The organism is Stutzerimonas frequens, assembly GCF_024448335.1.
In the GTDB taxonomy this organism is placed as follows: domain Bacteria; phylum Pseudomonadota; class Gammaproteobacteria; order Pseudomonadales; family Pseudomonadaceae; genus Stutzerimonas; species Stutzerimonas frequens.
In genome coordinates, this window is record NZ_JAMOHM010000006.1 from 55,628 (window position 1) to 111,209 (window position 55,582).

Consider the following 55,582-nt stretch of genomic DNA (forward strand, 5'->3'; position numbering starts at 1 on the left):
GCGCGATTCGTTCTCGTTGAAAAATGCTCGATGGACGAAACGCGACGGATCGATGTCGCTGTCCAGCTCGTTGCGGATGCGCTGCAGCAGGTTGAGGTTGAAGGCGGCGGTCACGTGGGCGCGGTCGTTGTAGGCGGCCTCGAGCACGGCGCGCTCCTTGACCAGGTCGACGCCGATCAGCAGCCCGCCGCCGGCCGGGAGCACGTCGTGCAAACGCTGCAGGAAGGCCCTGGCCTCGGCGGGGGTGAAGTTGCCGATGCTCGAGCCGGGGAAGAACACCAGCGGGTGCTCGCTGGAGAAGTCGTCCGGCAGGTTCAGTTCATGGGAAAAGTCGGTACAGGCGGCATGCACCTCCAGCCAGGGATAGTCCGCCGCCAGCCGTTGGGTGCTGCTGAGCAGGAAGTCCTCGGAGATGTCGATGCCCAGGTAGCTGGTCGGGTGCAGCGCCTCCAGCAGTAGGCGGACCTTGCGGCTGGCGCCGCTGCCCAGCTCGATCAGGTCGCTGTGAGGGCCGGCGATATCGAGGATGTCGTTGGCCGCCTCGGCAAGGATCTGTTCCTCGGTGCGGGTGATGTAGTACTCCGGCTGCCGACATATCTGCTCGAACAACTCGGATCCGCGCCGATCATAGAAGAACTTCGGTGACGCCCACTTCGGCGTGGCGGCGAATCCGGCCAGGGTCTCGTCGCGCAACGAGGCCTCATGCGGCTGCTGCAGCTGATCGTGAAAATGAATCGCCAGGGCCATGCTCAGAGTCCTCGTGCCAGGCGCAGCCCGGCGAACTGCCAGCGCATCGCCGGCTGGAAGAAGTTGCGGTAGGTGACCCGCACGTGGGATTCCGGCGTGGCGCAACAGCCTCCGCGCAGCACCATCTGGCCGGACATGAATTTGCCGTTGTATTCACCGAGGCTGCCTTCCAGCGGGCGGAAGCCGGGGTAGGGCAGGTAGGCGCTGGCTGTCCATTCCCAGACATCGCCGAACAGCTGCAGCGGGCCGTCGTGGCCGGTGGGCGCGGCGACCGGTTGCAGGTAGTCGCTCTCGAGAAAGTTGCCACGTAGCGGCTGGTCGGCCGCCGCCATCTCCCACTCGGCCTCGCTCGGCAGGCGTGCGCCGGCCCAGCGTGCATAGGCATCAGCCTCGTAGTAGCTGACGTGGCAGACCGGTGCTTCCAGGTCCAGCGTGCGCAGCCCGCCCAAGGTCATTTCATGCCAGGCTTCGTCTTCTCGCAGCCAGTACAGCGGTGCGTTCCAGCCGGCCTGCTGGATCAGGTCCCAGCCGTCGGAAAGCCACAGCTCCGGCCGGGCGTAGCCGCCGTCAGTGATGAACGACAGGTACTCGCCGTTGGTTACTAGCCGCTCGGCAAGCTGGAAGTCCTCGACGAACTGGCGATGCCGCGGTGTTTCGCAATCGAAGGCGAAATCACTGCCGGCATGGCCGATGTGCTGCACCCCACCGGCATAGTCATACCAGCGGGGGCGCGCCGGGCGGCTCGGCAACGGGCTGGCCAGGTCGTCGCGATAGACCGGATGCAGCGGGTTCTGCGCCAGGATGTGCTTGATGTCCATCAGCAGCAGTTCCTGATGTTGTTGCTCGTGCTGCAAGCCCAGCCCGACCCGCCGGACGATCTCGGCGGCCTGCTCGCGAGGCGGGTTGGCTAGCAGCTCGCCGATTGCCTGGTCCACCTGCTCGCGGTAGCGATAGACCTCCTTCACCCCGGGGCGGGAAAGCATGCCGCGTCGAGCCCTGGGGAACGGCACGCCGTGGGTCTGGTAGTAGGAATTGAACAGAAAGTCGTAGGCCTTGTTCTGGCATCGATAGCTCGGCAGGTAGGGCAACAGCACGAATGTCTCGAAGAACCAGGTGACATGCGCCAGGTGCCATTTCGGCGGGCTGACCTCCGGCATGCTCTGGATCACGTAATCCTCGATCTGCAGAGGCGCGCAGATCGCCTCGCTGGTCGCGCGCACCTGTCGATAGCGCTGCAGCAACTGATCGAGTTCGGCCAATGCCGGATGCGGCTGTTGTGCCAGGTTGCCCATGGCTGTCCCCCTAGGTTCTTGCGCGACCGAAACGGCCTCCCATAGCGACACGGGGCAAAGGGCAAAAGTTTCTGCCGGACGGGTAGGCCGTGGTGAAGAAATGCGCAATGCACGTGGTCACTCCCCGTATGAGCAAAGCAGGAGATCGAACGATGCGAAAGTCACTGGTCCTTTGTAGCGCGGCCGTTCTGGGGGCCTGCGGGCAGCACGACACCGCACCCTACACCGAGGCGGCGGGCGCGCCGAAAAGTATCGAGACCCGTGCGCTGGAGGCCGGCGCCCGTATGCTGCAGGGCCAGGCGCCGCTGAACGCGGTCAGCGCCTATCTCAACGGCTTCCATTTCTACAACGGCGACATGAACGGACAGATGGAGGCGCATCACTATGTCACCCGCCTCAACGAGGAGGTGATGCAGGCGCTGATCTATGACGGCAACGGCCGCGACGCCAAGCTGATGGGCGTGGAATACATCATCAGCGCGCGCCTGTTCGAAACGCTGCCGGAAGAGGAAAAGAAGCTCTGGCACAGCCACGACTACGAGGTGAAGTCCGGCACCCTGGTTGCGCCCGGCCTGCCTGAGGTGGCGGAGCGGCAGCTGATGGAGCAGGTGGTCAGCACCTACGGCAAGACCTGGCATACCTGGCACACCGATCGCGACAAGGAGCTGCCCTACGGTATTCCGGCGCTGATGATGGGCTTTACCGCCGACGGCCAGCTCGATCCGGCGCTGGAAAAGGCGCGCGATCGGCGTATTGGCGTGGATACCCGGGAGACCCGCCGCAACCGCCAATCGATTCCACAACCCTCGGTCCATCCTGCCGCCAATGCCTGGGAGCAGGGCGAGGTCATCCAGTTGCAGCGGGTGCGTGGCGCGGGTGAACACCGGCATGGCGATACGACCGGACCGGCGGAGATTCACGAGTCGGGCCGCCTGCAGCAACAGCAGCAACGCAGCGACCCGCGATGAACGCCGTGCCTATGGACTGTCCTGCAGGGGTGGTGTCGGGCGGATTAGGATTTCGTTGACGTCCACATGGGCCGGTTGCGACAGGGCATAGACCACCGCACGGCCGATGTCCTCCGGTTGCAGGGCGTAAGCCGGCGGCTCGTCGAACAGCGGCGTATCGACCATGCCCGGCTCGATCAGCGTGACCCGTACACCGCTGCCGCGCAGCTCCTCGCGCACGCTCAGGCCCATGCCGGTCACCGCCCATTTGCTGGCGCTGTACATCGAACCGGGAATGACGAAGCGCCCTGCCGCCGAGCCGGTGAGCAGCAGATGGCCGCGGCTGGCCTTCAGCGCGGCTAGCGTGCAGCGCAGCGTCAGCCCGACGCCGTAGACGTTGGTCAGCAGCATCTCCTTCCATACCGCCGGGTCGGCCGCGCTGAAGCCGCCTTCGCTGCCTGGTATGCCGGCGTTGGCGTAGACCGCATCGAGCTGGCCGAAGCGCTCCAGCACCTGCTGCACCATTGCCTGCTGTTCGGCGTAGTCGGTGACGTCGCAGCGGATGGCGATGGCGCGCTGCGGACCGATTTCATCAACCAGCCGCTGCAGCTTGTCCACCGAACGTGCGGCCAGTGCCAGGCGATAGCCGGCCTTGGCGGCCTGGCGCGCGGTGGCCGCACCGATCCCGGACGAGGCGCCGGTGATCAACAGAACGGGATCGCTCATGCCGCCTCCTCAGTAGTTCGGAGTGGTTTCCGGAATGGCGCTGGTGTCGGTGATGAAGGGCATCGTCCAGGGCTCCAGGGTGCAGCCCTTGTCGATCAGCTCCTGGCGGGTCTGCTCGATGACCTGGGCCATGCGCAGCGGGTCGGCGTAGTCGCGCACCTGCGCCACCCGGGCGAGTTCTTCGCCGCTGCCGTTCATCACGGTGAAACCGAAGCTGTCGTCTTCGGGGTTGGCGCTGGTCACGCAGCCACAGGGCAGAAAGGCTTCCGAGGCCAGTTGCATCGCGTTGTCCAGGCTCAGGGGCGTTGTGGTCATGATCGTCTCCGTTGCGTTGCCGTTGTCTGGAGTTGACCGCCATATGCCGGTGCCGTTTCCCCACAGCCGACCGGCTGTCGCTTGTGCAATGGCAGGCGCGGCACCATATTCATCGGCATGAGCATGCCTGCCCCCGATCCGCTGTGCCGCTTCCATCCCGCCGTGGCGGGCTGGTTTTCCCGCAGCTTTCCCGCCCCGACACCGGCTCAGGCAGCAGCCTGGCCGTTGGTACGCGCCGGTCGCTCGACTCTGGTCGCCGCGCCGACCGGTTCGGGCAAGACGCTGACCGCCTTTCTCGCCGCCATCGACGCGCTGGTGCAGCAGGGCCTGACCGAGGGCGGGCTGGTCGACGGCACCCAGGTGCTCTACGTGTCGCCGCTCAAGGCGCTGTCCAACGATATCCATATCAACCTCGAGCAACCGCTGGCCGGCATCGGCGCCGAGCTGCAACGGCTCGGCCTGCCGCCGGTGGACATTCGCACCGCTGTGCGCACCGGCGACACACCGCAGGCCGAGCGCAACGCGATGCGCAAGCGGGTGCCGCATATCCTGGTCACCACGCCGGAATCGCTCTACGTGCTGCTCGGCTCCGAGTCCGGGCGGCAGATGCTGCGCGATGTGCGCAGCGTGATCGTCGACGAGATCCACGCCATCGCCGGCAACAAGCGCGGCAGCCACCTGGCGTTGTCGCTGGAGCGGCTGGAGGCGCTCTGCGAACGGCCGCTGGTGCGCGTCGGGTTGTCCGCCACACAGAAGCCCATAGACGCGGTTGCGCGCTTTCTGGTCGGAACCGAGCGCCCTTGTGAGATCGTCGATATCGGCCATGGCCGCGCCCGCGACCTGGCGCTGGAAGTCCCGCCGGTGCCGCTGGAAGCGGTAATGAGCAACGATGCCTGGGCGCTGGTCTACGACCGCCTGGCCGCGCTGGCCGGCGAGCATCGGACCACCCTGGTGTTCGTCAACACGCGCCGCATGGCCGAGCGCACCACCCGCCATCTGGCCGAACGGCTGGGCGGCGCGGTGGTGGCGGCGCACCATGGCAGCCTGGCGCGCGAGCAGCGGCTGACGGCCGAGCAGAAGCTCAAACGCGGCGAACTGCGGGTGCTGGTGGCCACCGCCTCGCTGGAACTGGGCATCGATATCGGCGACGTGGAACTGGTCTGCCAGCTCGGCTCGCCGCGCTCGATAGCCGCCTTCCTGCAACGAGTAGGACGCGCCGGTCACCAGGTGGCGGGCGTATCCAAGGGGCGCCTGTTTCCCAGCTCGCGTGATGACCTGATCGAATGCGCCGCGCTGCTCGATGCCGTGCGCCGCAGCGAACTGGACACGCTGAGAATTCCCCCGGCGCCGCTGGACGTGCTGGCCCAGCAGATCGTCGCCGAGGTATCCAGCCGTGAATGGCAGGAGGATGCGCTGCTGGCGCTGCTGCGCCGGGCGATGCCCTATGCGGTGCTGGATGACGACACTTATCAGGCGCTGCTGAGGATGCTCGCCGAAGGCTATACCACTCGCCATGGCGCGCGCGGCGCCTATCTGCATCGCGACCTGGCGACCCGCAGCCTGCGCGGCCGCCGCGGCGGGCGGCTGACCGCGCTGACCTCCGGCGGCACCATCGCCGACAACTCCGACTACGCCGTGCTGCTGGAGCCGCAGGGGCTGAACATCGGCACGGTGAACGAGGATTTCGCCGTGGAGAGCCTGGCCGGGGACGTGTTCCAGCTCGGCAACACCTCCTACCGCATCCTCAAGATCGAGGCGGGGCGGGTGCGCGTGGAGGACGCCCAGGGCATGCCGCCAAGCATCCCGTTCTGGCTCGGCGAAGCGCCGGGGCGCAGCGACGAGCTGTCCTTCGCGGTCGCCCGCCTGCGCGGGGAAATCGACCAGCGCCTGGCCAGCGCCGAGTCGCAAGCGGCCGAACGCCTGCAGCCGGTGATCGATTGGCTCGCCGATACCCCAGGCATCCCTCGCGAAGCCGCGCAACAGATCGTCGAATACCTGGCCCGAGCGCGGGCGGCGCTGGGCGCGTTGCCGACCCAGCGGCGGCTGGTCATGGAGCGCTTCTTCGATGAGTCCGGCGGCACCCAGCTGGTGATCCACTCGCCCTATGGCAGCCGCATCAACCGCGCCTGGGGCCTGGCGCTGCGCAAGCGCTTCTGCCGCACCTTCAACTTCGAGCTGCAGGCGGCAGCCACCGAGGACGCGATCATCCTCTCGCTGTCGACCAGCCACAGCTTCGCGCTGGATGAGGTCTGGCGCTACCTGCATTCGGCCGGTGCCGAACAGGTGCTGATCCAGGCGCTGCTCGACGCGCCGCTGTTCGGCGTGCGCTGGCGCTGGATCGCCACTACCGCGCTGGCCCTGCCGCGCATGGCCGGTGGGCGCAAGGTGGCGCCGCAGCTGCAGCGTATGAAAAGCGAAGACCTGCTGGCCACGGTGTTCCCCGATCAGGTGGCCTGCCTGGAGAACATCGTCGGGGAGCGCGAAATTCCCGACCACCCGCTGGTGCGCCAGACCCTGGATGACTGCCTGCACGAGGCCATGGACAGCGAGGGTTGGTTGGCGCTGCTGCGGCGCATGGAGCGGGGAGAGGTCGAGCTGCTGACACGTGACCTGCCGGCGCCGTCGCCACTGGCCATGGAAATCCTCGGCGCGCGCCCGTACGCCTTTCTCGACGACGCCCCGTTGGAAGAGCGACGCACCCAGGCGGTGCTCGCCCGCCGTTGGCGCGATCCGGAATCGGCCGACGACCTTGGCGCGCTGGACCCCGAGGCGATAGCGGCGGTGGGGGCGGAGGCCTGGCCGGAAGCGCGCAACAGCGACGAGCTGCACGAGGCGCTGACGGCGCTGGGCTGCATCGCCGAGGCCGAAGCGGCGGAGCAGCCGCACTGGCTGCAATGGCTCGACGAGCAGGCCCGCGCGGGGCGGGCGACGCGCCTGCAGGTGGCTCACGACCGCGCGCTCTGGACCCCGCTGGAACGCCTGGCCTGGCTGCGCTCGATCTATCCGCAGGCGGCCTGCGAGCCGCGTCTGCCATTGCCGGCCGGCTATGACCAGCTGCTGGACGAAGAGGATGCGCTGGTGGAACTGATCCGCACCCGTCTGAGCGGTTTCGCGCCGCTGCCGGTGCCGCTGATCGCTAGACCGCTGGCCCTGCCGGCCTCGGCGGTGGCGCTGGCGCTGACCCGCCTGGAGGCCCAGGGCTATGTGCTGCGCGGGCGCTTCAGCCCGGGAGCGAGCGAGGACGAGTGGTGCGAGCGGCACCTGCTGGCGCGCATCCATCGCTACACGGTCAAGCGCCTGCGCCGCGAGATCGAGCCGGTGGAGCTTGCCGACTGCATGCGCTTTCTCGCCGACTGGCAACACCTGTCGGCGGGCACCCGCATGCAGGGGCGCGAGGCGTTGGGCACACTGGTCGAGCAGCTGGAAGGCTTCCAGGCGGCCGCGACGGCCTGGGAAAGCGATTTGCTGCCGGCCCGTCTGAAGGATTACGGCAGCACCTGGCTGGATGAGCTGTGCCGCTCCGGTCGCATTGTCTGGACGCGGCTGTCCGGGCGTCTCAAGGCCAGCTGCGGGCCGGTACGCGGCACGCCGATCGTGCTGTTGCCGCGGCGCCAGCTCGGTGCCTGGCATGCATTGGCCAGCGATGCGCCCGCGCCGGAACTGTCATCGCGGGCGCAACGCGTGTTCGATTGCCTGCAGACCCATGGCGCGCTGTTCTTCGACGAACTGCAGCACGACGCCCATCTGCTGCGCAGCGAGCTGGAGGACGCCCTGGGCGAACTGGTGGCGGTCGGGCTGGTGAACGCCGACAGCTTCGCCGGCCTGCGTGCGCTGCTGACGCCGGCCAGCAAGCGCTCGCGCACTGCGCGGCGAACCCGCGGAGGCGCCTTCATCGGCGGCATGGCCGATGCGGGCCGCTGGGCGCTGGTGCGCAAACCCGCCGAGGCCGAGGAAGCGCCCGGCCGCTCCGGCTTTTCGGCTGAGGCGCTGGAGCATATTGCCCGCGTGCTGCTGCGCCGTTACGGCGTGGTGTTCTGGCGACTGCTGGCGCGCGAGGCGGACTGGCTGCCGCCCTGGCGCGGGCTGTTGCGGGTCTACCACCGGCTGGAAGCGCGCGGCGAGATCCGCGGCGGGCGTTTCGTCGCAGGCGTGGCAGGCGAGCAGTTCGCCTTGCCGGAAGCGCTGGCGCTGTTGCGCGAGGTGCGCAAGCGGCCGTTGGCGGGCGAGCTGCTGGCGGTCTCGGCGGTCGATCCGCTGAACCAGTTGGGTACGCTGTTACCCGGCAGCAAGGTGCCGGCGCTGCCGGGCAACCGCATCCTCTACCGCGATGGCGTGCCGCTGGCGGCGCTGGTGGCGGGCAAGCCGCAGTGGTTGCTCGAACTCGACGAGCCGGCGCAGCGCGAGGCCCTGCGCCGGCTGACCTCGACGGGGCGCTGAGGCCCGGTCGTCAGCCGGCCTGGGCCAGGCACTTCAGACTGCCGAAGTCGCTCTGCAGCTGCGTCAGCCTGCCGCTCAGATGGTCGCGCTGGCTGTCGTCGGCGAGGCGATGGAGGTCGGCCACCAATTCCAGACCGGCCTGTTCTGCGCGTTGCAGCGCGGCGCGGTCGTCTTCGTTCAGCAGCGCTTCTCGATCCTGCAAGAGCCGAGCGATACGCTGATCGAAATCGGCGCCGTGGCGCTGCTCGACGGCGGCCAGCAGCATCGTCTGCCATTGCTCGCGGTTGCGCAGCCAGCGGCTGTTCTGCTCGCTCAGTGTGTGCGCCCAGGCCAGCACGCGCTGGCGCTGCTGTGCGTTCAACGGGCCGAACCAGTACTGCAGGCGGTCCTGCATGCGCTCGGCGCGCTCGCGGATCTGCTGTTCCAGCGGCGGCTCGAGGTATTTCTCCCGGTGCTCGCGGCGGTTCTCGTCCAACGCTTCGCGCAGCTCCTCGACTTGCGCGTCGTTCAATGCTCGCAGCAGATCAGTGGCGGTCGGGGTGACCTCCACGGCGATGCTGTGCATGGCATCGCGTACGCCGCGGTAGTGCGGCTCCAGATCGCCCGGCTCGAATGGGCCGTCGGCACTGCTGTGCTCCAGCCGGTCGAGCCTGGCAAGGAGTTCCGGCAACTGGGTGCTGCAGTGCCAGGCCAGGTGCTCGCGTAGCCGTTGGCGCAGTTCGCGCTGTTGGGTGCGGTCCAGATCCAGATAGTCGTTGAGCGTCCAGGGAATCAGCGTGTCGAGGTTGCGATAGACCAGCGTGGCGCGACTGCAGCCCGCCAGCAGCGTCGCGATCAGCAGCGTTAGCACAAGCAGTTGGGTGGTACGCATCCTCGGTTCCTCGCGGTCGGCGCCTTTTCCGTAGAGCCAAGGCGCTGGCGGTGGTTCGATCGAAGGGGGATCTGCTTGCCGTGGGCGAGCAAAGTTGGCCATGCCGTGGTCTTCAGAATAAGCGCCCGCCGCGTAGCGCGCGGCGGTGGACATTCCTACAGCAGTGGAGAGCAGCCATGAGCACTCAGATCAAGCATCTCAGCGGCGACGACGTACCCAAGGCCTGGCGGCCGACCTGGGCGGTGTGCTGGGTCGTGGAGCTGGACGGCACGATCATCGGTGGACCCTATGGCTCCGAGCAGGAAGCCCGTGCGGTGGCTGACGGCGAGCAGGAGCCACGCATCTTGCAGACCCCTGCACCGTAAGCGGCGCCGTCTGGAGCGGCGCAGCGAGTATCAATGACGGATCAGCGGGCTTGCTCCAGGCAATGCTGCGGACAGGGGGCCTGGTATTCGGCGGCAGGCGGCGGCGGGGCGACCAGCTGGTCGACCAGTTCCAGCGACTTTTCGAACGACGGGTAACCGCTGCGCGCGACATCAAGCTCGCCATAGGCCTGGCGGTAGCCCTCCGCCCTTTCCGGATCGGCTTCGGCGAGCAGGTAGGGTTCCTGATAGATCTTGTAGAGCAACGCCACCGCATGTGGATGACCCTTGCGCTTGGCCTGCTCCAGCAGTTGCAGCACTTCGGACGGTTCCGGGCCCTGGCGGATCAGCAGCAGCGCCTGGTAGAACTCGGTTTCACCCCGCCGGTCGAGGCGCGCGCTGCGATCGAGCAGGGCCTGCGCCAGCTCGTAGCCATCCTCGTTGCCGACCGAGATCAGGATCTTCGCCTGCATCAGGTCGTTCTGGTAAAGCAGGCGCTCGGCTCGACAGCTATCGCTCCAGACGCGATCGCAGGACTGGCTGGCGCAGCCGCCGAGGGCCAAAAACAGGCCGAACAGCAATGCCTTTTTCATGGCTGAATTGGTACTCCGTTCTCTTTTCGCCAGTATGCGGTGTGCCAGCTTCGATTCGCCAGTGGCGCTTACGTTCGCTCAGTATCTGGGGCAGGGCGCGCTCATCTCGTGCAGGCCGTAGCGCCTGAGCAACTTGAGCCAGCGTGCGCTGTGGGGCAGGTCGGCAATCATCTGCTGCATGAATTGTGTGGTTTCGGCGGGCAGGGTGGCAGTCATCAGCAGATGGCGATCGAAGACATAGAGCGGCTTGGGCGAGACGTACAGCTGGTCCGCCGATGTCTCGGTCAGGCTATAGAACAGGCGGGAAGAGCGTGGCATGAGCACCACATCGATGCGCCCGGAGAGGAGCTTGTTCAGGTTCTGCAGGTCGCTGTGCACGTCTTCGCGGCGGACCAGTCCCTTGTCGATGTCGGGCTGCAACTCGCGGTAGCGGTGACCGAGGATGCCGCCCAGACGCTTGCCGTGCAGCGAGCGTGGCCCATCGTAGTCGACCGGTGCGTCACGGCGGGAAACGAAATCCTGGATGTCGCAGAGCAGCGGAGGCGTCCAGCTGGCGCCGGTGGTCAGGTGCTCGGGAAAGAATTCCGGTGTGGCCCAGAGCAGGATGCCTGGCTCGTTGGCGGCGAGCCGGGCGTCGAGGCGCTTGCGTGGCAGCTGACTCAGGCGAAACTCGAAACGATCCTGATTGCTCGGGTGTTCATTGAGCAGCTCTACCAGCGCTTCGGAGAGCCCGCGGCCCTGACCGGAAGCGAACGGAGGAGAGGGCTGGTACGCCCAGACGGCGACGGGCTCGGCTGCCAGTGCCGGAGCTAAAAAGCAGATCAACAGCCAGAGCAGAAGAGTCCGCATCACGATCCTGTGTTCGGGGGAGATGTCGTGGCGATTTGCCGCGATACGCGGCAAAGACTGGTTCACAGTTGCCCGTTAGGCAAGTGCGCTCCGCCGACCGGCGCTGCGGGCCGGCTCGGGCCGAGGCGTCAGAAGCGTTCGTGCTCGCCGAGGAAGCGCCAGTGCCCCACCGGCAGCTTGGCCATCGACAGCCGGCCGATGCGGATGCGCTTGCTGGCGATGACGCGCAGGCCGATGGCCTCGCAGAGCATGCGTACATCACCCGGCGCGGGCTCCTTGACCACCACGCGCAGGCGGCTCTCGCTCTGCCAGCTGACCTTGGCCTTGGGCAGGATCTTGCCACGATGACCGATGCCCTTGGCCAGCAGCGCGAGGCCGCCTTCTTCGGCCTCGCCGGTGACTTCGACGATGTACTCCTGCTCCGGTTTGTCCCGTGCACCGGTCAACACACGGATCACTTCGCGCTGCTGAGTGAAGATCGCCAGGCCGCTGGCGTCATCATCCAGCGGCAGCAGATGGTGTTGCCGCAGCAGGTGACGTTGCAGTGGCTCGATGCGGTTGGGATCGTCCTGCCAGTGTTCGCCATCCAGCAGCACCTGGCGGATGCGTTCCGCCTCGGCTCCGATCGCCAGGCCGGCCGGCTTGTGCAGCAACAGGGTGACGGGGGCGACTTCGCGGGCAGTGGCACCTGCCTTCAGCTCGATGCGCTGTTCGGGCCCGACCTTGACGAAGGGCGCTTCGATCAGCTCGCCGTCGACGGTGACCCAGCCGCCCTCGATATACAGCTCGGCCTCGCGCCGGGAACAGCCGAATTGCTCGGCGACGCGTTTGGCAAGGCGCACGGGGTCGGTCATGGGATGCTCGAAAGGATCAGGAGGGAGGCGGAACGCGGCGAGCCATGGAACGGCTCGCCGAAAGCGGTTCGGATCAGTCGATCACTTCTTGCTGATGGTGATCTGGCGGGACGGGCCTTGGGTCTGGCCGCTCACACCATTGGGGATGGTCTGGATTTCGCCGCCAGCCTTGAGAAAGGCTGCCATCTGTGCGGCAAGGGATTGGCTGGTTTCGGTAGCAGGTTCGGGCTTGCGCTTGGCGCTGGTGGTCTTGGTGGCCATGGATCGCTTTTCCTTCAATCAGTCGAACCGGGCATTATACAGATTTGATCAAATTTTGTTCAGCTTTTTACAGGTGGTCATTTCCTGAAGCGTTTTCGCAACGCTTGTCGCGCCGCGCTGGTCTTCAATAGAGCGTTGTGGCGCGGAGCTTGCCGCGTCAGGCCACTTGGGAGGAACGCCATGCATCGTCACGTCATTCGCTCCGCGCTCTTCGGCGTCGGTTGTGCGTTTTCGCTCCAGCTCGTCGCCGAGCCGCAGGAATATCCCAGCGAGGCCGGCACGGTCAGGGTGAAAGAAATCATCACTGGTCTGGAGAACCCGTGGGGATTGGCCTTTCTGCCGGACGGCAAGCGGATGCTGGTGACCGAACGGCCGGGACATCTGCGTCTGGTCGATCTGGATGGCCATCTTTCCGAGCCGCTGGCCGGGGTGCCGGATGTATTCGCCCGCTCGCAGGGCGGCTTGCTGGACGTACGGTTGTCGCCGGACTTTCAGACCGACCGGCTGGTGTATCTCAGCTATGCCGAAGCCGGCGAACAGGGCATGGCCGGAACGGCCGTAGGGCGCGGTAGGCTCAGTGAGGATCTGTCCCGGCTGGAGAACTTCGAGGTGATCTTCCGCCAGCAGCCGAAGCTGTCCAGTGGTGTGCATTTCGGCTCGCGGCTGGTGTTCGATGGCGACGGCCATCTATTCGTCGCCCTGGGTGAGAACAATCAGCGCTCCACTGCGCAGGACCTCGACAAGCACCAGGGCAAGGTGGTGCGCATCCGGCCCGACGGCAGTGTGCCGCAGGACAACCCCTACGTCGGCCAGGATGGTGCGCGGCCGGAAATCTGGTCCTATGGCCACCGCAATCAGCAGGGCGCTGCACTCAACCCCTGGAGCGGAGTGCTCTGGACCCACGAGCACGGCCCGCGGGGCGGCGACGAGATCAACATTCCGCAAGCCGGCAAGAACTATGGCTGGCCGCTGGCGACCCATGGCATCAACTACAGCATGCTGCCGATCCCCGAAGCCAAGGGCAAAACCGTGCCGGGCACCGAGCCGCCGCATCACGTCTGGACGAAATCTCCCGGCGTCAGTGGCATGGCGTTCTATGACGCCGAGCGTTTCCCGGCCTGGCAGCACAGCCTGTTCATCGGTGCTCTGGTGGATCAGTCACTGATCCGTCTGCGCCTGGACGGCGATCGCATCGTCGGTGAGGAGCGTCTGCTCAAGGACATGGGCTCGCGCATACGCGATGTCCGCGTCGGGCCGGATGGCTTTCTCTACCTGCTCACCGATGCCGGTAACGGCAAGCTGCTGCAGGTCGGGCTCGAATCCCGCTGACGTCTCTGATCGACATGGCCGCGGTGGCTGACCGCGGCCGATGCAGCGATCTTCGATCGGCACGGAGCATTCCCGCGCATTGCCTGTCCCACTTTTCAGGCGGCCGCTGATGGCGGCCCCCTGAACGGGGTTGTACGGGTTCGATAACAAGATCGAGGGAGAAATGCCGTGGCTGTGGTCATCAGCGGATTGTTCTGCATCGTCATCGGCTTGGCGCTGGCTGCCGGCGGCGCGAAAGTCATCAGTCTCGGAGGCACCTGGTATTTCGCGGTCGTGGCTGGCGGTTTTCTGCTGACGGGCGTCCTTCTGCTGATGCGCAGACGCGCGGCGTTGTGGGTCTACGCACTGCTTATGCTCGGGGCGCTCGGCTGGGCCCTGTACGAGGTAGGCCCCGACTGGTGGCAGCTGGCTCCTCGCGGCAGCATCATCGCGCCGCTCGGGTTGTGGTTGCTCATGCCTTGGGTCGTGCAGCGACTGGGCTGGCAGCATTTCGGCTGGGGTGCGTGGGGTGGTGCTGCACTGCCGTTGCTGCTGGCGGTGCTGCTGTGGGGCGGTACGGCGGTCTATGCCATCGGCCACGACAGCCATGACATCAAGGGCATGCTGCCGCCACCGTTGGCAGAAGCGCCCGCTACCGACAGCGTGCCGGCCGGCGACTGGCATGCCTATGGGCGCACGCAGCACGGCCAGCGCTACTCGCCGCTGGCGCAGATCACGCCAGCCAATGTCGAGCGTCTGGAGCCGGTGTGGCATTACCATACCGGTGACCTGCGCGGCCCCGAAGATCCGAACGAGACCACCTACGAAGTCACGCCGCTGAAGATCGATGACAGCCTGTACCTGTGCACGCCGCACAACTTCGTCATCGCACTGGATGCCGAGACCGGACAGGAACGCTGGCGCTTCGATCCCAAGGTGCCGCATTCGGTCAACCGCCAGCATCTGACCTGTCGCGGGCTGTCCTACCACGCCGCGCCGGCCGGCAACGAGGCGCAGAGCTGTCGCCAGCGGCTGTTCATGCCCACCGCCGACGCGCGGCTGATCGCCCTGGATGCCAAGACCGGTGAGATCTGTCCCGGTTTTGGCGATAACGGCGAGGTGGATCTGTGGGCCAACATGCCCCACGTCAAGGAGGGCTTCTACTACTCGACCTCGCCGCCAGTGGTGGCGCGCGACCTGGTCATCATCGGCGGGGCGGTGAATGACAATGTTCGCGCCAATGAGCCTTCCGGAGTGATCCGTGCCTATGACGTCTACACCGGCGAGCTGAAGTGGAACTGGGACCCCGGTAATCCTGACGAGACCGCGCCCATTGCAGCAGGTGAAACCTACAGCGCCAGCAGCCCGAACAGCTGGAGCATTTCCAGTGCAGACGAGGCGCTGGGTTTGATCTACGTGCCGCTGGGCAATCAGGTGCCCGATCAATGGGGTGGTCGACGTAGCGAGAACAGCGAACGCTTTTCTTCTTCGATCGTTGCGCTGGATCTGGACAGCGGGGAGCTGCGCTGGGTGTTCCAGACCGTGCGACATGATCTTTGGGACATGGACGTGCCGGCGCAGCCGAGCCTGGTCGATATCCAGACCGAAGAGGGCCCGGTCCCGGCGCTGGTGGCGCCGACCAAGCAGGGCGACATCTATGTGCTGGACCGTCGCACCGGCGAGCCGATCCTGCCGGTACGCGAGGTGCCGGCGCCGCAGGGCGCGGCCGAGGGCGACTGGGTCGCCAAGACGCAGCCAGCCTCGGCGTTGTCCTACGAGCCGCCGAAGCTGCAGGGCAAGGACCTGTGGGGCGCGACGCTGATTGATCAGATGATGTGCCATATCCAGTTCCACTCCCTGCGCTACGAAGGGCGCTACACACCACCCTCCACTCAGGGCACGCTGGTGCATCCGGGCAATTTCGGCGTGTTCAACTGGGGCGGCGTAGCGGTGGACCCGGTGCGGCAGATGGTGTTCAGCACGCCGGCCTATCTGGCCTTCACCGCGAAGCTGATTCCCCGGGAGGATGCCGAGACGACCTACGTGTCCGAGCAGGAGCCGTTCCTCAACGAGAACTTTGGCTCGCCGTTTGCGGTTGAGCTGAAGGCTTTCGTCTCGCCCATCGGCCTGCCATGCACCGCGCCGCCTTGGGGCTACGTGGCCGGCGCCGATCTGCGTACCGGCAAGACGCATTGGCTGCGCAAGAACGGCACGGTGCGCGACCGTTCGCCCATCCCGCTGCCCTTCAAGATGGGCGTGCCGAGCCTTGGCGGACCGATGCTCACCGCCGGTGGCGTCGCCTTCCTTAGCGGGACGCTTGACTACTACCTGCGTGCCTACGATGTCAGCACCGGCCGCGAACTATGGAAAGCGCGTCTACCGGCCGGCGGTCAGGCCACGCCGATGACCTACGAGAGCCGCTCGGGTCGGCAGATGGTGGTGGTGGTCGCCGGCGGGCATGGCTCGCTGGGCACCAAAGCCGGTGATTCAGTGATCGCCTATGCATTGCCACGCTGACAGGCGCTAGAATCGCCGCCTTTATATTCGGGACCGCCCACATGGCCGCCATCGGACGCTACAACAGCCTGCAGATCGTCAAGCACACCGGTTTCGGCCTCTATCTCGACGGCGGCCCGGACGGCGAAATCCTGCTGCCCAACCGCTACATCCCCAAGGACACGCCGACCGAGGTGGATGATTGGCTGAACGTCTTCATCTACCTCGACAGCGAGGACAAGCTGATCGCCACCACCGAAAAGCCCAAGGTGCAGGTCGGTGAATTCGCCAGTCTGAAGGTGGCGGAGATCAACCGCGTTGGCCTGTTCCTCGACTGGGGCCTGCCCAAGGACCTGCTCTTGCCGCATTCGGAGGAGAAACGGCCACTGCAGGTTGGTGATTACTGCGTGGTCTACGTCTACGTCGACAAGCGCACCCGGCGCATTACCGCCACGGCACGCCTGGATCGCTACCTGGACAAGACCGCGGCGAATTACAAGGTAGGAGAGGCGGTGGACCTGCTGATCGTCGAGGCGACCGATCTTGGTTTCAAGGCGATCATCAACGGCCAGCACTGGGGCCTGATTCACAAGAACGAGGTATTCAAGTTTCTCCGTGGCGGCATGCGCGAGCGTGGCTATATCAAGGAGCTGCGGCCCGACGGCAAGATCAGCCTGAGCCTGCAGCCGGTGGGGAGTGAGGCGACCGATGCGCTGCAGGCGCTGATCCTGCAGAAACTGGAAGAAAACCAGGGCTCGCTGGATGTCAGTGATAAGAGTCCGGCCGAGGAAATTGCCCGCCGCTTCGGCGTCAGCAAGGGCAACTTCAAGAAGGCCATCGGTGGTCTTTACAAGCAGGGCCGCATCGTCATCCACCCCGATCGCATCGAACGCGCCTGAGCCAACCCCCTCGCCGGGTGGTCGCAATGACCACCCAGCGGCTGCTACAGATCCAGATTGATCTGCCCGCTGCCGACTTCCTTTCTCAACGACTCGCCTTTGCCCTCCGCATAGCTCAGCTGCCCGTCGACCAGGCGGGCAGGGGCGGTGAACGGGTGGGCGGCCGGCGGCTTCTCGTCCTGGATATGCAGGACTTCGATACCGCGCATTTTCAGCACGTCCGAGACCAGCGAACGATGGCAGCGCCACCAGAGCACCTCGGCGCACATCATCGCTGTGCGTCGTTGCGCAGCCATTTCCAGTAGGCGCTGCAGGCCGCGGTCGAATTCATCGCTGCGCAGATGGTCGGCATAGCCGCGAAACGAGCTGTTGCGCCAGGCCAGGTTTGGCGAATCCTTCAGCGGCCGCCGTCTGCCGCCCAGTTCCTCGATCCATTGATAGTGCAGCCCGTGCGCTTGCAGACCTTCGCGCAGGGCTGCCTCGCCGAACTGCGGCAAGCGCCTTGAGCCGGGAAAGCGGCGGACGTCGGCGATGGCCTCGATCTGATGGTGGCGCAGCAGCTCGACCAGCTGCTCCAGCGAGCGCGTCGAGTGGCCGATGGTCCACACCGTGGCTGGCTGAACCATGCCTCAGCTCAGCTTCCTGAGCGCCGACTCTTTATGCATTGCGACATGGTCGGTCTTGTCGCTCTTGATCTCGTATTGCGGCGCGTCCGGGCTGGCGCGCCGTGTGCGGCCCATGAATTCGGTGTCGGCCGTGTGCACTCGGGTGATGTGACCGCTGACCCGTCCTGCTTCCGAATTCCAGCTGACGTGATCGCCCACTTTGTACTTCTGGCTCATGGTGCCTCCGTTTCGTCGTTCGGTAAGGCTTCCGACAACCATCAGCCGACGAAGATCGGTTGTATCCGGCACTTGGTTTTTTATCCGACACGAAGGGCTGTTTTGCTTCTCCGCTATATACCGTTCGTCGGCAAGCTTGATAGCGGTTAATCCCTCCAGCGGCCACCAAAGTTCAAAAAGCCGACGCTCATTTTGGCGCCAGGTAACCAACTAGGGCGGTTAAACGTAATATCAATTCGACAGCTATCGCCATATGGATAATGGCAACTTAATGTTATTTGCGTGATGTGGCGATTTTCTGGCGATCTATTACTGACAAAAAAATTTCCATTAATTTTTCGAACCTATTATAAAGCCGCCACGCAAGACGATTTGCCGGTTTGTTCAGGGGGTGGACGGCGGGAAATTTCTTGTTGAACGGTTCGTTTGTTGTGACACCGCGGCACTCCTCAAGAGCAACGCCCCACGACTTATCGACCTCCCGTTTCTTTTTGAAGGCTCCGCCTTTGAAGCAGTAAGTTCCGGAGAGACTCAATGTCCACCAACCTGTTTTTCGGTGCCCGCAAGGCACTCGTCGCTTCCATCGCCGCCGCTGTTCTTCTGGGTGGCACCGCCGTTGTAATCACGCCTTATGCCGCTGCAGCGACGGTTGCCGCCGTATCGGTTTCCGCCAAGATCAATGCGTTCACCAACACCGATTGGCTGAACGGTGTCTGGCGCACCGGCGCCGGCTTCTCGATTCCTGCCACCTCGGCTAACCGCTCCGCGTTCGTGGCCGGCGTTTCGGTACGACTGGCGGACGGTCAGGTTCGCAAGATCAGCCGCGCGCAGATCGTCGGCAGCAACATGAGCGTCTTCCTGGAAGGTGCAAAGCTGGACGGCAACAAGGTTGGTGCACCGCAGGTGGTCACCATCGGTAGTACGGCCGTAACGGCACCGGTAACTTCCACCACTCCGGTCACTTCACCGACTACCGTCACCGCGCACTCGACCAGCATCAACGCATTCACCAATACTGATTGGCTCAATGGTGTATGGCGCAAGTCGCCGGGCTTCTCCATTCCGGCAAGTGCTGCCAACAAGGCTGCTTTCAAAGTTGGAGCGACAGCTAAGCTGGCAGATGGCCAGGTTCGCAAAGTTACCCAGGTACAAGTTGTCGGCGCCAATATGAGCGTCTATCTGGAAGGTGCGGCAGTTAACGGAAGTGTCGTTGGTGCACCGAACAAGTTGTCGCTGGCTACAACTTCCACTACCAGCCCGGCTCCGGCGCCCACTGCTCCGACCACTTCGGTCATCGCCACCAGCAACCTGAACAACTACACCAATACTCATTGGCTCAACGGTATGTTCCGTACTGCTGCCGGCTTCTCCATCCAGGCAAGCAGCGCCAACGTCGCAGCATTCAAGACGGGCGCGTTGGTGAAGCTCGCTGACGGCCAGACTCGCAAGGTGCTGCGCACTCAAGTGGTGGGCAGCAACATGAGCGTTTTCCTCGACGGTGCGGTGATCAACGGCGCGACCCTGGGCTATCCGAAGACCATCTCGGTGGTCAGCACATCGACCAGCGCTCCTTCGTCTCCTGCTCTGACTACTCCGCCGGTAGAAGCCGCCCCGGCTCCGGCACCGGCGCCCACCGCGCCTGACACCACCAACGGCAAGCCGCTGCTGGTCGGCGTCAACCTGTCCGGCGCGGGCTTCGGTCCCTCGGTTGTTCCCGGCAAGCACGGCACCAACTACACCTATCCGGCCGAGTCGTACTACAAGAAGTACTCCGATCTGGGCATGCCGCTGGTTCGCCTGCCGTTCCTCTGGGAGCGAATCCAGCCCAAGCTGAACTCGCCGCTGAACGCCGAGGAGTTCGCCCGTCTGAAGCAGTCGCTGGACTTCGCGCAGAAGCACAACGTCAAGGTGATTCTCGACCTGCACAACTACTACCGTTACTACGGCAAGCTGATCGGCTCCAACGAGGTGCCCATCAGTTCCTTCGCCGCGGTGTGGAAGCAGATCGTGCAGCAGGTGGTCAATCATCCTGCCGTCGAGGGCTACGGTCTGATGAACGAGCCGCACTCCACCAACGGGCTCTGGCCGCAAGCTGCCCTGGCCGCTGCTCAGGCAATCCGCACCGTCGACGCCAAGCGCTGGATCTACGTAGCGGGCGATCGCTGGTCGAGCGCCTTCCACTGGCCGCACTACAACACCCAGCTGGTCAGCAACCCGTGGATGCGTGATCCGAAGAACAACCTGGTGTACGAAGCACACATGTACGTGGACAAGGATTTCTCCGGCAACTACTTCGACAAGACCGAGCAGTTCGACCCGATGGTTGGTGTCAACCGCGTCAAGCCCTTCGTCGACTGGCTCAAGCAGCACAAACTCCGCGGCTACATCGGTGAGCATGGCGTACCGGATTTCTCGCCCTCGGCCATCGTTGCAACCGATAACCTGCTGGCCTACCTGCGTCAGAACTGCATCCCGAGCACCTACTGGGCTGCCGGTCCCTGGTGGGGTGAGTACGCCATGTCCCTGGACGTGAGCAGTGGCAAGTACCGTCCGCAGCTGCCGGTTCTGCAGAAGCACGCCAAAGCCGCAAACAGCTGCACCAGCATCGGTCCGCTGTAACACCGCGAACCAGCGATACCAGAACGGGCCTTCGGGCCCGTTTCTGTTTTTCTGGCGTCTAGAACCGCACTGCACTTCGTCGGCCCGCCGTTGCGATGGTCCCGGCTTATGAACTGACCACACGGTCATGACGTTCCGGTTCCTGCCGTTTCGCCTGTTCTCCCCGATCACGCCTGCAGCCCAGCAGCCATGCTGGCTGCGCCTGCGCATCAGGCGATAAGCCAGCATTTCAGCATTGAATCCATCGCTCCGCTGGCCGCGGGCCTCCGGGGCGATGCTGGCGCCAAAGTCTTGAACCATCCAGCCAGAGCGACGGAACTCGAAATAGGGGGGCCGGTCACCATTTATGTGCGCACCGAAACATGCACGGCAGCGGCAACCCCGTCGTCGTGCTACGGACCGTGGTCATCCGGCCAAATCCCTCTGACCCTATAAAAGGTGGACAACATGACGACACCCGACGAAGAGATCACAGGTTACGGCGGCCAAGCCGGGACCAGCTCGCCGCAGACAGGCAGTTCCTCCGGCCAGCCATCCATGCACAGCGACCGTTCGGCTCAGGCCGGAAGCGGCAGTGACGTGAAGGCCAAGGCACGCGAGGCCGGTGAGCAGATCAAGAACCAGGGCAAGGCGCAGCTTGATAGCTATCGCGGCACCGCCGCCGACGAGCTCGAGAAGATCGCGCAGAGTGCCAAGGCGGCTGCCTCCGAGCTGGAAAGCCAGGATCGCGCCGGCCTGTCGCACTATGTCTCCGACGTGGCTCAAGGCATGGTCGACTTTGCTGACAATCTGCGTGGCAAGAGCGTCGATGAGCTGGTCGGCGAGGTCAACCGGCTCGCCCGGAGCAATCCGGCCCTTTTCATCGCCGGCAGCGTTGCGCTGGGCTTTGGCCTGACACGCTTCGCCCGCGCCTCGAGCCATCGTTCGGAAAAAACCGCCGCTCGCGAACCCACCACCGACTACGGCCATTCGGATGCGGCGCGACCGCATCCGTCGTCGCCGCTGGGCGTCCCGGCCGATGTGACGGCTGAAACCCTGCCCAGCCAGTCCGAGCTGGATTCGCGTATTTCCAGCGGAGCCCCGGGTGGCACGGTTGGCAGCGTCAGCAACGCAGACATGCCGACGACCCCAGGCAGTACCAACGGCCTTGGCAACAACGGAAAAGGCACAACCGGAGGGCTAAATCGATGAACGAACAACGCAACCTCAATACGTCCTACGAGACGAGCCATCCGGACCAGGACAGCTCGGTGGGCGGGCTGCTGCGCCAGCTAACCCGTGAAGTGCCATCCCTGTTCACCAAGGAACTGGCTCTGGCGAAGGCCGAACTGAGCGAGTCCATGCGAGCCACCAAGGCCGGCGCGGCGAGCGTGGCCACCGGCGGCGCGGTCCTGCTGGCGGGATTCATCATCCTGCTGATGTCGGCGGTCTACTTCCTCAGCACCCTGATGGAGCCCTGGTTGGCAGCCCTCATCGTAGGGGGCGTAGTGGTCGTCATCGGGCTGATCATGGTGTCGGCGGGCAAGAAGAAGTTCGAAGCTTCATCCTTCAAGCCCGACCGCACCATCCATTCGCTGCACAAGGATAAAGAAGTCGTCAGGGGGCACGCATGAGCACGCACAATCAGGTAGACGTCGAAGCACGCAAGGATCCGGACACGCTGGAGCGAGAGATCGACCAGCAGCGGGCGGAAATCGGCAACATCGTCCATGCCCTGGAAAGCAAGCTGTCGCCGGGGCAGATGATCGACACCGCGCTGGGCTATGCCAAGGGCGGTGGTGGCGAATTTCTGCACAATCTCAGTGACACGGTAAAGGCCAATCCGGTGCCGACGTTGCTGACCGGCATCGGCCTGGCCTGGCTGATGGCGGGGCAGAACCGCCGTCCGGATTACAGCGCCGCTACATCGACCGGTCCTTCGATGACCGACAAGCTGTCGGCCAAGGCATCCGGGCTGAAGCAGCAGGGCAACGGCATCAAGGACAAGGCTGCGCAGATGCGCCACGATGCTTCCACCACGCTGGGCAACGCTCGCCATCGGGTAAGCGACAGCAGCCGGCAGGCTGCCGACAGCCTGCGGCATACGGCGGATCGCGCACGCGGCGGCTTCTCGCAGTTGCTCAACGAGCAACCACTGGCGCTCGGCGCGATGGGTATCGCCCTGGGAGCGCTGCTCGCGGCGACCGTACCGCCGACCCGGCGCGAAGACGAGCTGATGGGGCAGTCCAGCGACCAGCTGACCGACCGGCTCAAGCACAAGGCGAAGGAAGGCTACGAAGTGGCCAGTGCCGAGGGCCAGCAGCTGGCCGGACAGGTCAAACACGACCTTGAGCGCGATCACGGTCAGCCCGCTTCGCGACCCCACTGACGTACGAGCCGGAGGCAGGGGGTTTGATGCGGCCGGGCTTGAGTCCGACCGCAGAACCCCCGATAATCCGCCGCCTGGCGCCGGTGTAGCTCAGTAGGTAGAGCAGCGCATTCGTAATGCGAAGGTCGCAGGTTCGACTCCTGTCTCCGGCACCAATGAAATCAAAGGGTTAGCGTTGGCTAGCCCTTTTTCATTTAGGGCAGTGTCCCCGAAGTGTCCCTTTCTTGTCCCCTAGCGGATCGCTTGACCGATACAGCGTTGGAAGATATTGGTCATCGCCTGATAGTCACAGGTTACCGCATCGATATTTGCTTGGATCCACTCGCCCTCATCGACCTGCCACCAGCTGATCTCGTAGCCGGCGTTCACAATGATGTGATCAAACAGGATCCGCTGCGCGCGTCCGTTTCCTTCCCGGAAAGGGTGGACCATATTCAAGTCGCCATAGAGTTCAGCGACGGCGGAAACCAACTGTTGCCGTGACATACCTTCGTACCAGTTGGCCGCCTCCAATTGTCTGAAGAGCTTCGAAGCCTCCGGTTCGATTCGGGTGACGTTGCAGAAGTGCGTACCGCCTTTCGATATGTCCACGGTACGTAGTTCTCCCGCCCATTCGTAAACATCTTCGAAGAGAGTGCGGTGGATCCGTTGCAGATAGGTGAGATCGTACGGAGGAAGGGCGAAGTCTATGGAGACTGCAGCGATTTCGGAAAGCGTGCGCTCAGCAGCGTGAAGCGCTTGGTCATCGGTCAGGTCTAGGCGGTTGCGTAGAACCGTGGTGCCTGGATAGCAGAGAGGATCCTGACCGACACCGTACTTATCGAGCATCAGGCCTGCCGAGCGCGCAAGGCTCTCAGGGCAGCTTCGCGAGTTGGGAGTTTGCGTTTAGCGTCAGCGGGTGTGGTATCGAAGCCTTCCAGGCGCAGGCTGGCGGCATAGTTCGATTGGCGGACCTTCGCGTAGTAGGCCTTCTTCTCTTCCAAGGTCAGATCGGGCATAGCAAAAACCTCGTTCGCGGTGTGCGGGTCATTATAGCGGAATAGCGGATGCTAATTCGCAGCGTCTTGCCGGTCCTTCTGGCCGAGCAACGCCAGCGGCGAATGACTGAGAACAGTCGCGAAGTGATCCGGCGCCAGTAGGGGCGGCGAGGGCGCAGCCATCAGGCTGCCGTTCTTCATTACAGGGTGATCGCGATGCCTGCCTGCAGGGTGCGGGGAGCACCCGGGTAGGCCCAGATGTTGCCCCAGGCGCGCTCTTCGTACTCTTCGTCGAACAGGTTGTTAAGGTTCAGGTTCAGGCGAACCCGTTCGGTCAGCGGGTAGTAGGCGAGCAGGTCGACGGTGGTGTAGGCATCCATGTCAAACGCCGTACTGGTGGCACCGCCCTTGCGGTCGCCAACGTATTTGACGCCCATGCCTACGCCGAGTCCGGCCAGCGGACCTTCGGAGAATTCGTAGGTGTCCAGCAGGTTGAAGCTGTGGCGTGGCACGTTGGCCAGGCGCGTGCCGACCGGCATCGATGCACTCGAGCTTTCGGTGACTTCGGCATCGACGTAGGCGTAGCCGCCGATCACGCGCCACTGCGGGGTGATGTTGCCTGCCACGCTGATGTCGAAGCCGCGGCTGCGCGCTTCGCCGGCGGCGACCTGATAGTTGCTGTCGTACGGATCGCTGGTCAGCACGTTTTCCTTGGTGATGTGGAACAGCGCCGCAGTGACGCTGAGGTCATGCTCCGGCAGCTCGTACTTGACGCCGACTTCGTGGGCTATGCCTTCTTCCGGGTCGAATGCCTGGCTGCTGCGGTCGGCGCCGCGGTTGGGCTTGAACGAGCGCGAGGTGTTGGCGTAGACGGCCAACTCCTCGGTCAGGTCGTAGATCAGCCCGAAACGTGGGGAGACGGCGTTGTGTGCCTGGTCCCAGCTGCCGGCGGGGTTGAGCTTGTTTTCGTACTGTTGCTCGAAGCGCTCCAGGCGTGCACCGACTTGCGCTGTCAGGCGCTCGGTGAGGGCGATCTGGTCCTGCAGGAAGAACGCGTAGGACTCAGGTTCTCGTCATCGTAGGTCGTGGTGCGGGTCAGCACGGGCAGCGGCTGGCCGTAGACCGGATCATAGAGATCGATTGGAAAGTCGCTGGTCGCACCACCCGAGCGATCGATCTGGGAGTCGTAGTTGAAGTCGTCGAATTCCACACCGAGCAGCAGCGTGTGGGCCAGGCCCGCGGCGTCGAAGTGCCCCTCCAGATTGGCCTGCACCGCCAGTTCGTTCCAGTTTAGCCAGCGCTCGCTGTAGTTGCGCCCGACCGTGCGGCCATCGGCGGCCAGGCCATTGTTCTCCACCGCGCCGCCGTCCAGGCTACCGTCGAGGTACTGGATGCCGCCGCGCAGCAGCCACTGGCTGTCCAGCTGGTGCTCCAGGCGCAGTTGCGTGGTGGCGTTCTGGTTGGTCAGCTTGCCGGCACTCTCCTCTCCAAGGAAGCGATCGCGCGACAGGTCGCCGGCCTGGTTGGGGTAGCGGGTCAGACCGCGGTCCAGTGGATGGCGATTGTGCAGATAATCGCCTTCGAGGATCAGTGCGGTGTCATCGTTGAGCTGCCAGCGCAGCACTGGCGCAATGATGTAGCGCTCGCTTTCAACGTGGTCGCGGAAGCTGTCGCTGCCTTCGGCGACCAGGTTGAGGCGATAGGTAAAGGCTGCGCTTTCGCCCAGTGCGCCGGTGGTATCCAGGGTGCCGCGGCGTAGACCGTCGGTGTTCACCTGGCTGCCGAGCACCGTGCGCCGCTCCGCCTGCGGCTGCTTGCTGACGATGTTGAAGGTGCCGCCCGGATCGCCGCGCCCATACAGCATCGAGGCCGGGCCGCGCAGCACTTCGATGCGCTCCAGTGTGTTGGCGTCGGGCATGTTGGGATAGCCACGGTTCACCGCGAAGCCGTTGCGGTAGAACTCCTGGGTGCTGAAGCCGCGCACGAGGAATTCGGTCAGGCCCTGACCGCCGAAGTTGTTGCCGCGCTCCACGCCGCCGGCGTAATCAAGCGCATCTTCAAGGCGTGTTGCGCCGATGTCTTCGACGACCTGCGCCGGCACGACGCTGATCGATTGCGGGGTTTCGTGGATCGCGGTGTCGGTGCGGGTGGCGCTGGCCGAGCGGGTCGCACGATAGCCCTGCACGGGGCCGTCGGCGCGCTCGGCCGAGGCGGTGACCTGCATCTCCTCCAGTGCCAGCGGATCAGCGGGCGGTTCGTCGTTGGCTGAAGCCATAGCAGGGCAGGTTAGGGCAGGAATCGCGAGCATCGGGAGGAGAAGGCGCCGCATCGAAAGATCCTTGAGGGAAGGGAGCGAGGGCGGGCATCCTAATCTCAACGAAAACGATTATCAAATAGAAGGTGATCTCATCTGAATGCGCGCTACGGCAGGTTGCGCTGGGCGTAGCGGCGCAGGCAGATCGAGCGCGCGGCGATCTGCAACCAGCGCGCCGCGCAGCGCAGATAAGCGGCGGCTGCCAAGCGGTTCGGGGGTCACATTCGGCGGCTGCTCGGCGCTCAGTTGCAGGCGAGGACCACGCGGTCGCGGCCGGCTCTTTTGGCCTGGTAGAGCGCTTCGTCCGCAGCCTTGAAGGTTGCGTCTGGCGAGTCATGGCTGGTGCTGCAGGCGATGCCGATGGATGCGGTGACCGGCGCACCGGTTGGGCTGTTCGTATAACGCAGGCGAACCAGCAGGCGCTCTGCGGCGATGCGTGCACCGGCGGCGTCCGTGTCGGGTAGCAGCACGAGAAACTCCTCTCCACCCATCCTGCAGAGGACGTCGCTGGGGCGGGAGCACTCCCGCAGTACCGAAGCGAGGTAACGCAGCACGTCGTCGCCTACGTCATGGCCGTACTGGTCGTTGACCTGCTTGAAATGATCGATGTCCAGGGCCAGCGCGGCATAGTGTTGGTCGAGCAGATCGAACTGCTTGAGCGCCAGTTCGAGCCCGCGGCGGTTGCGCAATCCGGTCAGCGGATCGGTCATGGACGCTGCTTCCAGCGCGCCCATCTTTTGCTGCAGCAGGGACACGCCGGCAAGCATGGCGACCTTCAGGCGCGAGACCTCGAAGTACCAGGAATTGACCCGCGATATGCGGTTGGCTGCTTCCGGAGCGCTCCAGTGTTCGGCAGTATCGGCCAATGCGCGGATGGGCGCGGATATGAGTTTGGATAGCCACCAGAACACGGCCAGCGATACGAGCGCGAAAGGCACTGCGTTCATCAGGGTCGTGCGCGCCAAGCGGTCGAGCTTGGCGGTGATCGCGACCGTGGGGCGCTGCGCGATGATGCCCCAGCCGGTACTCGGCACCGGGGCGTAGCCGGCCAGCATGTCGACGCCGAGGGTGTTGGTGACTCGCTGGCTGCCTTCGCGCCCGGTCAGTACCTGCTGAACGACCGCATTGGAGGCCACGTTCTGGCCCACCCGCTGTCCGTCCTCATGGAAAATCAGGTTGGCCTGCTTGTCGACAACGTACAGGTAGGAGCCGTCGCGGTAGTAGTGCACGCCAAGCAGGCCGTGCAGTGCGTTGCGCTCGCGCAGGAATAGTGACGCGCTGATGAAGCCGAGATAGTGCCCGTCGGGGTCGAAGATCGGATGCGTTACCGCGATCAGATAGGTGCCGTCCGTGGCGATGTAGGGCTCGCTGATCAGCGGAATGCGCTCGCTCAGCGCGCGCCGCGCACCCGCGCTGTTGACCTTGAGGCCTACCAGCGCGGTGCTCTCCGGGGACGCTGAAACGATCTCACCGGTAGCACTGACGATCACTGCTCTGTTGAACTGATCGCTGTTGAGCTTGAGTCGCTCCGTTTCGCTGTCCCGTGCCGCGCGGGATCCTCGAACTTCGAGGAAAGCGCCTGCGCGGCATAGGCGAGTTCGCGACGACTGTTGAGAAAGAATCGGTCGGTGGTGTCGGCCAGCTTGCGCGCATAAGCCCTGTTGGCCTCCAGTGTTTGTTCGAACAGCTGGTCGCGCTGGGTGGTATAGCCGGCGAAGAAGCTGTTGGCGAAGGTGAGCAGGCCGGCGACGAGCGCTAGCAGGAGGGTCAGGCGTTGGAGATCCAGCCGGAACATGAAGCTTCCCGATTCTGCGTGTGTGTATATCGCCGCAACCTCTGAGCGGTGAGCGCGACTGCGTGGCGGGTGCAGACCCCTGGGGCGGAATGATACATGCGCGGACCGGGCGCTGAAGCGTCAACGACGGAAAAAAGCGGCCGCTGGCACAAGGGTGGTGCGGCGGATAACTACCGCTCTCTTTTACCGCTGAGCCCGATCGACATGTTTGATGTTTCTGTTCCTGCCGCCCGCTTGCTGGCCGTCGAGGGCGCGGCTGCAGGTGCAGGCCGATGTCCTGAGGGCCGACCAGCTCGGCACGTACGGCGGCGAACTGATGGAGCGGCGGGATGAGCTGGGCCAACGCATGGTCCAGCTGCAGGGTGGGCCAGCTATGGCCGAGAACCGTCAGCTGGGGCTGCGTTTGCAGCTGACGCCGGCATCGGCATGACCGGCGCAGGGTGGTCAGAGTGCAGTCGACAGGGTGATGGAGCCGAACTGATCGTGCTCCTTTTGCCCCTGGAATTCGCGGCTGCGCCAGACGCTGGCGAAGGCCAGCTGCCAGCGGCTCCAGGTCAACGCCACGCCGAGCTTGGCGTCGCCGACCCATTCGCGGCGGTCCACTGAATGGCTGTCCTCGAAGGTATTACCGTCCAGCAGCATGTTGTGCGCCATATAGCGCCCTTCGAGATTGGCGAAGCCATACCAGGCGAAGTCACCGCCGGGGCGAAAGAATTGACTACCGCTCTGCGCTGGCGCCACCGCCGGGATGCTGAAGCTGCGCTGCAGGTTCTGGCCCAGGCGAAGGCCCAGTCCGGCCGAGCCGTAGCTGTACAGGTTGCCGAGGGCGAAGCCTACGCTCGGGCCGTATTCCAGCTCGAGCCCGGCAAAGCGTTCCTGCAGCCACCAGCGATGCTGATAGCCCAGATTGACGAAGGCTTCGTTCTCCAGCTGGTTATCCCAGCCGTTGGGTTCGTCGCTGTCGGTCACCTTGTGCACGGCACGCTGCAGGCGCTTGCCGCCAGCGGTCGGGCCGACTATGCCCACGTCCAGGTGCAGGCCCTGCGCTGCGCGCCAGACTTCGTACTGGGTGTCGGAGAACATCGACATGCCGGCGAAGAGCAGGCCCGCGTAGGGGCGGTCGTCTTCGATCAGCGCTCGCGTTTCTATTTCCTCCGGCGTGTAGATCTGATGGCCGAAGCGGTAGGCGACGTTGTCGACGGCGGCGCCCGACCAGCCGGGCAGCAGATCGGCGAAGCGCCGCGTCCAGCTCTGGTCGTCCGGTTCGAAACCCCAGATGACTTCCAGGCCGTTGGTGTAGTGACCATCGCTGCCCGAGGCGATGATGTCGTTCTCCGCCTTGATGGCGAGGATGTCCGCATGGCTGACGGCGGGGGCGGTGATGGATGCGGCGAGCAGGCACGAGCACAGCAAAGAACGAGAATGCATGATTCAACTCCTGGCTTACGTTCTTGTTTGTATGTCTTTCTCGGACCATCACCGCTTCCAGCGGTTCGCTTGTCGATCAGGGCGCGTCGTACGCGCCGTTTCTGGCCAGCCCCGCCTTGCTGACCATCTCCTGTCTGGCTTCCTGCAGTTGCTCGGCCAGTGCCGCGGAAAAGTCATGCACGGCTGACCAGCGCAGGTGAATGGCGTCGACGAAGGCGGCCGGTGGAGCAACCCATTCGCGATCGGCGTTCCAATACTGAGCCCCGGCATGCCCGGCGATGGCGGCGTTCAGCCTGGCGTCAAAGCTGGCGAGAAAGCTGCCATCGGCATCGACCTTGGCTTTCCACTGCGGATGCAGGGGCGTGGAAACCACAAGCAGCTGGCGTTGCTCGTTCTTCAGGCGTTTCGACAGCTCGCCCAGGGCGACAAAGCAGCTGTCATCCAGCGCGTCCGGTTTGTCGTAGAACAGGCCGCGATCACCCTGCGGCTCCAGCGGCCCGTCGCCATGGCGGGTGAATACCAGCGGGTCCCATTCGATCTCGTTGGCCCGTTGCGCCTTGACCGTCTGCGCATTGCGCAGCAGCGAACGCGGCGAGAAGTAGCGCATGTAGTAGCCCCAGCGCGAGGCCTGCTGATAGACGTACTGGTCGGCGTGAGTGCGGTCGAACACCGCATCCGGCACCTTCCAGCAGCCGGCAAAGTCCAGCGGGTCGACGATCATCACCACCTGGCGGACGCTTGGTTCACGATCCAGCAGCCAGTTGGCGACATAGGTCGACTGGTTGGCGTGCAGGCCACAGAACGCACCGTTGAGCGGACGCAGGCCCGGGGCCTGCTCGATCAGCACGTCACCATCGACATGGCGCCAGGCGACCGAGGAACCGACGATCAGCAGGTTCGGATCGGCGATGGGGTTGTGCCGCAGAAAATGCAGCTTTTCGTCCACGCACAGGCTGTTGGAGAAGGCCGGTGGTGGCAGGTTGTCGGTGTGATTGAGCCAGGCGAGCAGGACGGCAAAGCCGCCGAGCATCCCGAACAGCCCGGCGAACATTCCCAGCAGGTAGCCGGCACGTATCCGCCGCTGGCCTGCTTCGGCCCCGGCGGCAACGCCGTCCGGGCATGTATCGACGGATCTGGCCATGACTCAACGCCCTCCGAGTTTGGTCTGGATCAACTGGGCGAAGTGGCCAACGTTCTTCAGCGATTCCAGTTCGGCGGTGCGGAACTTGATGCCGAAGTGCTGCTCGGCGGCCACGATCAGCAACACATGGGTCTGGCTGTCCCAGCCATCGATGTCGTCGGCGGTGGTTTCGGGTGTGAGGACGATGTCGTCATCGTCGAACACGTCATGGAAGACCTGGGTCAGCGCCTGGAGAATTTCCTTTTCGTTCATGCTTGCACCTGGATGTGATGGTTGATGGGAGCGCGCGAGGCCAGCTCGTAGCGCCAGAAACTTGCATCGGCGATGGCGTTGGCAGGGGCGGGACGCTGCTCGAAGCCCAACCGCGGATAGTGTTCGGCAACCATGCCGTTGCGTTCGGTGGGACGGTATTCGCCGACCAGTGCGCCCCAGCCTGCGGCCGCTGCCGCATCGGCCAGCACCTCCAGCACGACCATCTCGACTTCACGCCCCAGCACGCGGCAGCTCATCAGCCAGCTGTCGATCAGCAGTTCGTCAGCCTCGATGGCTGTATCCGGTCGCGCCAGCACCACGCTGATCAGGCCGTTATCGCCGAACTTGTCTTCCAGCCGCAGGGCCAACGCGATGGTTTGCGGATCGCTGGCCATGCGCTCGACTTCGGCTTCGGTATAGCGGCGGGTGGTGAGATTGAACTGGTTGGTCTTGTTGATCAGCTGGGTGGCGCGCGCCAGCTCGGCGGCGCCGATGCGGCCGACGCGCAGCACCATTTGCAGCCCGCGCAGGTAGCCTTCCATGTCCGTGGCCTGGTTCAGCGCGGCCTTGCGTTCGACATTCAGCGCATAGCTGCGGCCGCGCTCGGCGTCATCGGAGGTAAAGGACACGGCCTCGAAGTAACCCGCGGCGGCGATGCGCGCGGCGTAATCGGCGACATCGTCGGGCAGTTCCGGTACGGCGACTTGCGGCAGCTCGCGGCGCACGATGTCGCGCTCGGCGGGGTTGTCGTCGACGAATACCAAGCTATCCAGGCCGATATCGAGCATGCCCGCGATGCGCCGCAGGTTGCCGGCCTTGTCTTCCCAGTTGGCGACGAAAGCTGCGATATCGCTGCGCTCGAGCGCCATTTCCGGATGTGCGAATGCCGCCTCGGCAACGTGCAGGTCGTTTTTGCTGCACACCGCGAGAATCACCCCGCGGCGCGCCAATTGCGCAGCATAACGCTGAAAGGCGAGAAACGCCTCGCCGCTGGGGCTGCCCTGGCCGAGCTGGATACCGTCGATGCCGTCATCACCGATCACACCGCCCCAGAGAGTGTTGTCCAGATCGAGTACCAGGCATTTGCGCGACAGCCCTGCAGTGGCCGCTGCGATCCGTGCCAGCTGCTCGCCATAAAGCGGTGCCAGGGTCGGGCTGACCAGCTGCTTGGCCTGATGCCAGCGCACCGGCTCGGCCAGGCCGTCGCCATAAGCGGCTGCGTGCCAGGCCAGATCGAGCAGCAGCACGCAATCCTCGCGGGCAGCGGCTCGGATGGCCGCATTCAACCGTTCGATGACTGCCCGCGGCGAAGCCGGCACCAGTGCTTCGTAAGAGCCGAACAGTGGCGGGACGACTGGCACCAGGGTTTGCTGCACAACCTGCGCGGCATATCGCTCGCGGGCCCGGCGCCAGAGCAGGCGCAGTTCTTCGACGCGCTCCGCCACGGCGGCATCCACCTCCGCCTGGCCCGCCTGCAAGGGCAGTTGCAGCGGCGCGTCATGGGCGTCCAGCGCCAGCACCACCAGTTGCGGGGCGAAGGCGTTCAGCGCCGGGTCATCAGCCAGCAGTGCCTGTCGGTACATACCGTAGGGCGCAACGTGCAGCGAAAGCGCCAGGCGCCGTTGCAGTCCGGCCACGCGGATGGCCGGCAGCAGGTGATCGACCGTATGCGAGGACAGCAATGCCACCCGCAGTGGCGTCAGTCGTGCCGCCGTGGCGTTCTGCTCGATACCGGCGGTGGCCAGCTTGTCCAGCCGTGCGGTCAGGGTGAAATCCCGTTGATGAGCGGCCAGCTTGGCGGCTTCATGCAGCCGCTGCAGCGGATCTTCGATGCGTTTGGCTTGGCCGATGGCACCGGATAGATCCGCGTGTGTCGGCAGCCAGGAGAGCTGTTGCATACCTGAGACTCCTTGTCGTGGTCAGAACTGGAAGTAGAGGAACTCCGTCGGTGCCATGGAAAAGGCGATCGCCAGGGCGAAGAAACCGAGCACGCCAATCGCCATGCCGTGGATCGCCGTCGGCCGCCACGCGCTGACCGGCAGCAGCCGTTCGGTCCAGTGCGGCTGGGGCTGGAAGTTGAGCGCGGTACGGAAGTGGCCCATCCACTGCTGCACGTTGGGTATGCCCCAGACGAACACAAGCAACGCGGCGATATAGACGAAGTCGGAGCGATCCATCGCCGTGCTGATTGGGCTCAGGCCGAGCATGCCGGCGAGGATCGCCATGGCCGCCGGTACGTCGCTGGCGCGGAAGAACACCATTGCCACCACCACGCAGCCAAAGGTCAGCGCGACGGCCGCGGCCTTGTGCCACCAGATGTCGCTGTCCAGCTTCCAGCCCTGACGCGCCTTCCAGGCACGCCAGCCGTGGGCGACCACCAGATAGAAGCCGTGCAGCAGGCCGAAGGCGACGAAGTGCCAGCCAGCGCCGTGCCAGATGCCGGAAATGAACATGGTGAAGACAGTGGGGTAGGCGACCAGCGCAAAGAAGGTGCCGGCGGTCATCTTGCCCCGCCGTGGCTGCGGCTTGCCGGCCGCCATGCGCGCGCGGGTCACGCGCAGCACGATGGGGTTGTAGATGTAGGCGGTGAGAAAACGCGTCAGCGTCATGTGCCAGCGCGACCAGTAGTCGATGACGTTGCGCGCCTTGAATGGGCTGTTGAAGTTGGCGGGCAGGCTGATGCCGAACAGCAGCGCCAGGCCGATGGCCATGTCGCTGTAGCCGGAGAAGTCGAAATAGATCTGCAGCGTGTAGGTCAGCGCGCCGGTCCATGCATCGTAGAACGCCGGGATGGTGCCGTCGGCGGCCAGGCTGAAGACCGGCGTGGCTTTCAGCGCGAGGGTGTCGGCGATCACCACCTTCTTGAACAGGCCGAGCAGAAACACCGTGGCGCCCAGCGACAGGTTGTCGATGCGCGCGCGGAAGCTGTCGCGGTCGTTGAACTGCGCGAGCATCTCAGCGTGATGGGTAATCGGCCCGGCGATCAGCTGCGGAAAGAAGCTGATGAACAGGCAGTAGTTGGCGAAGTCGTGTTCTTCCACCACGCCGTCATGGGCATCGACCAGGTAGGCGATCTGCTGGAAGGTGAAGAAGGAGATCGCCAGCGGCAGGATGATGTCTTCCACCCGCCAACCGAGATCCAGCGCCGCATCCAGCGTGCCGAGCAGGAAGCCGGTGTATTTGTAGTAGACCAGCAGCAATACGTTGGCCGCGACCGCCAGCCCGAGCACCAGACGTGAGGGGTGCCGGCGCAGGTAGCCACCGAGCAGATAGTTGACCAGCATGCTGCCGACCAGCAGCGGTACGTAGACCGGGTTCCACCAGCCGTAGAACACCAACGAGACGACGGTCAGCCAGATCACCGCGAGCCGCTGTCGGCCCGATCCGGTCAGCACGAAGAATCCAATCAGCACCACCGGAAGAAAGCCGGCGATGAATTCCACCGAATTGAAAAGCATCTTCCCTATTCCCTGCTCAGCGTTCGTGCATTGCTGCTCAGGCCGCCGGCGAGGCGGGGCGAGTCATCCATTCAGTCCTGGCGCCACGCGACCGACGATCCATCCTGGTCGGCGTTGCGACATCCTCGGTCCATCAGTGGCTGCTCGCTCGGGTTTCGGCCACCTTGGCCGGCTTCCCCTGAGCTCCTATGGCTCGGACGTGAAGGTGTAAAAAAAAGTTTCAGCGTTTGTTGCACCGCCGAGCGCTTTATTGCCGCAGGTCAAAAGGCCCCCGGCAGGCGTGGCCTGCAGCCCATTTCCGTCGGTCGGGAAAGTTCCCGGCATTCTTTAAAGGCTCTGAAGGTTCGAGCGCGGACGAGCTGCAGGCGCAGGCGTAGTTGACCGAGCGTGGACAGGTGCCGGCCGGCTTAGCGGACGCTGCTCAACCCTGCGCTGCTGCGCGCGCGCTGGACGCTTCTCGACGCGGCGGCAGGTGGCTCGACCTTGCGCTGCAGGTGGCGCACGGTGCGCTTGAGGCGCTGCACCTTGTCTTCCAGTTGGAAGACCTTGCGATTGTTGTAGAACATGCCCAGCACGAACCCCACCGAAGTGAAGACCAGGCCATAGATGAGAGCGGCTTCATAGAGATAGCTGGAAAACATCCTGTCATCCTCTGCGGGTTATGGCTCTCGCTCGTCGAGCGAATCAACCCGGAATGGGCTGATGCCAATCTGCCTTTATGTGACAGGACGCACATTGGAAATGTTCCGTTCGAGCCGGCCTGCGGCGTTGGCGGGCAGCTTGCACGCCGAACTCTCCAGCAGAGCGGTCGTCCCATTTTCTAGACCGCACATTTCACTGATTGGGGAAACATCGATGGCCATGCTGGACACCCGCGGTATCGGGGCCGTGACCTTGCTCAAGCGTACGTTCAAGGAATTCGGCAACGACGACATGTCGACCTATGCCTCGGCGCTGGCATACCGCGGCCTGTTCTCGATGTTTCCGTTCCTGCTGTTTCTAATCGCCTTGCTCGGCTTTCTCGATCTGCAGTATTTCTTCGACTGGTTGCGCATGCAGGCCGCACTGGCCCTGCCGCCGATGGCGATGGAGCAGATCAATCCGGTCATTGACCAGTTGCAGGAACAGAAGGCGGGGCTGCTGTCGTTCGGTATCGTCGTGGCGCTATGGACGGCTTCGGTGGGTTTTCGCTCGTTGATGAATGCGATGAACCGCGCCTACGACGTGGAGGAGGGGCGGCCGAGCTGGAAGCTGATCCTGCTTTCGTTGGCCTATACCGTGGGCATCGCCGTGCTGCTGCTGTTGTCGGCCGGGCTGATGATCGTCGGGCCGCAGGTGATGGAGTGGCTGGCTTCGCAGGTCGGCCTGAAGGACATCGTCGTGCTGCTCTGGACCTGGCTGCGCTGGCCGGTGATCGTGCTGATGCTGATGCTGGTGGTGGCGCTGCTGTACTACGTGGCGCCGGATGTGAAGCAGGAGTTTCGCTTCATCACGCCGGGCTCGGTGCTAGCCGTGCTGGTGTGGATTCTGGCCTCGATCGCGTTCGGCATCTATGTGCAGAACTTCGCCGACTACAACGCGACCTACGGCAGCATCGGCGCCATCATCGTCTTGCTGCTTTATCTGTACATCTCCTCGGCGGTGCTGCTGTTCGGTGCCGAACTCAATGCGGTGATCGAACACGCTTCGGTCGAAGGCAAGGACCCGGGCGAGAAGGTGCCGGACGCCTGAGGCGCCGTCTGGCGCCCCGCTGCGAACAACCCTTCTACGTAACGGTCATCTATTTCATTACAGAATTATTCCGCAGGGATTGCGGAGCATGCCGCTGACGCGCGACGTGCCCGGCGAGGCCGGAGTTCTGCTATGGGACCGACGGAGAAGTACCTTGCATATCGCGGATATGACCATGTTCTACGCGCCTGCCAGTGGTGGCGTGCGCACCTACCTCGAGGCGAAGCATCGCAGGCTGCAGCTTTACTCCGGCGTGCGGCACAGCATTCTGGTGCCGGGGGGCGACTACAGTCACAACGATGGCCTCTATGAGGTGCCGGCACCGATCCTGCCGTTCGGCAAGGGCTACCGCTTTCCGATCCGCCGCGCGCCCTGGCGCAATCTGCTGCGTTCGCTGCGTCCCGATCTGATCGAGGTCGGCGATCCCTACATGACCGCATGGGCGGCACTGGACGCCGGGCGCCGGCTGAATGTTCCGGTGATCGGTTTCTATCATTCCGACCTGCCGCTGCTGGTCAGCAACCGCATCGGCAGCTGGCTGGGCACCAACCTCAATGGCTACATTTCAAAGCTGTACGGCAGCTTCGATCGGGTGTTGGCACCCAGCGAAGTGATGGCCGACAAGCTCTTGCACCTCGGCGTGAAGAACGTCTTCGTGCAGCCCCTGGGGGTTGATCTGGACACCTTCTGCCCCGAGCGCCGCGACCCCGATCTGCGCCGCGAGCTGGGCCTGGCCGACGACACCCGGCTGATGATCTTTGCCGGGCGCGGTTCGCGGGAGAAAAACCTGCACGTCCTGCTGGAAACCGCGCGCCAGCTCGGCAAGCCGTACCACCTGTTGCTGGTGGGTTCGAGCATGCCGCAGCGGGTGCCGGACAACGTCACGGTCATCGATCGCTTTTGCCCGGCCATCGAAGTGGCGCGTTATCTGGCCAGCAGCGATGTGCTGCTGCACGCCGGAAATCAGGAAACCTTCGGCCTGGTCGCGCTGGAGGCCATGGCGTCCGGCATTCCGGTGGTCGCGGCGCGGGCTGGGGCGCTGCCGGAGTTGGTTCCGTTCTACAGCGGGCGACTCTGCAAGCCGCTCGACCCCAGGGCGATGGCGCATACCGTGCGCGAACTGTTCGAGGACGAGCCGAGGTTGCTTGGCCATCAGGCGCGCCAGCATGTCGAGGCGCATCATGCCTGGGATGCCGTGGTGGCGGGGTTACTCGCCCATTATCACGCGGTGCTCGGCACAGCGGACCTGCCGGTAGCCGTACATGGCTGAGGCTGCTCTGACGCTGGTGCTGCACGACGTGGCCGCGGAAACCTGGCCGGACTACCGGCCCTTCGTCGAGGCGGTGGATACCATCGGCGGCGTGCCGATCACTTGGCTGGTGGTGCCGGACTTCCATCGACGCAATCCGCTGGAGCGGCAGCCGGAGTTCCGCCGGCTGCTGGACCATCGTCTGCAGCGGGGCGACGAACTGGTTTTGCACGGCTGCTACCACGCCGACCTGGAGCCGGCACCGCGCAATCCGCGGGACTGGTTCATGCGCCGCGTCTATACGCACGAGGGCGAGTTCTACAGCCTGGACACGGCGAGCGCGCGGCAACGCCTGGACCATGGCATGGAGCTGTTTCGCCGCCACGGCTGGCCATTGCATGGCTTCGTCGCGCCGGCGTGGCTGATGAGCCCCGGCACGCGGCGTGCGCTGGCGGACAGCGGGTTGGTTTATACCAGCGATCCCAGGCATCTGTTCCGGCTGCCGGAATTCGCGCCCATCGTCGCGCCGGGACTTGTCTGGAGTGCTCGCAGCGCCTGGCGGCGAGGACTTTCCCGGCTGGTCAGCGAGCATCAGCTGCGTCGTCATCGAGAGGCCCCGTTGCTGCGGCTCGGGTTGCATCCGGTGGACATGCGCCACGAATTTTCACGGCGTTATTGGAAGGACGTGCTGCTTCGGCTGCTCGATGACGGGCGTCGGCCGGTAACCAAGATAGACTGGCTGGAAGAGAACGGATCGTTGAGCGCGGTGGCATGAATCGACGCTGGTGGTTGTTGGGCGGCGCCCTGGCTGCCGCTGCGCTCGTGCCGCTGCTGCTTGGTGGCAGGGGGCTGTTCGAGCGTCTTTGGCAGTTCCCTGGCGGCCTGCTGATGATCATGCTGGGCATGGTGCTTGTCGGCTGGAACCTCAACGCGCTGCGCCTGCGCCTGTTGCTCGGGCGCCGGCAGCTGGGCCAGCGCCGCGCTTTCGGTATCGTCGTCGCTACCGAGTTCGCGATCTGTGCGACGCCCGGCGGCGCCGGCGGCCCGCTGACGCTAATGGCGCTGCTGATGCGCCAGGGCGTGGCGCCGGCCAAGGGCACCGCGACTTATGCCGTCGAGCAGTTGAGTGATCTGCTGTTCTTTGCCTGCGCGCTGGTCGGTGTGCTGTTCTACGCGTTGACGCATGCACTCAACGCGTACATCGCCAGCCTGCTGGGCTTCAGCGCGGCGCTGCTGATCGGAGTGTTAGTGCTGCTGGCGCTGCTCGGCCGCTTCCACCGCCAGGTCTTCCTGCTCAACGGCTGGCTGGTCACGCGCCTCGGTATGAAGCAAACGCGCAAGCGGCGCTGGGCGCGCAAGGTGCTGGGCTTCCGCAACGCCCTGGTCGAGTGCTTCCGCCTGCCACGGCGAATCCTGCTCACGGTGTTCGCACTCACCACGCTGCACTGGTTGCTGCGCTTCAGCGTGCTCTACCTGACGCTGCAGGGGCTGGGCAGCGAACTCGCCTGGGCCTGGACCTTCCTCGTGCAGCTACTGGCACTCACCGCCGGTCAGCTCAGCCTGTTGCCCGGTGGCGCCGGCAGCGCCGAACTGGCCTCGGCCGCGTTGCTGACGCCCATGGTAGGCAAGTCGACCACCGCGGCGGCCATCGTGATCTGGCGTTTCGTGACCTATTACTTTTACCTCATCGTCGGCGCGCCGGTGTTTTTGCATCTGGCGGGTCGGCCCTTGCTGCGCCGGTTGATGCCATCGCGCCAGGCCTGAACCGCTCCGCCCCGATGGCTGGGCGAAACTAACGCTTCGCGCGGACGGTCCACCTTATGTCACTAACGAATAAGTCAGGAGTTCGCCATGAGTAGCGCAGAAGACAAGATCAAGGGCAATACCAACGAAGCCGTCGGCAAGATCAAGCAGGGCGTGGGCGAAGCGACCGATAATGAGCGCATGAAAGGCGAGGGCCAGCGCCAGGAGGTCAAGGGTGAAGGCCAGCAGCTCAAGGGGGAGGCGAAGGACACCTTGAAGAAGGGTGTCGACAAAGCCTGACCGCACATTGCCGCAGACAAAAATGCCCGCTTCATACGGGCATTTTTGTGTAACGAGCGCTGATCAGCGCTCCAGATATTGCAGCTTGTCCTTTACGCCATCCCATTCTTCGGCATCGGCCAGCGCATCCTTCTTCTCGGTGATGTTCGGCCAGACTTCCGCCAGGTCCGCGTTCAGCTCGATGAACTCCTGCTGGTCTTCCGGTACCTCGTCCTCGGAGAAGATCGCCTGGGCCGGGCACTCGGGCTCACAGAGGGCGCAGTCGATGCACTCGTCCGGGTGAATCACCAGAAAGTTCGGGCCTTCGTAGAAGCAGTCCACCGGGCAGACTTCCACGCAATCGGTGTATTTGCACTTGATGCAGTTGTCGGTGACGACGAAGGTCATGTCTAGCTATCTCCTCAGGCGTGTCAGGTAGGCGTTACGGTGACGCCCCTGCGAGTAGGCGGCACAGGCAGATGCCGCTATCAAAAAAATGCGCGCGATTCTAGCAGCTTTCGCGGCACATCAAATGCGTGATTTCAAGCTGTATAGCAGCTCCAGCGCCTGGCGCGGCGTCACATCATCGGGATTGATCCGTCCCAATTCCTCGAGCACCGGATGCGGCAGGCTGGCGAACAGGTCGCTCTGCATCGGTGGTGCCGGCTGGCCGGGTGCCATTCTCGGCGCTTCGTGGGGCAGGCTGGTGGTTTCCAGCCGCGACAGATGGTCGCGTGCACGCTGGATGACCTCGCCCGGCACGCCGGCCAGCTGCGCCACCGCCAGGCCATAGCTCTGGCTGGCCGGGCCGGGCAGCACATGGTGCAGGAAGACGATGCGCTCGTTGTGCTCGGTAGCGGAGAGGTGCACGTTGGCCACCACTGGCTCGCTTTCCGGCAGCACAGTCAGCTCGAAGTAGTGGGTGGCGAACAGGGTGAAGGCGCGCAGCTTGGCCAGGTGTTCGGCAGCGGCCCACGCCAATGAAAGGCCATCGAAGGTGCTGGTGCCGCGACCGACTTCGTCCATCAGTACCAGACTGCGATCACTGGCGTTGTGCAGGATATTCGCGGTTTCGCTCATTTCCACCATGAAGGTGGAGCGCCCGCCGGCGAGATCGTCGGAAGAGCCGATGCGGGTGAAGATGCGGTCCACCAACGACAGCTCGCAAGCCGCAGCCGGGACGAAGCTGCCGATCTGTGCCAGCAGCACGATCAGCGCAGTCTGGCGCATGTAGGTCGATTTACCGCCCATGTTCGGCCCGGTGATGACCAGCATGCGGGTGGCATCGTCGAGGCCAAGGTCGTTGGCCACGAACGGCGTCTCCAATACTTGCTCGACCACCGGGTGGCGACCCTGCTCGATGCGCATGCACGGCTGCTCGACGAAGCGCGGGCGATTCAGATCGAGATTGAGCGCGCGCTCGGCGAGATTGCTCAGCACGTCTAGTTCGGCCAGGGCGGCAGCGCTTTCCTGCAGGGGCGGCAGATGGCCGATGAGCAGTTCCAGCAGTTCGTCGTAGAGCAGCTTCTCGCGGGCGAGGGCGCGGCTCTTGGCCGACAGCGCCTTGTCCTCGAACTCCTTGAGCTCAGGGGTGATGAAGCGCTCGGCGCCCTTGAGCGTCTGCCGGCGGATGTAGTCGGCCGGCGCCGATTCGGCCTGTTTGCTCGGCAGCTCGATGAAGTAGCCGTGCACGCGGTTGTAGCCGACCTTGAGGTTGGCGAGGCCAGTACGGGCCTTCTCGCGGGTTTCCAGGTCCATCAGGTACTGGCCGGCGTTCTCGGAAAGCGACTGTAGCTCATCCAGCTCGGCGTCGTAGCCGGTCTTGAGTACGCCGCCGTCGCGGATCACCGCGGGCGGGTTGTCGATGATGGCGCGGGCCAGCAGTTCGGCCAGTTCCGGGTAGGTGCTGATGCTTTTCGCCAGTTCGAGCAGATGCGGTGCCACCAGGTCCTGCATGCCCGCCTGCAGCTGTGGTAGCGCAGCGAGCGCGTCGCGCAGGCGCGCCAGATCGCGCGGACGGGCGTTGCGCAGGCCAATCCGGGCGAGGATGCGTTCCAGGTCTCCGATGTCCTTGAGCTGCGGCTGCAGCTGTTCGAAGCGGTAATGCTCGAGCAGGCAGGTGATCGAGTCCTGACGCGCCTCGAGAGTCTCGCGGTTGCGCAGCGGGCGATTCAGCCAGCGGGTCAGCAGGCGCGAGCCCATGGCGGTCTGGCAGCGGTCCATGACCGATTGCAGAGTGTTGTCACGGCCGCCGGCCAGGTTGACGTCCAGCTCCAGATTGCGTCGGCTGGCACCGTCGAGGATCACCGTGTCGTCGAGGCGCTCGTGACGCAGGCTGCGCAGGTGGGGCAGGGCGGTGCGCTGGGTTTCCTTGGCGTAGGCCAGCAGGCAGCCGGCGGCACCGATCGCCAGGGTCAGGCTCTCGCAGCCGAAGCCCTTGAGGTCCTGGGTGGAGAACTGCTGGCAGAGGCTCTTGAAGGCCGAGTCTCGATCGAAATCCCAGGGCGCGCGACGGCGCACACCGCGGCGTTTCTCCAGCGGCAGGCCCTGTGGCCAATCGTCGGGGATCAGCAATTCTGCTGGGCTCAGGCGCTCCAGTTCGGCGAGCAGGGTCTCCCAGCCCTTGAGTTCCTGCACGCTGAAACGGCCGCTGGCGATATCCAGCACGGACAGGCCGAACAGCTTCTCGTCGCCGACTACCGCCGCCAGCAGGTTGTCGCGGCGCTCGTCGAGCAGCGCTTCGTCGCTCACCGTGCCCGGCGTGATGATGCGTACCACCTGGCGTTCCACCGGTCCCTTGCTGGTGGCCGGGTCGCCGATCTGCTCGCAGATCACCACCGATTCGCCGAGCTTGACCAGCCGCGCCAGGTAGCCCTCGGCGGAGTGGAACGGAATGCCGGCCATGGGTATCGCCGTGCCCGCCGACTGACCGCGCGCAGTCAGGGTGATGTCGAGCAGCGCGGCGGCTTTCTTGGCGTCGTCGTAGAACAGCTCATAGAAGTCGCCCATGCGGTAGAACATCAGCTGGTCCGGATGCTCACGCTTGAGCTTCCAGTACTGTTGCATCATGGGGGTATGGGCGGAGAGATCGGCGTTGGACTTGGTCATCGTCGTGCGGTGCGTATTCGTTGATGGCGGAATCGGTGGCGGCGCATGCGTGGCGCCGCGCGCATTGCGCGGTTCCGCCGAAAACCGGCAAGGTTATCACGGGGCGGGGCCCAGGCAGATGCACGTCAGCAACCGATTGGCGAGCGCGGCGCGTCATCTGTCGGTAGCTGGACGGAACACGTTGATTCGAGGCGAATCTGCCGCTAGTTTCGAACCTGTCGAGCACTGGGGCCGCCACCCGGCGGGTGCTGCAACAAGGTGCCGACGCCTCACTGCTCGCGCGACCTCCCAGGCCACTCCGCCTGTGGCGGTAGCTTGCCCTTGCCACACCCGGCATTCGTCCTACGGCCTTGTGCCGACCAGCCTGTCGCCGTCCGCGGGCACCAATCCCTCGCGTCAGTTCGTGCCGCCGTAGCGCTGGCGACGCTCCCTTCTGATCAAAAGTGAGCAGCAGACATGTCTCGATTACTCGGGCTCGATGCCCTGCGCGGCGTGGCGGCCTTGTGCGTCGCCTATTCCCACCTCATTGCGAAGATGAAACGTGATGGTCAGCTGGACGAGATGAGCAACTACCTCTTCCTCGCCAGCAAGACCGTGCTGGATGTCGGCAAGACCAGTGTTCTGGTGCTGTTCGCGCTGAGCGGCTACTTCATCGTCGCGGCGCTGTATCAGAGTCGTAGTCGTTATGAGCGACCGATAGCGGCGTTCGCCTACCAGCGTTTCTTCAGGCTGTTTCCCCTGTACTGGCTTTCGCTGTTTCTCGGGGTGATGTTTCCCTGGGACGATCCCGCGAGGGTGTTCAGTCCGGGGGTGGTCGCGATCAACGCGACGATGCTGCAGGGCTTCGTGTTCGTGGAGAACGTGATCGGGCTGTACTGGACCTTGCAGATCGAGCTGACCTTCTATGTTTTGTGTGTCCTGTTGTTCGCCTTGCGCCTGGGCGGCTCGGCGAAGTGGGATCTGGCGTTTCTGCTCGCTCAATACGCATTCACGCTGCTGCTCGCCGTGCTGCGCTACAAGCTCGAGGTGAAGCTGCCGGTGGCTTTGCCTCTGATGCTCAGCGTCTGCTTTCTCGGTGCGCTATGGCGGGCAACGGACAATGGCCGTGCGCCCGATACCGGGCGTTACGCCCGTCTCGCGGTGGCATTGTTCTACCTGTTCCTGCTACCGATCTGCGTGTTTGCCTATTCGCGTGACACCGGCTTGGGCGAGACCTGGTACCGCTACTTCGTCAGTTACAGCGTGGGCGTTGCGATCTTCCTGAGCGCCACTCGTGCCACCGGTGCCTGGCTGCGCTGGCTTGCCCCGCTCGGTGGGATCGGCTACGTCGTGTTCCTGTCGCATCCGTCGTTATTCGCTCTCGCCGAGCGCCTCGGGTACGGCCCTGCGGCGCTCACCGTGCCTGGCCCGCTATACATGGCGCTGTTGCTGGGCGTGCTGGTGCTGTTCGCCTTTTTCGTCAAGCGAACCCTTGCCGATCCTATCCAGCGGTATGGCGACAAGGTAGTGCACAGGCGTGCAGGGCGGCTGGGTGCGAGCGTCACGCTGCCGGTACGTCAGGATGCGTGACGAGCCGGTGCAACCGTTCGCCCCTGGATAAACCTGTCGGGCTGATCTTCATCTCGCGCTGGTGTAGGGTATCGGCCAGTTTTCCAAGCCTGCCGGAGCCTCGATGGATCTTACTGAACTGGCCACACGGCTGGGCGATGCGCTACAGCGCCAGCATGCCCAGGTCACTACGGCGGAGTCCTGTACCGGCGGTGGCATTGCCGAGGCCATTACCCGCGTTGCAGGTAGTTCGGCCTGGTTCGAGGCCGGTTACGTCACTTATTCGAATGCGCAGAAGACGCTTCAGTTGGGCGTGCCGACGGCATTGTTCGAGCAGGTCGGCGCGGTCAGTGCCGAGGTGGTGCAGGCCATGGTGCGTGGCGCTCAGGAGCGCAGCGGCGCGCGCTTTGCCGTCGCGGTCAGTGGGATCGCCGGTCCCGGTGGTGGTTCGCCGGAAAAGCCGGTGGGCACTGTCTGGATCGCCTGGGCCGATGGCTCCCGGTTGTATGTCGATCGCCAGCTGTTCAGCGGAAATCGGCAATCGGTGCGCGAGCAGACGGTGGCCGCTGCGCTGCATGGATTGCTCGCGCTGGCGCTCGGAGAAAAACCGCTTCGGGACTAGGCGAGCAAAATCGCCTATGTTCTAATACTGGCTACTTATACAGTTGTTGTGGCCTCCGGCCCTCTTGATCAAGTGAGGATTCGATGGACGAGAACAAGAAGCGCGCCTTGGCTGCAGCCCTGGGCCAGATTGAAAAGCAGTTCGGCAAGGGCGCAGTGATGCGCATGGGCGATCACGATCGTCAGGCGATTCCGGCCATCTCCACAGGCTCGCTGGGCCTGGATATCGCGCTGGGCATTGGCGGCCTGCCGAAGGGTCGAATCGTCGAGATCTATGGTCCCGAATCGTCCGGCAAGACCACCATGACCCTCTCTGTGATCGCCGAGGCGCAGAAGATGGGTGCCACCTGCGCCTTCGTCGACGCCGAACACGCACTGGACCCGGACTACGCCGGCAAGCTGGGCGTCAACGTCGACGACCTGCTGGTTTCGCAGCCGGATACCGGCGAGCAGGCCCTGGAAATCACCGACATGCTGGTGCGCTCCAATGCGGTCGACGTGATCATCGTCGACTCCGTGGCCGCGCTGGTGCCCAAGGCCGAGATCGAAGGCGAGATGGGCGATGCCCACGTCGGCCTGCAGGCCCGCCTGATGTCCCAGGCGCTGCGCAAGATCACCGGTAACATCAAGAACGCCAACTGCCTGGTCATTTTCATCAACCAGATCCGCATGAAGATCGGCGTGATGTTCGGCAGCCCGGAAACCACCACCGGCGGTAACGCGCTGAAATTCTACGCCTCGGTTCGTCTGGATATCCGCCGTACCGGCGCGGTGAAGGAAGGCGACGAGGTGGTCGGCAGCGAAACCCGCGTCAAGGTGGTGAAGAACAAGGTGGCCCCGCCGTTCCGCCAGGCCGAGTTCCAGATCCTCTATGGCAAGGGTATCTACCGCAACGGCGAGATCATCGACCTCGGCGTGCAGCAGGGGCTGGTGGAGAAGTCCGGTGCCTGGTACGCCTACAAGGGCAACAAGATCGGCCAGGGCAAGGCCAACGCCGCCAAGTTTCTGGAAGACAATCCGGAGATCGGCCGCGAGATCGAGCAGCAGATCCGCGACAAGCTGCTCGTGGTTTCCGGTGGCAGCAAGGCGAACGCGGTCAGCGAAGACCTGGTTGACGCCGACCTCTGATCCGCATGGCCGCCGTGCTCGATAATCCCGTCGCGGTGCGGCGGGCTGCGATGGACCTGCTGGCTCGCCGCGAACACGGTCGTGTCGAGCTGGCCCGCAAGTTGCGCCAGCGTGGCGCCCCGCCTGATCTGATTGAGCAGGCTCTGGATCGTCTCTGCGAACAGGGCCTGCTGTCCGAGTCCCGTTATCTCGAAAGCTTTGTCAGAAGCCGGGCCAATGCCGGCTACGGGCCGTTGCGCATCCGCGAAGAGCTCGCTCAGCGCGGGCTGCCCAGAGCGGATATCGAGCAGGCTCTGCGTGACAGTGGGTTCGACTGGAATGCGCAGTTGCGTGAGTTATGGCAGCGAAAATTCGCCGGCCGCCTGCCCGCCGATGCGCGAGAGCGCGCCAAACAGGGCCGTTTTCTCAGTTATCGTGGCTATCCCCTGGAGCTGATCAGCCGATTGTTGCGAGGTGGCAGCTCGGCTGACTGCTAACGCGCTCGGCAAACGTCACGTCGTTGCGCTTCAGCGCTTGCCTTGCGGCGTTTCGGTTGCACCGTTGTTCCTCAATCCTCGCTGACTAGCGGACGCGCCCAGTTGCCGGGCTCGTTGATATAGTCGGTGAGCTCCCGCAGTCGACCGTGGTTGCGCCCGTTGAAGGCGAAGCTCAGACGCGGCAGGCGCTGCAGTTCCGGTTCGTCCAGTTCCAGCTCGCAGCAGTTCTGCTGTTCGAAGCCTCCATTCACGCACAGGTCGGCGAACTCCTCGTTCAGGTATTCCATTGCCTGTTGATTGAGCGGATGGTTCATTCGCAACACGAAGTGCTCTTTCAGCCAGCGACTGGAGTGGAAGTTGCGGTAGAAATTGGCGATCTCCTTCGCCGCCTCGTCGGCGTTTTCCACCAGCCGCATCAGCCGCATGTCGCTGGGAAGGATGTAGCGATTCTCCTCCAGCTGGCTGCGCATGAACCGCAACGCATCCTTCCAGTAAGTGCCGCCCGGTTCGTCGAGCAGTACGATCGGCACCAGTGGACTCTTGCCAGTCTGAATCAGAGTGAGCACTTCAAGTGCCTCGTCCAGCGTGCCGAACCCCCCCGGGCAGAGCACCAGGGCATCGGCCTCCTTGATGAAGAACAGCTTGCGGACGAAGAAGAAATGGAACGACAGCAGATTCTCGGTGCCGCCAACCACTGCGTTCGGATGCTGTTCGAAGGGCAGTGTGATGTTCAGGCCCAGGCTGTTGTCGCGCCCGGCGCCTTCATGGGCCGCCGCCATGATGCCGCCACCGGCGCCGGTTATGACCATGAAGTTGAAGTGAGCGAGCGTCGCGCCCAGCTGACGTGCCAGAGCGTAGAGCGGATGTTCGACCGGTGTGCGCGCTGAGCCGAATACCGTGACCTTGCGGCGACGCTTGAACTGGTCGAGGCGACCGAAGGCATGCTCCATCTCGCGCATGGTCTGCAGCAGGATCTTGGCATCCCAACGGCTGCGGTCGGCCTGCGCCATGCGAACGACGGTCACCAGCATTTCTCGGTACAGCGGTAGGTTCGGGCTGTTGGCGGGAACCACCATTCCGGCCAGCTCGTCGAGCTTGCTTTCCAGATCGGCGCCGCTGGTCTGGAAGTGTCGCGACAGGTAGTCATCCGGTTCAAAGGACATACAACATCTCCATGTATGAGCGTCGCGTTCAGGCTATAGGGTGCACTCGGCAGGCTCAAGCTGATTGCTGGCAGGCCGGGCCGCCGGCGGCCCGCCCTGCTGCGTTTCAGAGTGCGATGCGGTCGCCGGGTTCCGGTATCCGTGCCTCCCAGCCGAGGCGGTCACGGATGGTCCGTTGCAGGATCAGCATCTTCTCCAGCTCGCCGTGCACCAGGTAGAGTTCCGGGCGATTTTCAAAGTTGCTCACCCAGTCGATCAATTCGGATTGTCCGGCGTGGGCGGAAAATCCGCCGAGGGTATGTACTTTGGCATTCACCGCGATGCGCTGATGAAGCAACTTGACGCTCTTGGCGCCGTCGACGATCACGCGGCCAAGCGTGCCGCGCGCCTGGAACCCTGGAATCACCAGGTGACACTCGCCGCGCCATAGGTTGTGCTTGAAGTGATGCAGGATGCGCCCGCCGGTGCACATGCCACTGCCGGCAATGATGATCACGCCGCTCTTGAAGCGGTTGATCGCCATGGATTCCTCAGGGGTCGGCGTCGATTTCAAAATCGGCAACCAGCGTTCGGCGTAGAGCTTGCCACTGACACCGCTCATGGACGAATCGAGGCCGTTGAGATCCAGCTGATCCTTGTAGTGCGCGTAAATGGCGTTGGCTCTGATCGCCATTGGGCTGTCCAGAAATACCGCCTGCTGGGGCAACCGTCCTTCGCGGTAAAAGCGGCCCAGGTAGTAGATCAGGTCCTGGGTGCGGCCGACTGCAAACGAGGGCATCAGTACGTTGCCACCATCGCGATGCGCTTCTTGCAGGATGGCGGCCAGCTCTTCGATGGTCGCTTCGTGACTGCGATGGTCACGGTCGCCGTACGTCGACTCCATGAGCACGACGTCGGCTTCCTTGAGCACGGCAGGCGCGTGCATCAACGGCGAGCAGGTGTTCCCGAGGTCACCCGAGAACACCAGGCGACGGGTTCTGCCGTGATCGCGCACATCCATCTGCACGATGGCTGATCCGAGAATATGCCCGGCGTCGTGGAAGGTCACCGCGACGCCAGGGGCGGCTTCGAACGTCTCGCCATAGGCATGGGGGTTGCGCTGGGCGAGCATCCGTTCGGCGTCTTCACGGGTGTACAGCGGCTGGATCATCGGTTTGCCGATGCGTGCCCGCCACTTGTTTTCCCACTCGGTGTCCTTTTCCTGGATCTGAGCAGAGTCCAGCAGCATGAGTTCGACCAGCTCGGCCGTGGCGTCGGTGCAATGCACAGGGCCTCGGTAGCCCTGCGCCACGAGTCGGGGCAGCAGGCCGCTGTGGTCGATATGCGCATGCGAAAGCACGACGGCATGCAAGCTCTTGGGGTCGAATGCGAACGGCCCGCGATTATCGCTTTCTTCCTCGCGACGGCCCTGGTGCATGCCGCATTCGAGCAGAACCCTTACGCCGTCGTGGGTCTCAATGAGATAGCAAGAGCCGGTCACCTGTTGAATGGCACCGAGAAAACTGAGCAAAGCCATGCTGCCTTCCTGTCTATACGATGATGTCCACTGTGCTCGCTCGGCTGCCGTGACCACTTGATACATATCAGAGATAGCGAAACGAGCCCTGCCTAGACTACAGCACATCCCGCTTACCAACGGAGTGAACCCATGAGTCAGCTACTGCCCAGCCTCGTCGAGCTGGATCAACACGCGCAAGCCGAACCGGAGTTCGCCACCTGGCGTGGTGGCTTCGGTCCGTTCGAGCATGCCGCGCAGACCCAGGCGGCGGTGTTCCGTCTGGCCCACCAGCTGGTACAGGCCGGGCACCAGCCGGATCTGGCCAGCGTGTACCGGTTGCTGCAGGCCGTCGATCGAGTCGCCAGCGCCGGGCTCTGGCTGGTGGTCCACATGACCTATGCGCAGAAGGCGAATCTGGATGGCACGCCATTAGCTGCCGACGACTTCAAGCGAAACCCCGAAGGCCATACCGGCGGGGCGTTGAACATGGTGCCGGCCTACGCCGGTTACCTGGCGCTCAATGCCCTGACCGGCCGCACGCGTGCCTGGCTGATGGGGCAGGGCCATTGCGTGGCGGCTGTCGACGCGCTCAATTTGTTGACAGGCAACTTGCACCCAGAGCAGACGCAGGCCTACGGCGACGGCGAGAAGGGCATCAATCGTCTGCTGCAGGATTTCTACGGCTACCGTCAGGCGGCCGATGGCAGCCCGCTCGCGCCGCTGGGCAGCCATGTCAATCCGCACACCGCGGGAGGCATTGCCGAAGGGGGCTACCTGGGCTTCGCCGAACTGCAATATGCGCATATGCCGCTGCCGGGTGAGACGCTGGTGGCGTTTCTTTCCGATGGTGCGGCCGAGGAGCAACGCGGAAGCGACTGGATACCACGCTGGTGGCGAGCCGAGGACTGTGGAATAGCACTGCCGGTGATGATCGCCAATGGCAGGCGCATCGAACAGCGTACGGCGCTGGGGACGCAGCAGGGCCTTGAGGATTTTCGCCAGCATCTGAGTCAGTGCGGCTTCGATCCGATGCCGTTCGACGGCCGCGATCCGGCCGCCTTCGTCGCGACCCTCTGGGAAATGGAGTTGCGCCTGCAGCGCCGTGTGGAGGAGAAGGAGCGGGGTATCCTCAACTATCCGCTGCCGATGCCATACGGTATCGCCGAGACGGTCAAAGGCTTTGGCTTTTACGGTGCAGGGAGCAATGCCGCTCATAACCTGCCGCTGCCGGATAATCCACGCCTGGACGAAACTTCGCGCGAACTGTTCAACGAACATGCGGCGCGCCTCTTCGTTGCGCAGCAGGATCTCGATGACGCTCTGGAGTTGTTCGTTCGCAGCCGCCAGGGCCGGGTGCTCGAGCGGGACAATCCACTGGCGGCGCGCCGGCCGCCAGCGCCGGTCATGCCGAAACTCAGCTACCGAGACGATGCCTGCTCGCCGATGGCTGCGGTCGATCGCTTCTTCGTCGAACTGACCGAGGCCAACCCGGCATTGCGGCCTCGGGTCGGCAATCCGGATGAGCTGGCGAGCAATCGCCTCGGGGGCGTGCTCAAGGCGCTCAAGCACCGCGTGATCGAGCCGGAAAGCGAGCTGGAAGCAATCGATGGCGCCATCATTACCGCACTTAACGAAGAAGCCGTGGTGTCAGCGTGCCTTGCCAATCAGGGCGGGCTGAATCTGGTTGCCAGCTACGAAGCCTTTTGCGTGAAGATGCTTGGCGTGGTGCGCCAGAGCATCATCTTCTCGCGCCAGCAGAAGGAGATAGGCCGGCCGGCTGGCTGGCTCGGCTGGCCCCTGATAGCTACTTCGCACACCTGGGAGAACGGCAAGAACCAACAATCACACCAGGACACGACTTTCTGCGAGGCCCTGCTCGGCGAGATGAGCGACATGGTCCGCGTGCTGTTTCCGGCCGATCACAACAGCGCCCTGGCGTTGCTCCCGTCGATCTACCAGGCGCGTGGCGAGCTGGCCTGTCTGGTCATGCCCAAGCGTGACAGACCGTGCTACTTCGATCGTGCCCAGGCCGAGCAGCTGGCGCGCGACGGTGCCATCGTGGTGGAGGAAGTCGCGGGTAACGAACCGCTGCTGCTGATCGCCAATGGCAGCTACCAACTGGGCGAAATGCTCCGCGCTGCCCAGCGGCTCAAGGAAGCCGACTGTGCCTATCGATTGGTATACCTGCAGGAGCCGGGGCGCTTCCGCGGGCCGCGCGATCATTGGGAGGTCGAGGCGCGCGCCAGCGATGGTGTGGTGGCGCAGCTGTTCCCCGATTCGATGGAAATGCGCGTGCTGCTGACGCACATGCGGCCAGAAGTGGCACGTGGACACCTATGGCCCATCCTGCCTGATGCGCGCAAATGCTCGGCGCTCGGTTATCGCAATCGTGGCGGCACGCTGGATGAGTTCGGCATGCAATTCGCCAACCGCGCCAGCTGGGCCAACGTGCTCGCTGCTTGCGCGCGCCTGCGCAACGTGCCGCGCACAGCCCTGCTGACCCGAGAGGAGGCTGCGGCGGTGGCTGGCAAGGGTGATCCGCAGATACTGCGCGGATAAGTTCACCCAAGGCCCCGCCAGCGACTACAGGCCGCAGTCTGCGGCCGTGTAGCGCTCGCTGGTGATGGGCTTGTTGCTCTGGTATTCGCTGAAGTCGTAACGCAGCTCGGCACCTTGGCTCATCAACTTGCGCAACCCTTCATTCCCGCAGACGCTGGCGGCCAGTTGGCTACGTACGTCGGCGGGGTTGTCGCGCATCTGCGCGGCGTGTCGTGGCTGGACGCTGAGATGGTTGACCAGGACATTGTTTTCCACGGTATAGCCCTGGTCGAGGATGTCCTCGTTGATCGCGCGAGGCGTGCCTACGCTGCTCTGGCGGGCAACCTGATCGAGCAATTGACTGAGCTGCTGCTCCTGCAGCGAAGCGGCGTGAGCAACGGGAAATGCGATGCTCAGAGCGAGCAGGGCGGTCAGGCGGTACATGGCGGTCTCCTTATGGCTGCGCTATTTCGACCGGTCGGCCGAGGCACGGTTCATTCCCGGTCCTGCGGCCTTTGCGGCGCGGGCTGGTAGACTGGCAGGCTTCGTTATCTGCCCGAGTCGATCGATGCCCCATGCCGTAGCCCGCCTGCGCGAGGAGCGCCTGGCGAGAAGCCTCAAGCCGTTCGTTGCCCGTGGTTCGCGCGCACCGCGCTGCACGCGCTGCCGCGTACCGCATAGTCACTGTCTGTGTGCTTGGCTGCCGCGGGCCTCCAGCCAATGCGGTGTCTGTCTGCTGATGCACGACATCGAGCCGCTGAAGCCAAGCAATACAGGCTGGCTGATCGCCGATGTGGTGGCCGACACCTTTGCATTCACCTGGCAGCGCACAGGGGCCGATCCGCGGCTCGTGGCGCTGCTCGCTGACCCCAGGTGGCAGCCCGTGGTGGTCTTTCCGGGCGAGTATGCGACATCGGACCGGGTGGTCGAGCAGGTCGAGCGGCTGCCTGGCAAGCGTCCCCTGTTCATTCTGCTCGATGCGACCTGGACCGAGGCCCGCAAGATGTTCCGCAAGAGTCCTTATCTCGACGGGCTGCCGGTGTTGAGCCTGCAGTCCGAGGCGTTGTCACGGTACCGACTGCGACGCTCGAAGCGCGGCGATCACCTGTGCACCGCCGAGGTCGCTGCACTCTGTCTGGAGCTGGCAGGCGATGCAGGGGCGGCGACCACGCTGGATGCCTGGCTCGATGTATTCACCGAGCATTACCTTGGGGCCAAGTACCATCGCGCGCCGGATCTGCAGAACGCCGCACATCAGGTACTGACGCAACGGTCATGAGGTCTGGCCGGCCGGCTCGGGCCTGCGCGGCCATAGCTGAGCCGCCAGCATGCCGATGAACATCAATACGCAGCCGAGATAGCCGCGCAATGTCAGGCTTTCATCGAGGAACAGCGCCCCTGCGATGGCCGCGAACACCGCTTCGAGCGAAAGAATGATCGCCGCGTGACTGGCGATCGCATGTTTCTGGGCGACCACCTGCAGCGTGTAGCCGACCGCCACTGCGAAGAGCCCGCCATAAAGAAGGGCAGGGCCGGCGAGCCAGATGTTCGCGGGATCGATCTCTTCGAACACCAGCGCCAGCAGGAGGCTGACCAGCGCGCAGGTCGCGAATTGCAGGAATGCGAGGCGGATGGCGTCGTGACGGCTGACGAAGAAGCTGACCAGCAGTACGTGCACGCCCCAGACGAAGGCGCCAGCGAGCTGAATCCAGTCGCCGGAGGCTACAGTGAAGTCTTCACCTATGCTAAGCAAGGCCATGCCGGCGACCGCCAGGAAGGCGCCGAGCCAGGTTCCGAGGCCGGTCTTGTGGCCAAGGGCCAGGCCCAGCAGTGGCACGACGATGACGTAGAGCCCGGTGATGAATCCCGAGTTGGTCACACTGGTGAACAGCAGCCCAACCTGCTGCAGATTGATCCCCACCGTCAGCGCCAGGCCCATGCTCATGCCGCCCAGCAACAGGCCGCGCTGCAGAAAAGGCTCATGCCGGGCCGCCGTCCGTCCCTGGTGGATCACCAGCGGGAGCAGTGCGAGGGCGCCGAGGGCGAAGCGCAGCCCGGTAAAAAGGAACGGGCCTATATTGTCCATGCCGATGCGCTGCGCAACGAAGGCGGTGCCCCAGATCATCGCGGTGATCAACATCAGGAAATCGGCACGGAGGGCTTGGCTACGCATGTTTCGGCTCGTTCGAAGAAAGCCGCAGACTTTGCTACAAAGCGTTGCGCTTGACCACTTATTCCTGGGTGGGCATGCTTGCGCCGCTTGATTTGTCGCGACGGGCGGCCGATATTTTTCGCCAGCCCGTCCAGAATATTCACATCGGACCGTCCCCGGGGCGACTTCTCGGGTCTTTGCCGTCATCTTGTCGGCATCGGCTGCTCAAGCCGATGAAAAAGCGCCAATAAAAATTACAGGTCTGCCAATGGCTGCTTACCAAATAATCATCGCCGATGATCACCCGTTGTTTCGTAGTGCCCTCCAGCAAGCCCTGACCATGGGGTTGGGTGAGAATGTCCATTTGGTAGAGGCGGCCAGCATCGCCGAGCTGGAAGGTTTTCTGACCCAGAGCGCCGACTGGGATCTGGTGCTGCTGGATCTGAACATGCCGGGAGCATACGGATTCTCCGGCTTGGTGCTGCTGAGGGGGCAGTATCCGCACCTTCCGGTCGTCATGATCTCAGCGCAGGAAGATGCAGCGGTCGTTGCGCGCTCGCGGGAGTTCGGCGCCAGCGGTTTCATTCCAAAGTCCAGTTCGCTTGAAACCATCCAGGAGGCGGTGCGGGCCGTTCTCGATGGTGACGTGTGGTGGCCGAGCAATATTCAGGACGTAGCCAATGTCAGTGACGAAGCCAAAGCCGCCAGCGCCGGCTTGGCCAGCCTGACGCCGCAGCAGTTCCGCGTGTTGACCATGGTTTGCGATGGTTTGCTGAACAAGCAGATCGCCTATGAGCTGAACGTGTCCGAGGCGACCATCAAGGCCCATGTCACCGCGATCTTCCGTAAGCTCGGCGTGCGCACCCGGACCCAGGCAGCGTTGCTGCTGCAGCAGATGGGGTCCATTCCCACCAGCTGAGCCAGCTGCACCGGCGCTTCAGGCGATCGGCGGCAGCTGTATCTGATCGCTGCGGCGAATACCGGAGGTCAGCGCCCGACATTGCTCGACGAACTCGAGCATCGCGGCTGTCTGGTATTTGTGCGAGTGCCAGATGAAATAAAACTGGCGTCGCAGATCGAGCGCCGGTGTGACGATTGGAACCAGGCTGCCGCGGCGAAAGGCATCGCGTAACGCCAGCCGCGAGATACAACCGATGCCGAGGCCCGATTCTACGGCGCGCTTGATTGCCTCGGTATGTTCCAGTTCGAGTCGCACATTCAGCTTCCCAGGCCGGTGGCGCACTGCCTGCTCGAACGTCATGCGCGTTCCCGACCCTTGTTCTCGAAGAATCCACGCTTCCCTGGACAGCTCGTCGAGGTCCACCACCTCGCGCTTCGCCAGCGGGTGCTGCGGCGCGCAGAACACTACCAGTTCGTCCTCGATCCACGGCTGGACTTCCAGTTCGGGATGCTGGCAGTCACCCTCGATCAGACCAAGGTCAAGTTCGTGTTGCGCGATCTGATGCACGATATGCGCGGTGTTATGGACGTGCAATTTGACCCGGCATTCCGGGTGGCGCTGCATGAAGTTGCCGATCAGCAGCGTGGCGAGATAGTTGCCGATGGTCAGTGTTGCTCCGACCGCCAGCGAGCCGAACCCGCTCTTGCCGTTTAGCAGGTCCTCGATCGCGCGTGCCTGGTCGAGCAGGGCGACAGCCTGTGGCAAGAGTTGCTGGCCAAGTGCATTGAGACACAGGCGTTTACCGGCGCGGTCGAAGAGTTGGCAGCCCGACTGGCGTTCGAATTCCGCCAGCGAGGTGCTGGTGGCCGACTGTGACAACGACAGACTTTCGGCAGCCCTCGACACGCTTTCCTGGCGTGCGATGGCGGCGAACACTTCGATCTGGCGGAGCGTAAAATGCATATCTATATAACCGATAACATATATCTTGATTATCTGTTTAACGAATATAGCGGCCGTCGTTACACTGGCGCCACGTAACGATGTCCGTCGCGACACAATGAGGAAGCCGTAGCATGAGCAATCTGAACGTAGAGCGCGTTCTCAGTGTGCATCATTGGAACGACACGCTGTTCAGCTTCAAGACCACGCGCAACGCAGGCCTGCGCTTCGAGAACGGTCAGTTCGTCATGATCGGCCTGGAGGTCGAGGGCCGCCCGCTGATGCGGGCCTACAGCATTGCCAGCCCGAACTACGAAGAATACCTGGAGTTCTTCAGCATCAAGGTGCAGGACG

At 64.0% G+C, this 55,582-nt stretch carries 52 protein-coding genes, 1 tRNA gene and 1 pseudogene (2 of these 54 cut by a window edge); 25 read left to right on the forward strand and 29 right to left on the reverse strand.

Features of this window, described 5'->3' with window-relative positions; all coding sequences use genetic code 11:
• Both egtD and egtB read right to left on the reverse strand, forming a co-directional pair.
• A protein-coding gene (gene egtD, locus NAO55_RS10335) for an L-histidine N(alpha)-methyltransferase (RefSeq protein ID WP_063541395.1) crosses the window boundary here: on the reverse strand, positions 1-747 show its 5' portion. It extends 216 nt beyond the left edge of the window; the window shows 747 of its 963 coding nt (coding positions 1-747); it begins with the start codon at positions 745-747; its stop codon lies off the left edge, out of view.
• 2 nt (positions 748-749) lie between these two features.
• Positions 750-2,039: an ergothioneine biosynthesis protein EgtB gene (gene egtB, locus NAO55_RS10340; RefSeq protein WP_102840796.1), complete on the reverse strand. Its 1,290-nt coding sequence runs from the start codon at positions 2,037-2,039 to the stop codon at positions 750-752.
• A gap of 152 nt (positions 2,040-2,191) precedes the next feature.
• Between egtB and NAO55_RS10345 the strand changes: the two genes are divergently transcribed.
• Positions 2,192-3,007 (forward strand): OBAP family protein, encoded by an 816-nt coding sequence (locus tag NAO55_RS10345; protein ID WP_102840797.1) that lies wholly within the window; start codon positions 2,192-2,194, stop codon positions 3,005-3,007.
• A gap of 9 nt (positions 3,008-3,016) precedes the next feature.
• Here NAO55_RS10345 and NAO55_RS10350 read toward each other — a convergent pair whose 3' ends face one another.
• Positions 3,017-3,712 carry an SDR family oxidoreductase gene (locus NAO55_RS10350; RefSeq protein ID WP_102840798.1) on the reverse strand — a complete coding sequence of 232 codons (696 nt, stop codon included), beginning with the start codon at positions 3,710-3,712 and terminating at the stop codon, positions 3,017-3,019.
• Between the two features lie 9 nt (positions 3,713-3,721).
• A complete protein-coding gene (locus NAO55_RS10355) occupies positions 3,722-4,027 on the reverse strand; it encodes a hypothetical protein (RefSeq protein ID WP_102840799.1) in 306 nt (101 codons plus the stop codon).
• 117 nt (positions 4,028-4,144) lie between these two features.
• On the opposite strand from NAO55_RS10355, the gene NAO55_RS10360 reads away from it, so the two are divergent.
• Positions 4,145-8,464 (forward strand): DEAD/DEAH box helicase, encoded by a 4,320-nt coding sequence (locus tag NAO55_RS10360; RefSeq protein WP_102840800.1) that lies wholly within the window; start codon positions 4,145-4,147, stop codon positions 8,462-8,464.
• A 10-nt stretch (positions 8,465-8,474) separates the two neighbouring features.
• Here NAO55_RS10360 and NAO55_RS10365 read toward each other — a convergent pair whose 3' ends face one another.
• Positions 8,475-9,335, reverse strand: coding sequence for a DUF6279 family lipoprotein (locus tag NAO55_RS10365; protein ID WP_102840801.1), 861 nt, complete (start codon positions 9,333-9,335; stop codon positions 8,475-8,477).
• 176 nt (positions 9,336-9,511) lie between these two features.
• Between NAO55_RS10365 and NAO55_RS10370 the strand changes: the two genes are divergently transcribed.
• Positions 9,512-9,700 carry a hypothetical protein gene (locus NAO55_RS10370; RefSeq protein ID WP_063541407.1) on the forward strand — a complete coding sequence of 63 codons (189 nt, stop codon included), beginning with the start codon at positions 9,512-9,514 and terminating at the stop codon, positions 9,698-9,700.
• Positions 9,701-9,741: 41 nt separating this feature from the next.
• Here the strand turns inward: NAO55_RS10370 and NAO55_RS10375 are convergent, their stop codons facing one another.
• The 4 genes from NAO55_RS10375 to NAO55_RS10390 form a co-directional block, all read right to left on the reverse strand.
• Positions 9,742-10,290, reverse strand: a complete 549-nt coding sequence (locus NAO55_RS10375) for a hypothetical protein (RefSeq protein ID WP_063541409.1) — start codon at positions 10,288-10,290, stop codon at positions 9,742-9,744.
• Positions 10,291-10,368: 78 nt separating this feature from the next.
• Positions 10,369-11,139, reverse strand: a complete 771-nt coding sequence (locus NAO55_RS10380) for a transporter substrate-binding domain-containing protein (protein ID WP_102840802.1) — start codon at positions 11,137-11,139, stop codon at positions 10,369-10,371.
• 128 nt (positions 11,140-11,267) lie between these two features.
• Positions 11,268-11,993, reverse strand: coding sequence for an RNA pseudouridine synthase (locus NAO55_RS10385; protein WP_102840803.1), 726 nt, complete (start codon positions 11,991-11,993; stop codon positions 11,268-11,270).
• An 81-nt stretch (positions 11,994-12,074) separates the two neighbouring features.
• A complete protein-coding gene (locus tag NAO55_RS10390) occupies positions 12,075-12,254 on the reverse strand; it encodes a PFL_1563 family small protein (RefSeq protein ID WP_102840804.1) in 180 nt (59 codons plus the stop codon).
• A 180-nt stretch (positions 12,255-12,434) separates the two neighbouring features.
• On the opposite strand from NAO55_RS10390, the gene NAO55_RS10395 reads away from it, so the two are divergent.
• The 3 genes from NAO55_RS10395 to NAO55_RS10405 all read left to right on the forward strand — a co-directional run bounded on the left by NAO55_RS10395 (position 12,435) and on the right by NAO55_RS10405 (position 16,957).
• The gene (locus NAO55_RS10395; protein WP_102840805.1) at positions 12,435-13,583 is read left to right on the forward strand and encodes a PQQ-dependent sugar dehydrogenase; all 1,149 of its coding nucleotides are present in this window, start codon (positions 12,435-12,437) and stop codon (positions 13,581-13,583) included.
• 168 nt (positions 13,584-13,751) lie between these two features.
• Positions 13,752-16,079: a glucose/quinate/shikimate family membrane-bound PQQ-dependent dehydrogenase gene (locus tag NAO55_RS10400; RefSeq protein ID WP_102840806.1), complete on the forward strand. Its 2,328-nt coding sequence runs from the start codon at positions 13,752-13,754 to the stop codon at positions 16,077-16,079.
• A gap of 41 nt (positions 16,080-16,120) precedes the next feature.
• Complete coding sequence (locus NAO55_RS10405) at positions 16,121-16,957, forward strand: CvfB family protein (RefSeq protein WP_102840807.1); 837 nt, start codon at positions 16,121-16,123, stop codon at positions 16,955-16,957.
• Between the two features lie 44 nt (positions 16,958-17,001).
• On the opposite strand, the gene NAO55_RS10410 is transcribed toward NAO55_RS10405, so the two are convergent.
• Positions 17,002-17,583 (reverse strand): DUF488 domain-containing protein, encoded by a 582-nt coding sequence (locus NAO55_RS10410; RefSeq protein WP_102840808.1) that lies wholly within the window; start codon positions 17,581-17,583, stop codon positions 17,002-17,004.
• Between the two features lie 3 nt (positions 17,584-17,586).
• Positions 17,587-17,799, reverse strand: coding sequence for a hypervirulence associated TUDOR domain-containing protein (locus NAO55_RS10415; protein WP_063541423.1), 213 nt, complete (start codon positions 17,797-17,799; stop codon positions 17,587-17,589).
• Between the two features lie 534 nt (positions 17,800-18,333).
• Between NAO55_RS10415 and NAO55_RS10420 the strand changes: the two genes are divergently transcribed.
• The 5 genes from NAO55_RS10420 (at position 18,334) to NAO55_RS10440 (ending at position 22,941) form a co-directional block, all read left to right on the forward strand.
• Positions 18,334-20,418 (forward strand): glycoside hydrolase family 5 protein, encoded by a 2,085-nt coding sequence (locus tag NAO55_RS10420; RefSeq protein WP_102840809.1) that lies wholly within the window; start codon positions 18,334-18,336, stop codon positions 20,416-20,418.
• A 447-nt stretch (positions 20,419-20,865) separates the two neighbouring features.
• Entirely contained in the window at positions 20,866-21,609 is a 744-nt protein-coding gene (locus NAO55_RS10425; protein WP_102840810.1) for a hypothetical protein, read from the forward strand.
• The gene (locus NAO55_RS10430) at positions 21,606-22,031 is read left to right on the forward strand and encodes a phage holin family protein (protein WP_063541429.1); all 426 of its coding nucleotides are present in this window, start codon (positions 21,606-21,608) and stop codon (positions 22,029-22,031) included. The genes NAO55_RS10425 and NAO55_RS10430 overlap by 4 nt, the downstream gene beginning before the upstream one ends.
• A complete protein-coding gene (locus tag NAO55_RS10435; RefSeq protein ID WP_102840811.1) occupies positions 22,028-22,786 on the forward strand; it encodes a DUF3618 domain-containing protein in 759 nt (252 codons plus the stop codon). The genes NAO55_RS10430 and NAO55_RS10435 overlap by 4 nt, the downstream gene beginning before the upstream one ends.
• Before the next feature lie 79 nt (positions 22,787-22,865).
• Positions 22,866-22,941, forward strand: a tRNA-Thr gene (locus NAO55_RS10440).
• A 76-nt stretch (positions 22,942-23,017) separates the two neighbouring features.
• Here the strand turns inward: NAO55_RS10440 and NAO55_RS10445 are convergent.
• The 5 genes and pseudogenes from NAO55_RS10445 to NAO55_RS21005 form a co-directional block, all read right to left on the reverse strand.
• Positions 23,018-23,614 (reverse strand): putative adenosine monophosphate-protein transferase Fic, encoded by a 597-nt coding sequence (locus tag NAO55_RS10445; RefSeq protein WP_102840812.1) that lies wholly within the window; start codon positions 23,612-23,614, stop codon positions 23,018-23,020.
• On the reverse strand, positions 23,614-23,784 hold the full coding sequence (locus NAO55_RS10450; RefSeq protein ID WP_083674913.1) for a YhfG family protein: 171 nt from the start codon (positions 23,782-23,784) through the stop codon (positions 23,614-23,616). Before NAO55_RS10450 ends, NAO55_RS10445 begins: the two co-directional genes overlap by 1 nt.
• Positions 23,785-23,963: 179 nt before the next feature.
• Positions 23,964-26,092 (reverse strand): annotated as a pseudogene (locus tag NAO55_RS10455) (TonB-dependent siderophore receptor).
• A 227-nt stretch (positions 26,093-26,319) separates the two neighbouring features.
• Positions 26,320-27,567 carry a GGDEF domain-containing protein gene (locus NAO55_RS20965; protein WP_232244541.1) on the reverse strand — a complete coding sequence of 416 codons (1,248 nt, stop codon included), beginning with the start codon at positions 27,565-27,567 and terminating at the stop codon, positions 26,320-26,322.
• On the reverse strand, positions 27,564-27,872 hold the full coding sequence (locus NAO55_RS21005; protein ID WP_232244542.1) for a hypothetical protein: 309 nt from the start codon (positions 27,870-27,872) through the stop codon (positions 27,564-27,566). The genes NAO55_RS20965 and NAO55_RS21005 overlap by 4 nt, the downstream gene beginning before the upstream one ends.
• Before the next feature lie 211 nt (positions 27,873-28,083).
• Here NAO55_RS21005 and NAO55_RS10470 point away from each other — a divergent pair, with 211 nt between their 5' ends.
• Complete coding sequence (locus NAO55_RS10470) at positions 28,084-28,302, forward strand: hypothetical protein (protein WP_102840813.1); 219 nt, start codon at positions 28,084-28,086, stop codon at positions 28,300-28,302.
• Positions 28,303-28,316: 14 nt separating this feature from the next.
• On the opposite strand, the gene NAO55_RS10475 is transcribed toward NAO55_RS10470, so the two are convergent.
• From NAO55_RS10475 to NAO55_RS10500, 6 genes are all read right to left on the reverse strand, one after another.
• Positions 28,317-29,300, reverse strand: coding sequence for a lipid A deacylase LpxR family protein (locus NAO55_RS10475; protein WP_102840814.1), 984 nt, complete (start codon positions 29,298-29,300; stop codon positions 28,317-28,319).
• Positions 29,301-29,376: 76 nt separating this feature from the next.
• On the reverse strand, positions 29,377-30,441 hold the full coding sequence (locus NAO55_RS10480) for a hypothetical protein (RefSeq protein ID WP_102840815.1): 1,065 nt from the start codon (positions 30,439-30,441) through the stop codon (positions 29,377-29,379).
• Positions 30,442-30,444: 3 nt separating this feature from the next.
• On the reverse strand, positions 30,445-30,693 hold the full coding sequence (locus NAO55_RS10485) for an acyl carrier protein (protein WP_102840816.1): 249 nt from the start codon (positions 30,691-30,693) through the stop codon (positions 30,445-30,447).
• Entirely contained in the window at positions 30,690-32,591 is a 1,902-nt protein-coding gene (locus NAO55_RS10490; RefSeq protein ID WP_102840817.1) for an HAD-IIIC family phosphatase, read from the reverse strand. Before NAO55_RS10490 ends, NAO55_RS10485 begins: the two co-directional genes overlap by 4 nt.
• 21 nt (positions 32,592-32,612) lie before the next feature.
• On the reverse strand, positions 32,613-34,151 hold the full coding sequence (locus tag NAO55_RS10495; protein WP_102840818.1) for an MBOAT family O-acyltransferase: 1,539 nt from the start codon (positions 34,149-34,151) through the stop codon (positions 32,613-32,615).
• Between the two features lie 407 nt (positions 34,152-34,558).
• Entirely contained in the window at positions 34,559-34,792 is a 234-nt protein-coding gene (locus tag NAO55_RS10500) for a hypothetical protein (protein WP_015277635.1), read from the reverse strand.
• A gap of 214 nt (positions 34,793-35,006) precedes the next feature.
• On the opposite strand from NAO55_RS10500, the gene NAO55_RS10505 reads away from it, so the two are divergent.
• The 5 genes from NAO55_RS10505 to NAO55_RS10525 all read left to right on the forward strand — a co-directional run bounded on the left by NAO55_RS10505 (position 35,007) and on the right by NAO55_RS10525 (position 39,174).
• A complete protein-coding gene (locus NAO55_RS10505) occupies positions 35,007-35,882 on the forward strand; it encodes a YihY/virulence factor BrkB family protein (RefSeq protein ID WP_102840819.1) in 876 nt (291 codons plus the stop codon).
• 154 nt (positions 35,883-36,036) lie between these two features.
• Positions 36,037-37,152, forward strand: a complete 1,116-nt coding sequence (gene gpgS, locus NAO55_RS10510) for an N-acetylglucosaminyl phosphatidylglycerol synthase (RefSeq protein ID WP_102840820.1) — start codon at positions 36,037-36,039, stop codon at positions 37,150-37,152.
• On the forward strand, positions 37,145-37,906 hold the full coding sequence (gene gpgD, locus NAO55_RS10515) for an N-acetylglucosaminyl phosphatidylglycerol deacetylase (protein WP_102840821.1): 762 nt from the start codon (positions 37,145-37,147) through the stop codon (positions 37,904-37,906). The genes gpgS and gpgD overlap by 8 nt, the downstream gene beginning before the upstream one ends.
• Entirely contained in the window at positions 37,903-38,895 is a 993-nt protein-coding gene (gene gpgF / locus NAO55_RS10520; RefSeq protein WP_102840822.1) for a glucosaminyl phosphatidylglycerol flippase, read from the forward strand. Before gpgD ends, gpgF begins: the two co-directional genes overlap by 4 nt.
• An 87-nt stretch (positions 38,896-38,982) precedes the next feature.
• Positions 38,983-39,174 carry a CsbD family protein gene (locus NAO55_RS10525; protein WP_102840823.1) on the forward strand — a complete coding sequence of 64 codons (192 nt, stop codon included), beginning with the start codon at positions 38,983-38,985 and terminating at the stop codon, positions 39,172-39,174.
• Positions 39,175-39,237: 63 nt separating this feature from the next.
• Here the strand turns inward: NAO55_RS10525 and fdxA are convergent, their stop codons facing one another.
• Together fdxA and mutS are read right to left on the reverse strand one after the other, a co-directional pair.
• A complete protein-coding gene (gene fdxA / locus NAO55_RS10530; protein ID WP_003285709.1) occupies positions 39,238-39,561 on the reverse strand; it encodes a ferredoxin FdxA in 324 nt (107 codons plus the stop codon).
• A gap of 120 nt (positions 39,562-39,681) precedes the next feature.
• A complete protein-coding gene (gene mutS / locus NAO55_RS10535; RefSeq protein ID WP_102840824.1) occupies positions 39,682-42,261 on the reverse strand; it encodes a DNA mismatch repair protein MutS in 2,580 nt (859 codons plus the stop codon).
• 456 nt (positions 42,262-42,717) lie between these two features.
• On the opposite strand from mutS, the gene NAO55_RS10540 reads away from it, so the two are divergent.
• The 4 genes from NAO55_RS10540 (at position 42,718) to recX (ending at position 46,034) form a co-directional block, all read left to right on the forward strand.
• Complete coding sequence (locus NAO55_RS10540) at positions 42,718-43,830, forward strand: acyltransferase family protein (protein ID WP_102840825.1); 1,113 nt, start codon at positions 42,718-42,720, stop codon at positions 43,828-43,830.
• Between the two features lie 103 nt (positions 43,831-43,933).
• Positions 43,934-44,431, forward strand: a complete 498-nt coding sequence (locus tag NAO55_RS10545; protein WP_102840826.1) for a CinA family protein — start codon at positions 43,934-43,936, stop codon at positions 44,429-44,431.
• A gap of 83 nt (positions 44,432-44,514) precedes the next feature.
• On the forward strand, positions 44,515-45,558 hold the full coding sequence (recA, locus tag NAO55_RS10550) for a recombinase RecA (RefSeq protein WP_102840827.1): 1,044 nt from the start codon (positions 44,515-44,517) through the stop codon (positions 45,556-45,558).
• A 5-nt stretch (positions 45,559-45,563) separates the two neighbouring features.
• Entirely contained in the window at positions 45,564-46,034 is a 471-nt protein-coding gene (gene recX, locus NAO55_RS10555; RefSeq protein WP_063543723.1) for a recombination regulator RecX, read from the forward strand.
• Between the two features lie 71 nt (positions 46,035-46,105).
• On the opposite strand, the gene NAO55_RS10560 is transcribed toward recX, so the two are convergent.
• A complete protein-coding gene (locus tag NAO55_RS10560) occupies positions 46,106-47,197 on the reverse strand; it encodes an LOG family protein (protein WP_102840828.1) in 1,092 nt (363 codons plus the stop codon).
• A 106-nt stretch (positions 47,198-47,303) separates the two neighbouring features.
• Complete coding sequence (locus NAO55_RS10565; RefSeq protein ID WP_102840829.1) at positions 47,304-48,713, reverse strand: MBL fold metallo-hydrolase RNA specificity domain-containing protein; 1,410 nt, start codon at positions 48,711-48,713, stop codon at positions 47,304-47,306.
• A 132-nt stretch (positions 48,714-48,845) separates the two neighbouring features.
• Here NAO55_RS10565 and NAO55_RS10570 point away from each other — a divergent pair, with 132 nt between their 5' ends.
• Positions 48,846-51,254, forward strand: a complete 2,409-nt coding sequence (locus NAO55_RS10570) for a phosphoketolase family protein (RefSeq protein WP_102840830.1) — start codon at positions 48,846-48,848, stop codon at positions 51,252-51,254.
• 24 nt (positions 51,255-51,278) lie between these two features.
• On the opposite strand, the gene NAO55_RS10575 is transcribed toward NAO55_RS10570, so the two are convergent.
• Positions 51,279-51,677, reverse strand: coding sequence for a PA3611 family quorum-sensing-regulated virulence factor (locus NAO55_RS10575; protein ID WP_102840831.1), 399 nt, complete (start codon positions 51,675-51,677; stop codon positions 51,279-51,281).
• A 124-nt stretch (positions 51,678-51,801) separates the two neighbouring features.
• Between NAO55_RS10575 and NAO55_RS10580 the strand changes: the two genes are divergently transcribed.
• Positions 51,802-52,512 (forward strand): tRNA-uridine aminocarboxypropyltransferase, encoded by a 711-nt coding sequence (locus NAO55_RS10580; RefSeq protein ID WP_102840832.1) that lies wholly within the window; start codon positions 51,802-51,804, stop codon positions 52,510-52,512.
• Here NAO55_RS10580 and NAO55_RS10585 read toward each other — a convergent pair.
• Positions 52,507-53,406 carry a DMT family transporter gene (locus NAO55_RS10585; RefSeq protein ID WP_063543735.1) on the reverse strand — a complete coding sequence of 300 codons (900 nt, stop codon included), beginning with the start codon at positions 53,404-53,406 and terminating at the stop codon, positions 52,507-52,509. The two genes, NAO55_RS10580 and NAO55_RS10585, sit on opposite strands and share 6 nt — an antisense overlap.
• A 247-nt stretch (positions 53,407-53,653) precedes the next feature.
• Here NAO55_RS10585 and erdR point away from each other — a divergent pair, with 247 nt between their 5' ends.
• Positions 53,654-54,304, forward strand: a complete 651-nt coding sequence (gene erdR / locus NAO55_RS10590) for a response regulator transcription factor ErdR (protein ID WP_063543737.1) — start codon at positions 53,654-53,656, stop codon at positions 54,302-54,304.
• A gap of 18 nt (positions 54,305-54,322) precedes the next feature.
• Here erdR and NAO55_RS10595 read toward each other — a convergent pair whose 3' ends face one another.
• Positions 54,323-55,249 carry a LysR family transcriptional regulator gene (locus NAO55_RS10595; RefSeq protein ID WP_063543739.1) on the reverse strand — a complete coding sequence of 309 codons (927 nt, stop codon included), beginning with the start codon at positions 55,247-55,249 and terminating at the stop codon, positions 54,323-54,325.
• A 113-nt stretch (positions 55,250-55,362) separates the two neighbouring features.
• Here NAO55_RS10595 and fpr point away from each other — a divergent pair, with 113 nt between their 5' ends.
• A protein-coding gene (fpr, locus tag NAO55_RS10600) for a ferredoxin-NADP reductase (protein WP_019407133.1) crosses the window boundary here: on the forward strand, positions 55,363-55,582 show its 5' end (the start). It continues 557 nt past the right edge of the window; only the first 220 of its 777 coding nucleotides appear in the window; the start codon lies at positions 55,363-55,365; its stop codon lies beyond the right edge, outside the window.

Bases quoted from the DNA above. Each gene is read 5' to 3' on its own strand.
- NAO55_RS10425 (WP_102840810.1), top strand. From the start codon at position 20,866: ATGACGACACCCGACGAAGAGATCACAGGTTACGGCGGCCAAGCCGGG.
- egtB (WP_102840796.1), bottom strand. From the start codon at position 2,039: ATGGGCAACCTGGCACAACAGCCGCATCCGGCATTGGCCGAACTCGAT.
- NAO55_RS10420 (WP_102840809.1), top strand. From the start codon at position 18,334: ATGTCCACCAACCTGTTTTTCGGTGCCCGCAAGGCACTCGTCGCTTCC.
- erdR (WP_063543737.1), top strand. From the start codon at position 53,654: ATGGCTGCTTACCAAATAATCATCGCCGATGATCACCCGTTGTTTCGT.
- NAO55_RS10380 (WP_102840802.1), bottom strand. From the start codon at position 11,139: ATGCGGACTCTTCTGCTCTGGCTGTTGATCTGCTTTTTAGCTCCGGCA.
- gpgD (WP_102840821.1), top strand. From the start codon at position 37,145: ATGGCTGAGGCTGCTCTGACGCTGGTGCTGCACGACGTGGCCGCGGAA.
- mutS (WP_102840824.1), bottom strand. From the start codon at position 42,261: ATGACCAAGTCCAACGCCGATCTCTCCGCCCATACCCCCATGATGCAA.
- NAO55_RS10445 (WP_102840812.1), bottom strand. From the start codon at position 23,614: ATGCTCGATAAGTACGGTGTCGGTCAGGATCCTCTCTGCTATCCAGGC.
- NAO55_RS10390 (WP_102840804.1), bottom strand. From the start codon at position 12,254: ATGGCCACCAAGACCACCAGCGCCAAGCGCAAGCCCGAACCTGCTACC.
- NAO55_RS10585 (WP_063543735.1), bottom strand. From the start codon at position 53,406: ATGCGTAGCCAAGCCCTCCGTGCCGATTTCCTGATGTTGATCACCGCG.
- NAO55_RS10435 (WP_102840811.1), top strand. From the start codon at position 22,028: ATGAGCACGCACAATCAGGTAGACGTCGAAGCACGCAAGGATCCGGAC.
- NAO55_RS10490 (WP_102840817.1), bottom strand. From the start codon at position 32,591: ATGCAACAGCTCTCCTGGCTGCCGACACACGCGGATCTATCCGGTGCC.
- NAO55_RS10350 (WP_102840798.1), bottom strand. From the start codon at position 3,712: ATGAGCGATCCCGTTCTGTTGATCACCGGCGCCTCGTCCGGGATCGGT.
- NAO55_RS21005 (WP_232244542.1), bottom strand. From the start codon at position 27,872: ATGTTCCGGCTGGATCTCCAACGCCTGACCCTCCTGCTAGCGCTCGTC.
- NAO55_RS10395 (WP_102840805.1), top strand. From the start codon at position 12,435: ATGCATCGTCACGTCATTCGCTCCGCGCTCTTCGGCGTCGGTTGTGCG.
- NAO55_RS10345 (WP_102840797.1), top strand. From the start codon at position 2,192: ATGCGAAAGTCACTGGTCCTTTGTAGCGCGGCCGTTCTGGGGGCCTGC.
- NAO55_RS10430 (WP_063541429.1), top strand. From the start codon at position 21,606: ATGAACGAACAACGCAACCTCAATACGTCCTACGAGACGAGCCATCCG.
- NAO55_RS10385 (WP_102840803.1), bottom strand. From the start codon at position 11,993: ATGACCGACCCCGTGCGCCTTGCCAAACGCGTCGCCGAGCAATTCGGC.
- NAO55_RS10415 (WP_063541423.1), bottom strand. From the start codon at position 17,799: ATGAGCCAGAAGTACAAAGTGGGCGATCACGTCAGCTGGAATTCGGAA.
- NAO55_RS10565 (WP_102840829.1), bottom strand. From the start codon at position 48,713: ATGGCTTTGCTCAGTTTTCTCGGTGCCATTCAACAGGTGACCGGCTCT.
- recX (WP_063543723.1), top strand. From the start codon at position 45,564: ATGGCCGCCGTGCTCGATAATCCCGTCGCGGTGCGGCGGGCTGCGATG.
- NAO55_RS10475 (WP_102840814.1), bottom strand. From the start codon at position 29,300: ATGCATTCTCGTTCTTTGCTGTGCTCGTGCCTGCTCGCCGCATCCATC.
- NAO55_RS10580 (WP_102840832.1), top strand. From the start codon at position 51,802: ATGCCCCATGCCGTAGCCCGCCTGCGCGAGGAGCGCCTGGCGAGAAGC.
- NAO55_RS10525 (WP_102840823.1), top strand. From the start codon at position 38,983: ATGAGTAGCGCAGAAGACAAGATCAAGGGCAATACCAACGAAGCCGTC.
- NAO55_RS10450 (WP_083674913.1), bottom strand. From the start codon at position 23,784: ATGCCCGATCTGACCTTGGAAGAGAAGAAGGCCTACTACGCGAAGGTC.
- NAO55_RS10480 (WP_102840815.1), bottom strand. From the start codon at position 30,441: ATGGCCAGATCCGTCGATACATGCCCGGACGGCGTTGCCGCCGGGGCC.
- NAO55_RS10370 (WP_063541407.1), top strand. From the start codon at position 9,512: ATGAGCACTCAGATCAAGCATCTCAGCGGCGACGACGTACCCAAGGCC.
- NAO55_RS10375 (WP_063541409.1), bottom strand. From the start codon at position 10,290: ATGAAAAAGGCATTGCTGTTCGGCCTGTTTTTGGCCCTCGGCGGCTGC.
- gpgF (WP_102840822.1), top strand. From the start codon at position 37,903: ATGAATCGACGCTGGTGGTTGTTGGGCGGCGCCCTGGCTGCCGCTGCG.
- NAO55_RS10470 (WP_102840813.1), top strand. From the start codon at position 28,084: ATGTTTCTGTTCCTGCCGCCCGCTTGCTGGCCGTCGAGGGCGCGGCTG.
- NAO55_RS10360 (WP_102840800.1), top strand. From the start codon at position 4,145: ATGAGCATGCCTGCCCCCGATCCGCTGTGCCGCTTCCATCCCGCCGTG.
- NAO55_RS10570 (WP_102840830.1), top strand. From the start codon at position 48,846: ATGAGTCAGCTACTGCCCAGCCTCGTCGAGCTGGATCAACACGCGCAA.
- NAO55_RS10595 (WP_063543739.1), bottom strand. From the start codon at position 55,249: ATGCATTTTACGCTCCGCCAGATCGAAGTGTTCGCCGCCATCGCACGC.
- recA (WP_102840827.1), top strand. From the start codon at position 44,515: ATGGACGAGAACAAGAAGCGCGCCTTGGCTGCAGCCCTGGGCCAGATT.
- NAO55_RS10545 (WP_102840826.1), top strand. From the start codon at position 43,934: ATGGATCTTACTGAACTGGCCACACGGCTGGGCGATGCGCTACAGCGC.
- NAO55_RS10405 (WP_102840807.1), top strand. From the start codon at position 16,121: ATGGCCGCCATCGGACGCTACAACAGCCTGCAGATCGTCAAGCACACC.
- NAO55_RS10355 (WP_102840799.1), bottom strand. From the start codon at position 4,027: ATGACCACAACGCCCCTGAGCCTGGACAACGCGATGCAACTGGCCTCG.
- NAO55_RS10495 (WP_102840818.1), bottom strand. From the start codon at position 34,151: ATGCTTTTCAATTCGGTGGAATTCATCGCCGGCTTTCTTCCGGTGGTG.
- NAO55_RS10485 (WP_102840816.1), bottom strand. From the start codon at position 30,693: ATGAACGAAAAGGAAATTCTCCAGGCGCTGACCCAGGTCTTCCATGAC.
- NAO55_RS10365 (WP_102840801.1), bottom strand. From the start codon at position 9,335: ATGCGTACCACCCAACTGCTTGTGCTAACGCTGCTGATCGCGACGCTG.
- NAO55_RS10575 (WP_102840831.1), bottom strand. From the start codon at position 51,677: ATGTACCGCCTGACCGCCCTGCTCGCTCTGAGCATCGCATTTCCCGTT.
- NAO55_RS10560 (WP_102840828.1), bottom strand. From the start codon at position 47,197: ATGTCCTTTGAACCGGATGACTACCTGTCGCGACACTTCCAGACCAGC.
- fdxA (WP_003285709.1), bottom strand. From the start codon at position 39,561: ATGACCTTCGTCGTCACCGACAACTGCATCAAGTGCAAATACACCGAT.
- NAO55_RS10505 (WP_102840819.1), top strand. From the start codon at position 35,007: ATGGCCATGCTGGACACCCGCGGTATCGGGGCCGTGACCTTGCTCAAG.
- NAO55_RS10540 (WP_102840825.1), top strand. From the start codon at position 42,718: ATGTCTCGATTACTCGGGCTCGATGCCCTGCGCGGCGTGGCGGCCTTG.
- NAO55_RS10500 (WP_015277635.1), bottom strand. From the start codon at position 34,792: ATGTTTTCCAGCTATCTCTATGAAGCCGCTCTCATCTATGGCCTGGTC.
- NAO55_RS10410 (WP_102840808.1), bottom strand. From the start codon at position 17,583: ATGGTTCAGCCAGCCACGGTGTGGACCATCGGCCACTCGACGCGCTCG.